At 71.8% G+C, this 56,519-nt stretch carries 53 protein-coding genes, 1 tRNA gene and 1 pseudogene (1 of these 55 only partly in view); 13 read left to right on the forward strand and 42 right to left on the reverse strand.

Annotated features, from left to right (window positions below):
* Positions 1–53: 53 nt before the first annotated feature.
* Complete coding sequence (locus tag ACZ5D2_RS05460) at positions 54–446, reverse strand: SCO5389 family protein (RefSeq protein WP_267012175.1); 393 nt, start codon at positions 444–446, stop codon at positions 54–56.
* A 220-nt stretch (positions 447–666) separates the two neighbouring features.
* Between ACZ5D2_RS05460 and nucS the strand changes: the two genes are divergently transcribed.
* Positions 667–1,338 (forward strand): endonuclease NucS, encoded by a 672-nt coding sequence (gene nucS, locus ACZ5D2_RS05465; protein ID WP_266842342.1) that lies wholly within the window; start codon positions 667–669, stop codon positions 1,336–1,338.
* Between the two features lie 108 nt (positions 1,339–1,446).
* Here the strand turns inward: nucS and ACZ5D2_RS05470 are convergent, their stop codons facing one another.
* From ACZ5D2_RS05470 to ACZ5D2_RS05480, 3 genes are all read right to left on the reverse strand, one after another.
* Complete coding sequence (locus tag ACZ5D2_RS05470; RefSeq protein ID WP_468927374.1) at positions 1,447–4,062, reverse strand: ATP-binding protein; 2,616 nt, start codon at positions 4,060–4,062, stop codon at positions 1,447–1,449.
* Between the two features lie 222 nt (positions 4,063–4,284).
* The gene (locus ACZ5D2_RS05475; protein ID WP_030235822.1) at positions 4,285–4,608 is read right to left on the reverse strand and encodes an STAS domain-containing protein; all 324 of its coding nucleotides are present in this window, start codon (positions 4,606–4,608) and stop codon (positions 4,285–4,287) included.
* A 157-nt stretch (positions 4,609–4,765) separates the two neighbouring features.
* Positions 4,766–5,614, reverse strand: a complete 849-nt coding sequence (locus ACZ5D2_RS05480) for a 3-hydroxyacyl-CoA dehydrogenase family protein (protein WP_371676636.1) — start codon at positions 5,612–5,614, stop codon at positions 4,766–4,768.
* A 224-nt stretch (positions 5,615–5,838) separates the two neighbouring features.
* Here ACZ5D2_RS05480 and ACZ5D2_RS05485 point away from each other — a divergent pair, with 224 nt between their 5' ends.
* On the forward strand, positions 5,839–6,411 hold the full coding sequence (locus ACZ5D2_RS05485) for a cob(I)yrinic acid a,c-diamide adenosyltransferase (protein WP_371676637.1): 573 nt from the start codon (positions 5,839–5,841) through the stop codon (positions 6,409–6,411).
* A gap of 10 nt (positions 6,412–6,421) precedes the next feature.
* Here the strand turns inward: ACZ5D2_RS05485 and ACZ5D2_RS05490 are convergent, their stop codons facing one another.
* On the reverse strand, positions 6,422–7,006 hold the full coding sequence (locus ACZ5D2_RS05490) for a hypothetical protein (RefSeq protein ID WP_371681158.1): 585 nt from the start codon (positions 7,004–7,006) through the stop codon (positions 6,422–6,424).
* 170 nt (positions 7,007–7,176) lie between these two features.
* On the opposite strand from ACZ5D2_RS05490, the gene ACZ5D2_RS05495 reads away from it, so the two are divergent.
* Positions 7,177–8,367, forward strand: coding sequence for a sensor histidine kinase (locus ACZ5D2_RS05495; RefSeq protein WP_371676638.1), 1,191 nt, complete (start codon positions 7,177–7,179; stop codon positions 8,365–8,367).
* Between the two features lie 44 nt (positions 8,368–8,411).
* Here the strand turns inward: ACZ5D2_RS05495 and ACZ5D2_RS05500 are convergent.
* Positions 8,412–9,620 (reverse strand): annotated as a pseudogene (locus tag ACZ5D2_RS05500) (RNA-guided endonuclease InsQ/TnpB family protein); the annotation flags it as partial.
* Positions 9,621–9,763: 143 nt separating this feature from the next.
* Here ACZ5D2_RS05500 and ACZ5D2_RS05505 point away from each other — a divergent pair.
* Both ACZ5D2_RS05505 and ACZ5D2_RS05510 read left to right on the forward strand, forming a co-directional pair.
* The gene (locus ACZ5D2_RS05505; protein WP_371676639.1) at positions 9,764–10,435 is read left to right on the forward strand and encodes a response regulator; all 672 of its coding nucleotides are present in this window, start codon (positions 9,764–9,766) and stop codon (positions 10,433–10,435) included.
* A gap of 126 nt (positions 10,436–10,561) precedes the next feature.
* Positions 10,562–12,469 carry a glycoside hydrolase family 18 chitinase gene (locus ACZ5D2_RS05510; RefSeq protein WP_371676640.1) on the forward strand — a complete coding sequence of 636 codons (1,908 nt, stop codon included), beginning with the start codon at positions 10,562–10,564 and terminating at the stop codon, positions 12,467–12,469.
* A gap of 72 nt (positions 12,470–12,541) precedes the next feature.
* Here the strand turns inward: ACZ5D2_RS05510 and ACZ5D2_RS05515 are convergent, their stop codons facing one another.
* The 25 genes from ACZ5D2_RS05515 to ACZ5D2_RS05635 form a co-directional block, all read right to left on the reverse strand.
* Positions 12,542–12,988: a DUF2550 domain-containing protein gene (locus ACZ5D2_RS05515; protein WP_266842335.1), complete on the reverse strand. Its 447-nt coding sequence runs from the start codon at positions 12,986–12,988 to the stop codon at positions 12,542–12,544.
* 130 nt (positions 12,989–13,118) lie between these two features.
* Positions 13,119–13,493 carry a F0F1 ATP synthase subunit epsilon gene (locus ACZ5D2_RS05520; RefSeq protein ID WP_008738187.1) on the reverse strand — a complete coding sequence of 125 codons (375 nt, stop codon included), beginning with the start codon at positions 13,491–13,493 and terminating at the stop codon, positions 13,119–13,121.
* Between the two features lie 138 nt (positions 13,494–13,631).
* Positions 13,632–15,074, reverse strand: a complete 1,443-nt coding sequence (gene atpD / locus ACZ5D2_RS05525; protein WP_371676641.1) for a F0F1 ATP synthase subunit beta — start codon at positions 15,072–15,074, stop codon at positions 13,632–13,634.
* Positions 15,074–15,991: a F0F1 ATP synthase subunit gamma gene (locus ACZ5D2_RS05530; RefSeq protein WP_371676642.1), complete on the reverse strand. Its 918-nt coding sequence runs from the start codon at positions 15,989–15,991 to the stop codon at positions 15,074–15,076. The genes atpD and ACZ5D2_RS05530 overlap by 1 nt, the downstream gene beginning before the upstream one ends.
* A 20-nt stretch (positions 15,992–16,011) precedes the next feature.
* A complete protein-coding gene (gene atpA / locus ACZ5D2_RS05535) occupies positions 16,012–17,607 on the reverse strand; it encodes a F0F1 ATP synthase subunit alpha (protein WP_030857153.1) in 1,596 nt (531 codons plus the stop codon).
* 129 nt (positions 17,608–17,736) lie between these two features.
* Positions 17,737–18,552 carry a F0F1 ATP synthase subunit delta gene (locus ACZ5D2_RS05540; RefSeq protein WP_371676643.1) on the reverse strand — a complete coding sequence of 272 codons (816 nt, stop codon included), beginning with the start codon at positions 18,550–18,552 and terminating at the stop codon, positions 17,737–17,739.
* The gene (locus tag ACZ5D2_RS05545; RefSeq protein ID WP_371676644.1) at positions 18,549–19,088 is read right to left on the reverse strand and encodes a F0F1 ATP synthase subunit B; all 540 of its coding nucleotides are present in this window, start codon (positions 19,086–19,088) and stop codon (positions 18,549–18,551) included. Before ACZ5D2_RS05545 ends, ACZ5D2_RS05540 begins: the two co-directional genes overlap by 4 nt.
* A gap of 43 nt (positions 19,089–19,131) precedes the next feature.
* Positions 19,132–19,365, reverse strand: coding sequence for an ATP synthase F0 subunit C (gene atpE, locus ACZ5D2_RS05550; RefSeq protein ID WP_079429787.1), 234 nt, complete (start codon positions 19,363–19,365; stop codon positions 19,132–19,134).
* 79 nt (positions 19,366–19,444) lie between these two features.
* On the reverse strand, positions 19,445–20,284 hold the full coding sequence (atpB, locus tag ACZ5D2_RS05555) for a F0F1 ATP synthase subunit A (RefSeq protein WP_371681159.1): 840 nt from the start codon (positions 20,282–20,284) through the stop codon (positions 19,445–19,447).
* Positions 20,285–20,494: 210 nt separating this feature from the next.
* On the reverse strand, positions 20,495–20,932 hold the full coding sequence (locus ACZ5D2_RS05560; protein ID WP_371676645.1) for a hypothetical protein: 438 nt from the start codon (positions 20,930–20,932) through the stop codon (positions 20,495–20,497).
* 274 nt (positions 20,933–21,206) lie between these two features.
* Positions 21,207–22,541 carry an MraY family glycosyltransferase gene (locus ACZ5D2_RS05565; RefSeq protein ID WP_199922206.1) on the reverse strand — a complete coding sequence of 445 codons (1,335 nt, stop codon included), beginning with the start codon at positions 22,539–22,541 and terminating at the stop codon, positions 21,207–21,209.
* Positions 22,542–22,644: 103 nt separating this feature from the next.
* The gene (locus ACZ5D2_RS05570) at positions 22,645–23,877 is read right to left on the reverse strand and encodes a serine hydroxymethyltransferase (RefSeq protein WP_371676646.1); all 1,233 of its coding nucleotides are present in this window, start codon (positions 23,875–23,877) and stop codon (positions 22,645–22,647) included.
* 182 nt (positions 23,878–24,059) lie between these two features.
* On the reverse strand, positions 24,060–24,722 hold the full coding sequence (locus ACZ5D2_RS05575) for an arsenate reductase/protein-tyrosine-phosphatase family protein (RefSeq protein WP_371676647.1): 663 nt from the start codon (positions 24,720–24,722) through the stop codon (positions 24,060–24,062).
* Positions 24,719–25,366 carry an L-threonylcarbamoyladenylate synthase gene (locus tag ACZ5D2_RS05580; protein WP_371676648.1) on the reverse strand — a complete coding sequence of 216 codons (648 nt, stop codon included), beginning with the start codon at positions 25,364–25,366 and terminating at the stop codon, positions 24,719–24,721. The genes ACZ5D2_RS05575 and ACZ5D2_RS05580 overlap by 4 nt, the downstream gene beginning before the upstream one ends.
* 52 nt (positions 25,367–25,418) lie before the next feature.
* Complete coding sequence (prmC, locus tag ACZ5D2_RS05585) at positions 25,419–26,264, reverse strand: peptide chain release factor N(5)-glutamine methyltransferase (RefSeq protein WP_030235773.1); 846 nt, start codon at positions 26,262–26,264, stop codon at positions 25,419–25,421.
* A gap of 63 nt (positions 26,265–26,327) precedes the next feature.
* Positions 26,328–27,407 (reverse strand): peptide chain release factor 1, encoded by a 1,080-nt coding sequence (gene prfA, locus ACZ5D2_RS05590; RefSeq protein WP_371676649.1) that lies wholly within the window; start codon positions 27,405–27,407, stop codon positions 26,328–26,330.
* A gap of 118 nt (positions 27,408–27,525) precedes the next feature.
* A complete protein-coding gene (rpmE, locus tag ACZ5D2_RS05595) occupies positions 27,526–27,744 on the reverse strand; it encodes a 50S ribosomal protein L31 (protein ID WP_267032631.1) in 219 nt (72 codons plus the stop codon).
* A 172-nt stretch (positions 27,745–27,916) separates the two neighbouring features.
* A complete protein-coding gene (locus ACZ5D2_RS05600; protein WP_371676650.1) occupies positions 27,917–29,017 on the reverse strand; it encodes an LCP family protein in 1,101 nt (366 codons plus the stop codon).
* 312 nt (positions 29,018–29,329) lie between these two features.
* On the reverse strand, positions 29,330–31,483 hold the full coding sequence (gene rho, locus ACZ5D2_RS05605; protein ID WP_468927390.1) for a transcription termination factor Rho: 2,154 nt from the start codon (positions 31,481–31,483) through the stop codon (positions 29,330–29,332).
* Between the two features lie 427 nt (positions 31,484–31,910).
* Entirely contained in the window at positions 31,911–32,849 is a 939-nt protein-coding gene (thrB, locus tag ACZ5D2_RS05610) for a homoserine kinase (RefSeq protein WP_371676652.1), read from the reverse strand.
* A gap of 329 nt (positions 32,850–33,178) precedes the next feature.
* A complete protein-coding gene (gene thrC / locus ACZ5D2_RS05615; protein ID WP_371676653.1) occupies positions 33,179–34,249 on the reverse strand; it encodes a threonine synthase in 1,071 nt (356 codons plus the stop codon).
* A 6-nt stretch (positions 34,250–34,255) separates the two neighbouring features.
* Complete coding sequence (locus ACZ5D2_RS05620) at positions 34,256–35,548, reverse strand: homoserine dehydrogenase (protein ID WP_371676654.1); 1,293 nt, start codon at positions 35,546–35,548, stop codon at positions 34,256–34,258.
* 170 nt (positions 35,549–35,718) lie between these two features.
* Positions 35,719–37,110 carry a diaminopimelate decarboxylase gene (gene lysA, locus ACZ5D2_RS05625; RefSeq protein ID WP_371676655.1) on the reverse strand — a complete coding sequence of 464 codons (1,392 nt, stop codon included), beginning with the start codon at positions 37,108–37,110 and terminating at the stop codon, positions 35,719–35,721.
* A gap of 19 nt (positions 37,111–37,129) precedes the next feature.
* Positions 37,130–38,101 carry an ArgS-related anticodon-binding protein NrtL gene (gene nrtL, locus ACZ5D2_RS05630; protein ID WP_371676656.1) on the reverse strand — a complete coding sequence of 324 codons (972 nt, stop codon included), beginning with the start codon at positions 38,099–38,101 and terminating at the stop codon, positions 37,130–37,132.
* 147 nt (positions 38,102–38,248) lie between these two features.
* Entirely contained in the window at positions 38,249–38,716 is a 468-nt protein-coding gene (locus ACZ5D2_RS05635; protein WP_266842318.1) for a response regulator, read from the reverse strand.
* Positions 38,717–38,822: 106 nt separating this feature from the next.
* Between ACZ5D2_RS05635 and ACZ5D2_RS05640 the strand changes: the two genes are divergently transcribed.
* Positions 38,823–38,894 (forward strand) — tRNA-Arg (locus tag ACZ5D2_RS05640).
* A gap of 219 nt (positions 38,895–39,113) precedes the next feature.
* Here ACZ5D2_RS05640 and ACZ5D2_RS05645 read toward each other — a convergent pair.
* The 3 genes from ACZ5D2_RS05645 to ACZ5D2_RS05655 form a co-directional block, all read right to left on the reverse strand.
* Positions 39,114–39,272, reverse strand: coding sequence for a hypothetical protein (locus tag ACZ5D2_RS05645; protein ID WP_371676657.1), 159 nt, complete (start codon positions 39,270–39,272; stop codon positions 39,114–39,116).
* Entirely contained in the window at positions 39,269–41,749 is a 2,481-nt protein-coding gene (locus ACZ5D2_RS05650; protein ID WP_371676658.1) for a helicase-associated domain-containing protein, read from the reverse strand. Before ACZ5D2_RS05650 ends, ACZ5D2_RS05645 begins: the two co-directional genes overlap by 4 nt.
* A 184-nt stretch (positions 41,750–41,933) precedes the next feature.
* The gene (locus tag ACZ5D2_RS05655; protein WP_371676659.1) at positions 41,934–43,160 is read right to left on the reverse strand and encodes an MFS transporter; all 1,227 of its coding nucleotides are present in this window, start codon (positions 43,158–43,160) and stop codon (positions 41,934–41,936) included.
* Positions 43,161–43,421: 261 nt separating this feature from the next.
* Between ACZ5D2_RS05655 and ACZ5D2_RS05660 the strand changes: the two genes are divergently transcribed.
* Together ACZ5D2_RS05660 and ACZ5D2_RS05665 are read left to right on the forward strand one after the other, a co-directional pair.
* Complete coding sequence (locus ACZ5D2_RS05660; protein ID WP_371676660.1) at positions 43,422–44,411, forward strand: XdhC family protein; 990 nt, start codon at positions 43,422–43,424, stop codon at positions 44,409–44,411.
* A 143-nt stretch (positions 44,412–44,554) separates the two neighbouring features.
* The gene (locus ACZ5D2_RS05665) at positions 44,555–44,959 is read left to right on the forward strand and encodes a DUF6479 family protein (protein ID WP_371676661.1); all 405 of its coding nucleotides are present in this window, start codon (positions 44,555–44,557) and stop codon (positions 44,957–44,959) included.
* A gap of 100 nt (positions 44,960–45,059) precedes the next feature.
* On the opposite strand, the gene ACZ5D2_RS05670 is transcribed toward ACZ5D2_RS05665, so the two are convergent.
* Both ACZ5D2_RS05670 and ligD read right to left on the reverse strand, forming a co-directional pair.
* Positions 45,060–45,950, reverse strand: coding sequence for an ATP-dependent DNA ligase (locus ACZ5D2_RS05670; protein ID WP_371681160.1), 891 nt, complete (start codon positions 45,948–45,950; stop codon positions 45,060–45,062).
* Entirely contained in the window at positions 45,950–46,834 is an 885-nt protein-coding gene (ligD, locus tag ACZ5D2_RS05675) for a non-homologous end-joining DNA ligase (RefSeq protein ID WP_468927398.1), read from the reverse strand. The genes ACZ5D2_RS05670 and ligD overlap by 1 nt, the downstream gene beginning before the upstream one ends.
* 31 nt (positions 46,835–46,865) lie before the next feature.
* Between ligD and ku the strand changes: the two genes are divergently transcribed.
* Positions 46,866–48,080, forward strand: coding sequence for a non-homologous end joining protein Ku (gene ku / locus ACZ5D2_RS05680; protein ID WP_371676663.1), 1,215 nt, complete (start codon positions 46,866–46,868; stop codon positions 48,078–48,080).
* A gap of 138 nt (positions 48,081–48,218) precedes the next feature.
* On the opposite strand, the gene ACZ5D2_RS05685 is transcribed toward ku, so the two are convergent.
* On the reverse strand, positions 48,219–49,019 hold the full coding sequence (locus tag ACZ5D2_RS05685) for a nuclease-related domain-containing protein (RefSeq protein WP_371676664.1): 801 nt from the start codon (positions 49,017–49,019) through the stop codon (positions 48,219–48,221).
* A gap of 187 nt (positions 49,020–49,206) precedes the next feature.
* Here ACZ5D2_RS05685 and ACZ5D2_RS05690 point away from each other — a divergent pair, with 187 nt between their 5' ends.
* The 3 genes from ACZ5D2_RS05690 (at position 49,207) to ACZ5D2_RS05700 (ending at position 51,967) form a co-directional block, all read left to right on the forward strand.
* The gene (locus tag ACZ5D2_RS05690) at positions 49,207–49,842 is read left to right on the forward strand and encodes a hypothetical protein (RefSeq protein WP_371676665.1); all 636 of its coding nucleotides are present in this window, start codon (positions 49,207–49,209) and stop codon (positions 49,840–49,842) included.
* A gap of 152 nt (positions 49,843–49,994) precedes the next feature.
* A complete protein-coding gene (locus tag ACZ5D2_RS05695) occupies positions 49,995–50,744 on the forward strand; it encodes a hypothetical protein (RefSeq protein WP_371676666.1) in 750 nt (249 codons plus the stop codon).
* Entirely contained in the window at positions 50,741–51,967 is a 1,227-nt protein-coding gene (locus tag ACZ5D2_RS05700) for an ATP-binding protein (RefSeq protein WP_468927403.1), read from the forward strand. The genes ACZ5D2_RS05695 and ACZ5D2_RS05700 overlap by 4 nt, the downstream gene beginning before the upstream one ends.
* A 104-nt stretch (positions 51,968–52,071) precedes the next feature.
* Here ACZ5D2_RS05700 and ACZ5D2_RS05705 read toward each other — a convergent pair whose 3' ends face one another.
* Genes ACZ5D2_RS05705 through ACZ5D2_RS05715 form a run of 3 tightly spaced genes read right to left on the reverse strand, consistent with a single transcriptional unit; the run spans position 52,072 to position 54,018 of the window.
* The gene (locus ACZ5D2_RS05705; RefSeq protein WP_371676668.1) at positions 52,072–52,341 is read right to left on the reverse strand and encodes a hypothetical protein; all 270 of its coding nucleotides are present in this window, start codon (positions 52,339–52,341) and stop codon (positions 52,072–52,074) included.
* Positions 52,342–52,351: 10 nt separating this feature from the next.
* A complete protein-coding gene (locus ACZ5D2_RS05710; RefSeq protein ID WP_371676669.1) occupies positions 52,352–53,065 on the reverse strand; it encodes a TetR/AcrR family transcriptional regulator in 714 nt (237 codons plus the stop codon).
* A 23-nt stretch (positions 53,066–53,088) separates the two neighbouring features.
* Positions 53,089–54,018: an AurF N-oxygenase family protein gene (locus ACZ5D2_RS05715; RefSeq protein WP_371676670.1), complete on the reverse strand. Its 930-nt coding sequence runs from the start codon at positions 54,016–54,018 to the stop codon at positions 53,089–53,091.
* 160 nt (positions 54,019–54,178) lie between these two features.
* Between ACZ5D2_RS05715 and ACZ5D2_RS05720 the strand changes: the two genes are divergently transcribed.
* Complete coding sequence (locus ACZ5D2_RS05720) at positions 54,179–55,294, forward strand: ferritin-like domain-containing protein (RefSeq protein WP_371676671.1); 1,116 nt, start codon at positions 54,179–54,181, stop codon at positions 55,292–55,294.
* Here ACZ5D2_RS05720 and ACZ5D2_RS05725 read toward each other — a convergent pair.
* On the reverse strand, positions 55,291–55,767 hold the full coding sequence (locus tag ACZ5D2_RS05725; protein ID WP_371676672.1) for a DUF3291 domain-containing protein: 477 nt from the start codon (positions 55,765–55,767) through the stop codon (positions 55,291–55,293). The genes ACZ5D2_RS05720 and ACZ5D2_RS05725 overlap by 4 nt on opposite strands.
* A 43-nt stretch (positions 55,768–55,810) precedes the next feature.
* Positions 55,811–56,519 carry the end of a penicillin-binding transpeptidase domain-containing protein gene (locus ACZ5D2_RS05730; protein ID WP_468927409.1) on the reverse strand. 752 nt of this gene lie beyond the right edge of the window, so 709 of the gene's 1,461 nt are visible here — the last part of the coding sequence; the start codon falls outside the window, past its right edge — the gene reads right to left on this strand; it ends in the stop codon at positions 55,811–55,813.

Below are 56,519 nucleotides of genomic sequence, written 5' to 3' on the forward strand. Positions count from 1 at the left end.
CCGGTGTCAGTCGCACCTCCCGCGACACGGAGCGGCAGCGAAGTACGGTCCCGCTAGCAGTCGCGCAGTTCCGGCGACTGGTTGAGCAGCTGGCCGCGGATCGACGTGAACTTGGCCAGCCGGTCGTCCACCGAGGAATCGAGCGGGAACACCGCTACCCGGTGGCAGTTCTGGAATGCCAGGCGCACCCCGAAGTGCCGCTGCAGCGCGCCTCGTATCGCGTCACTCGCGAGGGCGCGCAGCAGCTGCCCACGGGCCTGCTCGTCCGGCGGCGGCGTCTGGTTGTCGGCGAACTCTCCGCCCTCAACCTCCAGCTGGGCCGTCAACGAGCTGATCATCTCCCATGCGTAGGGCAGGGAGGTCCGGACGCAGTCGACGAATGCGGCTTCGTCGACCTCGCCTCGCTCGGCCTGTTCGAGTAGGGCCGGTGAGACGTCGAGCGACATGGGTTCTCCTCTCGTGACCCCGGACGATTGGGTTGCCGGAGTCTTACGGGCAGGGAGGGAGGCCGCGACGCAGCGTGCACGCTCGGCAACCTCCCGCTCACCACGGTAGGCGCCCACCGGGTGCCGCACCAGGAGAATGCGCATACAACGCGCCATCGGCGAACGGGGCTTTCAGGGGCGAATCGCGTGGAGGCCCGTCGGTCGAGTAGCGTTGCCGACCATGCGTCTCGTCATTGCCCGCTGCTCCGTCGACTACGCGGGCCGGCTCACCGCCCATCTGCCCTCGGCACCCCGTCTGATCCTCGTGAAGGCCGACGGCAGTGTCTCGATCCACGCGGACGACCGAGCGTACAAACCGCTCAACTGGATGTCGCCTCCGTGCACCCTCAAGGAGGGGACGGGAGACGACACGGGCGTCTGGACCGTCGTCAACAAGGCGGGCGAGAAGCTCATCATCACCATGGAAGAGGTCCTCCACGACTCCTCCCACGAGCTGGGCACCGACCCCGGGCTCATCAAGGACGGCGTCGAGGCGCACCTCCAGGAACTGCTCGCCGACCGCATCGACACCCTGGGCGACGGCTACACCCTGATCCGGCGCGAGTACATGACGGCGATCGGCCCCGTGGACATCCTGTGCCGGGACGCGTCGGGTGCGACGGTGGCGGTGGAGATCAAGCGCCGCGGGGAGATCGACGGCGTCGAGCAGCTCACCCGGTACCTGGAACTCCTCAACCGCGACCCGCACCTGGCACCGGTCCGGGGGATCTTCGCGGCCCAGGAGATCAAGCCTCAGGCGCGCGTGCTCGCCAACGACCGCGGCATGGACTGCGTGGTCCTCGACTACAACGCCCTGCGCGGCATCGAGGACGACAAGCTCCGCCTCTTCTGAGCCGGTCTTCGGGCCGGTCCCGCCTCCCGGCCCTCCCGGCCCTTCCGGCCGGCCCTTCCGACGTGTGCGACGGCCCCCCGAGCGAGTGCTCGGGGGGCCGTCGTCGTGTCAGGCCGTCGCCGCCGCGGACGGGGACTGGGACTGGGGCGCGGTCGGGGACTGGGCCGCCGTCGAGGTGGCCGGGGGCGTCACGGGCGAGGTGGCCGTGGGGGGATCCGTCGGCGTCGTCGGGGAGTGCGTGACCGGCGGCTCCGAGGAGGCCGGGGGCGTCGTCGGCGGGGTCGGCTTCGTCGCGGGCGGGGTCACCGGGGGCCGCTGCGGACCGGTCGTACGGGCGGGCGGGGTCGGCTTCCCGGACTCCCCCGTGCCCGGCCCGGGCGCGGAAGGCGCCGACGGCGGCGACGGCGGGGGCGAGGAGGCACCCGGCTCGGGTGCCGGATCGTTCCCTCCGCCGCCCGGCACCTGCGGCTGGACCGCCGGCGGGCTGTCCGGGGTCGAGGACACGGCGGGGGCCTGAGGCTGCTCCGGGTCCCCGGAGGCCAGCGCCAGGCCGACGACGGTACCGAGCGCGACCACCGTGAGCGCACCGGCGGCGGCCAGCAGCACCGTCTTGCGCCGCCCCGCCGGTTCGGGCTGCGAACGGCCGGGGCCGGTCGGCGGCGCGGGCTGCGGGAGCTTCGGGAAGGCGTCCTCGAACACCTGCGACAGGGTCGTCGGCGTGGACGTCCGCGACGAGGGCCGCCCGATCACCGGGGTGATCCTGGTGATCGCCTCGGAGCCCACGGGGGCCACGGGGGCCACGGGCGCCACGGGCGCCACGGCGTGCGGCTTCACCATCGAGACGGGCGACGTCGCAGCCGTCGGGGACGTCGCGGCCGTCGGCGCTGTCGTGGCCATCGGCGACGTCGCAGCCGTAGGAGCCGGGCCCAGGGCCGGAGCCGGCGTCCGGGCCGGTATCGCGGCCCCGGGGAAGGCCGCCGGAGCGGCCCCGGGGAGGTTCGCCGGGGGCTCCAGCCGCAGCGGCGGCGATACCTCCACCCCCAGCGCCTCCCGGTCGGTGACCAGCGCCAGGGCCCGCCGGCCCGCGACCGTCCCCCGCTTGTCCGCGAGCGCGCCGCGCAGCCCGATGGAGGCCTCCAGCTCCGCACGGGCCCGGTCCAGTCGTCCCTCGCACAGCGCGAGCACGCCGAGTTCGTGGTGGAAGTAGGCCTGCTCGGCGACCTCTCCCGCCTTCCGCGCGGCCTCCGCACCCGCCCGCAGCACCCGCTCCCACGCCTCCCAGTGCAGGGAGGCGGCGAAGGCCGGCGCCGCCGTGCGGGCCAGGAGTACGGCGGCCACCACATCGGCCCCGGCCAGCGCGGCCAGCACCGCGTCGGCCTCGGCCGCGACCCGCTCCGGGGTCACCGAGGCGTGCCCGGTCCACCAGGCGTAGTGCCGGGCGGCGGTGCGGGCCTCCTCGGCGGCGGTGTCCCCGTACCCGGCCTCCTCCAGCTGCCGGGCGACCCCTTCCGCGAGGCGGTGGCGCGGCCCGACGGGGGTGATCAGCCCGCAGGCCAGCAGTTCCGCGACGGCGGAGTCGGCATGCGTGTCACCGACCAGCGCGGGCAGGTGCGCGTGGTGCGGGAGTTCGCCGCCCAGCGCGCAGGCGATCCGCAGGGCGGCCCGTGCCGACTCGCTGACCCGGGAGGCCAGCAGTTCGGCGGGGGCCGCGCCCTCCGCGAGGGTGGGCAGCGGCACGTGGGCGCAGTCGCGGGGGCGTTCCTCGAAGACGCCCGGTTCCTCGTCCTCGTCCTGGGCGGACATCCGGTTGATCTCGTCGCGCTGCCGCAGCAGGGCGGCGGCCTGGACGAAGCGCAGCGGAAGCCCTTCGGAGGCGAAGCGCAGGTCGCCCGCCCAGGCGGTCTCCTCGTCGGTCAGCGGCCGGCCGGCGCCGGCCTCCAGCAGGGTCACGCAGTCGGCCCGGCCGAGGCCGCCGAGGAAGACCTCCTCCAGGTGCACGTCGTCGGAGGGGGACTTGGCGTCGGGGGCGGCGGCGAGCAGGTAGGCGCATTCGGGGGTGGCGCGCAGCAGTTCGTCGAGGGCGGCGCCGCCCAGCTCCAGGTCGTCGAGGAGGACGACGGCACCGATCTCACCGGCCCGCGCGAGGAGTTCCGTACGGTCGGGGCGCCGGTCGGGGGCCTCGTACACGGCGGCGTAGAGGGCGTACAGCAGCTCGGCCGGCTGCTGGAGGCCGTACCCGCTCAGCCGGACGACGCCGTCGGGGGCGAGGCCGGCGCAGTCCCGGGCGACCACGTCGAGGAGGGCGGAGCGGCCGGATCCCGCGGGCCCGGTCAGCCGGACGGAGCGTCCGCGCCCCAGCATCCGGGCGATCCGCTCCCGTTCCTCGGCGCGGCCCAGGAGGGGGGCGGCGGGGGCGGGCGGCCCCGGGAGCGCGGGGGGCCGCGCGGCGGTGTCCCGGGCGGCGCGGGAGGCCGCGTCGCGCTTGGCGGGGCCGCGGCCGGCGGCGGGGGCCGCGGTGGGGCGCAGGGGCTCGATCTCGCTGCCGTCGACGGGGTTGACGGTGAGGGTGAAGTCCCCCGCGGTCAGGGTCACGATCCGGGCGGGTGCCAGGGGGGCCGGGGGTGTCAGGGGGGCCGGGGGCGACCCGGCCGACCCGCCGGCGGGCTGGTGCGCGGCCGGTCCGCCCGGCTCGGGCTGCCCCTGTGTACGGTCCGTACGGTCCATGACCAAGTCCCCCGATCGCGTCGCGCGCGCCGCCGTCGCCGCCGCCGTCATTACGCCCGGCCTTCGCTCGCGCCGCTGTCGCTACTCGTCCGGTTTCCGCCCGAACCCTAGACCGTGGCCGGGCGCGCGGGAACCGCAGGGGTGTCTTCACCACCGGACCGTTACGTTTCCTCCGGATACGTCCGGGGCGCAGCGGAGGGGGGCGGAAGGGCGGACGCCCGCTCAGACCCGGGGCAGGGATTCCGCTTCCAGGCCGCCCTCGATCGCCAGGATCCGGTGCAGCCGGGTCGCCACCAGGAGGCGCTGCATCCGGTCCGGCACCCCGCGCAGGACGAGGCGCCGGCCGCTGCGCCCGGCCCTCCGGTGGGCTCCCATGATCACGCCGAGTCCGGTCGCGTCCCAGGAGTCCAGTCCGGTCAGGTCGAGCACGAGGTCGCCGTGGCCGTCGTCGAGGGCGGTGTGCAGGACCGTACGGGCGTCCGCCGCGCTGCGCACGTCGAGGCGACCCCCGACAGCGAGTTCGGCGTGGTCGCCCCTGATGTGCATGTGTACTCCCCGGCTGTACTGCGTGCGTCTGGTCCGACTGATCCGTGGTCGGCAACTCTCACTGCAACTGACTGCCCCGCGGGCGGGGAAGTTGCCGACTGTGAGCGAACCGATACCTAATTCACCCCGTAGGGTGCGGAGATTCGAACGGTCGTTCTCAGTGCTTGTAGAAGCCCTGCCCGCTCTTGCGGCCGATGTCGCCCGCGTCGACCATGCGGCGCATCAGCTCCGGCGGCGCGAACTTCTCGTCCTGCGACTCGGTGTAGATGTTGCTGGTGGCGTGCAGCAGGATGTCGACGCCGGTGAGGTCGGCGGTGGCCAGCGGCCCCATGGCGTGGCCGAAGCCCAGCTTGCAGGCGATGTCGATGTCCTCGGCGGAGGCGACGCCCGATTCGTAGAGCTTCGCGGCCTCGACGACGAGCGCGGAGATCAGACGGGTCGTCACGAATCCGGCGACGTCGCGGTTGACGACGATGCAGGTCTTGCCGACGGACTCGGCGAAGGCGCGGGTGGTGGCGAGCGTTTCGTCGCTCGTCTTGTAGCCGCGCACCAGCTCACAGAGCTGCATCATCGGCACGGGCGAGAAGAAGTGCGCGCCGACGACCCGCTCCGGACGCTTCGTCACGGCCGCGATCTTGGTGATCGGGATGGCGGAGGTGTTGGAGGCCAGGACCGCGTCCTCGCGCACCAGGTCGTCCAGGGTGCGGAAGATCTCGTGCTTGACCTCCAGCTTCTCGAAGACCGCCTCGACGACGATGTCCACGTCCGCGACCGCGTCGAGGTCGGTGGTCGTCGTGATCCTGGCGAGCGCCGCCCCGGCGTCCTCGGCCGTCATCTTGCCCTTGGCGACGAACCGGTCGTACGAGGCCTTGATCCCGTCGGTACCACGGGTCAGCGCGGCGTCGGTGACGTCCCGCAGGACGACGTCCCAACCCGCCTGAGCGGAGACCTGAGCGATCCCGGAACCCATCAGTCCGGCACCGATGACGGCGAGCTTCCCAGCCACTGCACACCCCTCGTTTCCCATGCGGGCCAGTCTCATGGCCTCTCCGGCGGAGACTAGCGCCCGTGAGGGACGGTGTGACCGTGAAGTAACACGCGTCACGTCTCAGATGACGGACATCACACTGGTACGACCCAGCACCCGTGCGCCGCCCCCCAGTTCACCCGCCGCCGCCGGCGGGGCGGCGGCCGTTCGGGTCCCCGGCGGCCCCGCACTACCCTGGCCGCATGGTGAACCTGACGCGTATCTACACCCGTACCGGCGACAAGGGCACGACCGCCCTCGGCGACATGAGCCGTACGCGCAAGACCGACCTGCGCATCTCCGCGTACGCCGACACCAACGAGGCCAACGCCGCGATCGGCACCGCCATCGCGCTGGGTTCCCTGCCGGACCCGGTCGTGAAGGTGCTCGTCCGGATCCAGAACGACCTGTTCGACGTCGGCGCCGACCTGTGCACGCCGGTGGTCGAGGACCCCCAGTACCCGCCGCTGCGCGTGGAGCAGTTCTACGTCGACAAGCTGGAGGCCGACTGCGACGCCTTCAACGAGGAACTGGAGAAGCTGCGCAGCTTCATCCTGCCCGGCGGCACCCCCGGCGCGGCCCTGCTGCACCAGGCCTGCACGGTGGTCCGGCGCGCCGAGCGCTCGACGTGGGCGGCGCTGGAGGAGCACGGCGAGGTGATGAACCCGCTGACGGCCACCTACCTCAACCGCCTCTCCGACCTCCTGTTCATCCTGGCCCGTACGGCCAACAAGGAGATCGGGGACGTGCTGTGGGTGCCCGGCGGCGAGCGCTAGGCCGCGCCGCCTAGCGGTCTTTTCCGGCCAGGGCCCCCGCCCCACCGGCGGCCGGGTCCGCGCCCGCCGGGGCCTTGCGCGGCCAGATCGAGTAGGTCGCGGCGATCAGGGCCTGGATGCCCAGGACCCGCAGGGCCGCGAACTGCCAGGCCCGCAGGGCACCGGTGTCGGCGGCGTCGCCGACGTACCAGACGCCGGCCTGGAGCAGGGCGAGCGCGACGGCGGCGCCCGCCAGGGTCCGCGTCCACAGCTTCCACTCGTGGACCGCGCGCTCCCGGCCGTACTTCGCGCCCGGCGGTTTCGGGCCACCGCCGAGGCGGTGGGCGGCGTGCCGGTCGAGCCACTTCAGGGTGTAGTGCCCGTAGCCGACGGTGTAACCGAGGTAGAGGGCGGCCAGGCCGTGCCTCCAGCCCGGCTCGCCGCCGTTCCTGAGGTCGACGACGGAGGCGACCAGCAGGGCCAGCTCCAGCAGCGGCTCGCACAGCAGGACGGCGGCCCCGAGCCGCGGCATCCCGGCGAGGTAGCGCAGCGCCAGTCCGCCGGCCAGCAGCACCCAGAAGCCGACCTCACAGGCGATGATCAGGGCGACGAGCACGGCGCACGCTCCGTTCCGGTGGGGTGGGGTCACGGTTCTCCTCCAGCGTCCCGGCCGCCGGGCGCCGCCACCTCGTCCCCCGTGACGAAAGCCGACTGCATCCTTCGATGTAGCGGCCCCTCCGCCCCCGCGGCGAGGCGGCGGCGCCGCCCGCCCTGTTGGATGGGACCGTGCTCCCCAAGATCCCTCCCCCGCACCGCGACGACGTCCTGCTCGCGGTCGCCAGCGTCCTGACCGGCCTGCTGCTCTGGTCGCTCGGGGTCCACAGCACGGGCCACCACGACTTCCTGCCCGCCTGGGCGGCGCTGGTCCCGCTGCTGGTGCTCGGCTCCCTGGAACTGGTGCGCCGCACCCTGCCGAACCTCACCCTCTGCGTCGGCACGATCGGCGTGATCGCGGACCGGTTCACCGTGGGCAGCCTGGCCACCGTCGTGATCTTCACCGACCTGATGTACGCGGCCGTGGTCTACGGCAAGCCCGCCATGGCCCGCCGGCTGCCGGTCAGCACCGGCCTGATCACCGTCGTCGTCACCGTCGCCGCCGTCGCCTGGCTGCGCACCCCGCAGGCCCTGCTGATCGGCGTCATGACCGGCATCGTCAGCTTCGCCCCCGCGCTGACGGGCGCCACCCTGCGCAACCACCGGGAGGCCGCCGAGGCCGCCCGGCTGCGCGCCGAGCAGACGGCACTGCTGGCCGAGGCGGACCGTGCGCAGGCGGTGGCGGGCGAGCGGGCCCGGATGGCCCGGGAGCTGCACGACATGGTGGCCAACCACCTCTCGGCGATCGCCATCCACTCGACGGCCGCGCTGTCCATCGACTCCCCCGCCACGAGCCGGGAGGCCCTCGGAGTGATCCGCGAGAACAGCGTCCAGGGACTGGCCGAAATGCGCCGCCTGATCGGTCTGCTGCGCGATGCGGGCGCCGGGCAGGAGGCGGTGGCCGTGCCCTCGCTGGACGGACTGGACGCACTGGTCGGGCAGGCCCGCACCAACGGGGCGGCGAGCGGGCTGGACTTCGTGCTCGACGACGCCCGGAGGGACGGGCCCGCGCCGCCGGTCCCGGTGGAGCTGGCGGCGTACCGGATCGTGCAGGAGTCGCTGACCAACGCCCTCAAGCACGCGGCCCCCGGCACGGTTGCGGTCCGGGTGGCCCACGAGGACGGCGGGATGCTGCTGACGGTGGGCGTGGACTCCCCCTACGGAGACCGGTCCGGCCCCCGCGCCCCCGGCTCCGGGGCGGGGCTGATCGGCATGCGCGAGCGGACGGAACTGCTCGGCGGCACGTTCACGGCGGGCCCGGCCGGGTCCGTCTGGCGGGTGCGGGCGGAACTGCCCGCCGAGGAGAAGGCGGTACGGGATTGACTCCTCCCCCTCGTGAACGACGGGGATTCCTGGCTCACTTCGCCTGGCCCCTGGCAGGGGGCAGGTCTTACAAGATCAGCACCAGCCGGGTTGAGACCGGCCCGGACGAGCATCACGCGGGCGGAGTCCTTGTCCCTGGAGGACACCGCTCCACACGCGGTGCACGTATACGTTCTCTCGGAGAGGGGGAGTGCGTGCTTGGCTCTCGCTCCGCACTGTGCGCAGTCCATGGTGGTGTGCGCGGGGTGGACAAGGTGCACGGTCCGGCCGTGCTCGCGGGCCATCTCGACCAGCGCCGCCTTGACGGCGCCGATCGCGGCGGCGGCCGCCTTGCGGGCCATGGTCGTCTTCGCGAGGAACCGCGGCCGGAAGTCCTCCACGGCGAGGTGGTCGAAGTCCCTGACGACGGCTTTGGCCCACTTGCGGCCGGTGTCCTGCCGCTGCCGGGCGAACTTCTTCGACACCTTCGCCGCAGCCTTGCGGGCCTTCCTGTATCCGTTGGTGTCGGGCCGGTGCTTCGGCGTCTTCCGGCGGGCCATCATCCGCGGGTAGCGGGCCAGCTTCACGGCGGATGCCTTGCCGTGCCCGGCGGGCGGCAGGTCGTGATCGTCGGAGGTCGTGGTGGCGGTCTCCTTCACACCCCAGTCAATACCGATCACGGCCCCGGTCGGGGGAAGCGGCCGGGGTTCGGTGGCGACGACGAACGAGGCGTACCAGTGGCCGAGGCCGTCCCGGTAGACGCGCACGCTCGACGGGGCTGCGGGGAGGTCCCTGGACCACACCACACGCAGCACGATCCCGCCGGCCAGGTGCAGGCGGCCGTCCCGCAGGCGGAAACCGCGCCGGGTGTAGTTCAGCGACGGCGCCGCCCCCCGCTTCCGTTTGACGCGGGGCATCCCGGCCCGCCGGCGCATCGGCAGCTTCGCCTTGATGTCCCCCAGCGCCTTCGCACGCGACTTCGCGAAGTCCCGGATGACCTGCTGCTGCGGCACCGAGCTGCCCTCGCGCAGCCATGCCATGCCCTGCCGGGCCCCGGTCAGCATCCTGTCCAACTGGGCCGGACCACACGTGATCTTCTCGCCGGCGGTTCTGTTCAGGCCATGGACCTTGCGGGACACCGCCACACACTCGTTCCACACCCACCGGCACCGCGCCCACTCGCCTTACAGGCGAGCCAGGGCCGTCGACGACACGCGCAGACGGTACGTGTACCGGGCATGCCCGGCCCCGTCGGCTGCCGCTGCGATCGTCACGATCCGAACCTAACAGCCCCCACTGACAACGTAAGAGAGCACAGGTCAGAACAGATGCGCAGAGAACTCTGCCGCTACGCGGCTCCGAGCCAAGGACTCATTCCTCCCCGCCCAAAAGGGCGGAGCCTCCCGGGAGAAATCAGGTGAGCATCAGGGTCGTGGTGGCCGAGGACCAGAGCGCGGTACGGGCCGGCCTCGTGCTGATCCTGCGCAGCGCCGGGGACGTCGAGGTGGTGGGCGAGGCGGCCGACGGCGAGGAGGCGGTGCGCCTGGCCCGCGAGCTGCGGCCGGACCTCGTCCTCATGGACGTGCAGATGCCGCGTCTGGACGGAGTTTCGGCCACCCGTCAGGTGGTCGCGGAGGGGCTGGCCGACGTCCTCGTCCTGACCACCTTCGACCTGGACGAGTACGTCTTCGGGGCGCTGCGCGCCGGGGCCTGCGGCTTCCTGCTGAAGGACGCGGACGCGGCGGAGCTGATCACGGCGGTGCGGACGGTGGCGCGCGGCGAGGGGCTGATCGCCCCGGCGGTGACCCGCCGCCTGATCGCCGAGTTCGCGACGCCGCAGCCGGTACGGAGCTCCGTGGGCCCGGAGACGGCGGCGGCGGTGGAGTCGTTGACGCGGCGCGAGCGGGAGGTGCTCGGCACACTGGGCGCGGGGCTGTCGAACGCGGAGATCGCCGTCCGGCTGGACATGGCGGAGGCGACTGCGAAGACGCACGTCAGCCGCCTCCTGAGCAAACTGGGCCTGCGCAGCCGGGCCCAAGCAGCCGTAATCGCACGGGAGTTGGGGATCCACCCCGACGCCGGGGGGTGAGGTCTGGACCTCTTGACGCTTGGTCCAGACCTTTCTACGCTCACCGCAACACTGTGGTGAGCGTGCCATGTCAAAGGCCCCGGCCCACGACACCGCGTGCTCACGGGCGGCGCAGGTCCCACCCCCATGCAGCAGTCGGCCCCGCGACTGCTACGGACCTACGGAGGAGCACCCTTGAGCACAGCACCCCCACGACGCATCCGCCTGTTCCGGAGGCTGGCCGCCACGGCGGCCGCCCTCGCCCTGCCCGTCGCCGGCCTCGTCGGCCTGGCCGGCCCCGCGCAGGCCGCCGCCTCCGCGACCGCCACCTTCACCAAGGTCTCCGACTGGGGCTCCGGCTTCGAGGGCAAGTGGACGGTGAAGAACACCGGCACCACCACGCTCAGCAGCTGGACCGTGGAGTGGGACTACCCCGCCGGCACCTCGGTCACCTCCGCCTGGGACGCCACCGTCACCGGCTCCGGCACCCACTGGACGGCCAGGAACGTCGGCTGGAACGGCACCCTCGCCCCCGGCGCCACCGCCAGCTTCGGCTTCAACGGGGCGGGCCCCGGAGCCCCCTCCGGCTGCAAGGTCAACGGCGGCTCCTGCGAGGGCGGCACCACCCCCACCGACACCCCGCCCTCGGCCCCCGGCACCCCCGTCGCCACGGGAGTCACCGAGACCGCGCTGACCCTGTCCTGGCCGGCCGCCACCGACGACAAGGGCGTCAAGAACTACGACGTCTACCGGGGCGGCACCAAGCTCACCACCGTCACCGGAACCACCTTCGCCGACAGCGGCCTGACCAAGGGCACCACGTACAGCTACACGGTCACCGCCCGTGACACCGCCGACCAGACCGGCCCCTCCTCCGGCGCCCTCTCCGTCACCACCCCGGGCGGCGGCGGCACGGACCCGGGCCCCGACCCCGACCCGGGCGCCAGGGTGAAGCTCGGCTACTTCACCGACTGGGGCGTCTACCAGCGCAACTACCACGTGAAGAACCTGGTCACCTCCGGCACGGCGGCCAAGATCACCCACATCAACTACGCCTTCGGCAACGTCCAGAACGGCAAGTGCACCATCGGTGACTCCTACGCCGACTACGACAAGGCCTACACCGCCGACCAGAGCGTCGACGGCGTCGCCGACACCTGGGACCAGCCCCTGCGCGGCAACTTCAACCAGCTGCGCAAGCTGAAGGCCAAGTACCCGAACATCAAGGTCATCTACTCCTTCGGCGGCTGGACCTGGTCCGGCGGCTTCGGCCAGGCCGCCCAGAACCCGGCCGCCTTCGCCCAGTCCTGCCACGACCTGGTCGAGGACCCCCGCTGGGCGGACGTCTTCGACGGGATCGACATCGACTGGGAGTACCCGAACGCCTGCGGGCTGTCCTGCGACACCAGCGGCGCCGCCTCCTTCAAGAACCTGATGTCGGCCCTGCGCGCCAGGTTCGGCGGGTCCGGCCTGGTCACCGCCGCGATCTCCGCCGACGGCTCCAACGGCGGCAAGCTCGACCTCGCCGACTACGGCGGCGCCGCCCCGTACGTCGACTTCTACAACGTCATGACGTACGACTTCTTCGGGGCCTGGGACGCCAAGGGCCCGACCGCCCCGCACTCCCCGCTGACCTCCTACGCCGGCATCCCGATCGCCGGCTTCAACTCCGAGGCCGCCATCACCAAGCTCAAGGGCAAGGGCGTCCCCGGCACCAAGCTCAACCTGGGCATCGGCTTCTACGGCCGCGGCTGGACCGGCGTCACCCAGGACGCCCCCGGCGGCACCGCCACCGGACCCGCGCCCGGCACCTACGAGCAGGGCATCGAGGACTACAAGGTCCTCAAGAGCAGCTGCCCCGCCACCGGCGCCGTCGCCGGCACCGCCTACGCCAAGTGCGGAAGCAACTGGTGGAGCTACGACACCCCCGCCACCATCGCCGGGAAGATGTCCTGGGCCAAGCAGCAGGGCCTCAAGGGCGCCTTCTTCTGGGAGTTCAGCGGCGACACCGCGAACGGCGAGCTCGCCAGCGCCGTCCACACCGGCCTGAAGTAGCCGCGGCCCCCGGGACACGACGAAGCCGGGGGGACGGGTCCGCCCCCGTCCCCCCGGCTTCTTCCGCGTGTCCTACGCGACGTTCACCCTCTGGCCGGGAGGCGCCGCCTCCAGCCAGGCCAGGAACCCGGTCAGCGCGTCCTCGCTCATCGCCAGCTCCAGGCGCGTCCCCCGGTGGGAACAGCCGAGCACGATCGCGTCGGACAGCAGCGCCAGCTCCTCCTCGCCCTCGGGCGCCCGGCGGGCGAGCACCTCGATCGAGGAACGCTCCAGCAGCCGGCGCGGACGCGGGGAGTACGAGAACACCCGGAACCACTCGATCCGGTCACCGCTGTAGCGGGCGACACCGTAGACCCAGCCCTTGCCGGAGACGTCGGGCTCCTCGGCCATGCCCCAGCGCAGGCTGCAGTCGAAGGTGCCGCCGGAACGCTGGATGAGTCTGCGGCGCAGGCCGAAGACAAACAGCCCGATCACCACCAGGGCTACGACCAGGCCGCTCACAAGCAGAGCGAGGAGCATCTTCACCGACCTCCTCGCTCATCGAAATCCCGCAAAACACAAAACGGATCCGCATCGCCTCAGCCGCGACCCGGTCTGGAAAATTCCAGCACGGACCGCGGCTGAGGTCACAAACTCTTCGGTACGGAGCTCAGTGCCCCGTCACCGCGCGCAGCCGGACATCGGCGCGACGTTCGGCGGCCGCGTCGGCCTCCGACTTCGCGCGCTCCAGTGCCCGCTCCGCCCGCTGGACGTCGATCTCGTCCGCGAGCTCGGCGATCTCGGCCAGCAGGGACAGCTTGTTGTCCGCGAACGAGATGAATCCGCCGTGCACCGCGGCGACAACGGTGTTGCCCTCGCTGGTACGGATGGTCACCGGGCCCGATTCCAGCACACCGAGAAGCGGCTGGTGACCGGGCATGACGCCGATGTCGCCGGACGTGGTGCGGGCGACAACAAGGGTGGCCTCGCCGGACCAGACATTGCGGTCCGCCGCGACCAGCTCGACGTGCAGCTCAGCAGCCAAGGTGGCTCCTCGGGTCACCACCCGGCGGGTCAGCCGGGTGTTGGGTCAAATTCTAATGGGCGTGGGGAGAGGGACGGGACGTACCCCGCCCCTCTCCTTTTCGTTCTTCGAAGACTGCGTTCCGAGGAACGCGGCCGACTAGGAGACGCCCAGCTCCTTGGCGTTGGCCTTCAGGTCCTCGATGCCACCGCACAGGAAGAACGCCTGCTCGGGGAAGTGGTCGTAGTCACCGTCGCAGATCGCGTTGAACGCGGTGATCGACTCGTCGAGCGGAACGTCCGAACCGTCCACGCCGGTGAACTGCTTGGCGACGTGGGTGTTCTGCGACAGGAAGCGCTCGACACGACGGGCACGGTGGACAACGAGCTTGTCCTCCTCGCCCAGCTCGTCGATACCGAGGATCGCGATGATGTCCTGGAGGTCCTTGTACTTCTGCAGGATCCCCTTGACGCGCATCGCCGTGGCGTAGTGGTCCGCCGCGATGTACCGCGGGTCGAGGATGCGGGACGTCGAGTCCAGCGGGTCCACGGCCGGGTAGATGCCCTTCTCGGAGATCGGACGGGAGAGAACCGTCGTCGCGTCGAGGTGGGCGAAGGTGGTGGCCGGCGCCGGGTCGGTCAGGTCGTCCGCGGGGACGTAGATCGCCTGCATCGAGGTGATCGAGTGACCGCGGGTCGAGGTGATGCGCTCCTGCAGCAGACCCATCTCGTCAGCCAGGTTCGGCTGGTAACCCACGGCGGACGGCATGCGGCCCAGAAGGGTCGACACCTCCGAACCGGCCTGGGTGTAACGGAAGATGTTGTCGATGAAGAAGAGCACGTCCTGCTTCTGCACATCGCGGAAGTACTCCGCCATGGTCAGACCGGCCAGGGCGACGCGCAGACGGGTGCCCGGGGGCTCGTCCATCTGGCCGAAGACGAGCGCCGTCTTGTCGATGACGCCGGAGTCGGCCATTTCCTCGATGAGGTCGTTGCCCTCACGGGTACGCTCACCGACGCCCGCGAAGACCGACACACCGTCGTGGTTGTTGGCGACGCGGTAGATCATTTCCTGGATCAGAACGGTCTTGCCGACACCGGCACCACCGAACAGACCGATCTTTCCACCCTTGACGTACGGGGTGAGAAGGTCGATGACCTTGACGCCGGTCTCGAACATCTCGGTCTTCGACTCAAGCTCGTCGAAGCGGGGCGCCTTGCGGTGGATGGGCCAGCGCTCGGTGACCTCGGCGTTCGCCTCGGGGTAGTTCAGCACCTCGCCCAGGGTGTTGAAGACCTTGCCCTTGGTGAAGTCACCGACGGGGACGGTGATGCCCTCGCCCGTGTCGGTCACCGGGGCCTGGCGGACCAGACCGTCGGTCGGCTGCATCGAGATGGTGCGGACGAGGCCGTCACCCAGGTGCTGCGCGACCTCAAGGGTCAGGGTCTTCAGCGCGCCGTCCTCGGCCGGGTCGCTGACCTGGACCTTGAGGGCGTTGTAGATGTCGGGCATGGCGTCGACGGGGAACTCCACGTCGACGACCGGGCCGATGACCCGGGCGACGCGGCCCGTGGCGGCGGCCGTCTCAACAGTGGTCGTCATTACTTGTCACTCCCCGCGGTCGCGTCAGCCATGGCGCTCGCGCCACCGACGATCTCGCTGATTTCCTGGGTGATTTCGGCCTGGCGGGCCGCGTTGGCAAGCCGGGAGAGGCTCTTGATGAGGTCTCCGGCGTTATCGGTCGCCGCCTTCATCGCGCGGCGGCGGGCGGCGTGCTCGGAAGCGGCCGACTGCAGCAGTGCGTTGTAGATACGGCTTTCGACGTAGCGCGGCAGAAGGGCGTCGAGGACGTCCTCCGCCGACGGCTCGAACTCGAACAGCGGAAGGATCTCGCCCTTCGCGCCGTCCTCCTCCTGAGCCTCGTCGAGGCTGAGCGGCAGCATCCGGCCGTCGACCGGGTTCTGCGTCATCATCGACACGAATTCCGTGTAGACGATGTGCAGCTCGTCGACGCCACCCTCGGCCGTCTCCGTCTGGATGGCTTCGATCAGCGGCCCGGCGACGCGCTTGGCGTCGGCATAGGCCGGGCTGTCGGTGAAGCCGGTCCACGAGTCCGCGACCTTGCGCTCGCGGAAGCCGAAGTAGGCCAGACCCTTACGGCCGACGATGTAGGTGTCGACCTCCTTGCCCTCGCCGCGCAGCCGCTCGGTGAGCCGCTCCGCCTGCTTGATGGCGTTGGAGGAGTAGCCGCCGGCCAGACCGCGGTCGCTCGTGATGAGCACGATCGCGGCACGGGTCGGCTGCTCGACCTCGGTCGTCAGGGCGTGCTTGGTGTTCGAACCGGTCGCCACCGCGGTCACCGCACGGGTGAGCTCGGTCGCGTACGGCATCGACGCCGCCACCTTGCGCTGCGCCTTGACGATGCGCGAGGCGGCGATCATCTCCATCGCCTTGGTGATCTTCTTGGTCGCCGTGATGGCACGGATGCGACGCTTGTAGACCCGGAGCTGCGCTCCCATGAGTCAGGTCCCTTCCGTCGTCACTTGGAGACGTTGACGGCCGGTGCGTCCTCGCCCAGGAGCTTGCCGTCCGAGGTCTCGAACTGGCGCTTGAAGCCGGCGATGGCGTCCGCGATGGAGGACAGGGTGTCGTCCGACATCTTGCCGCCGTCCGCGATGGAGGTCAGGAGGTCCTTGCGCTCGCGGCGCAGGTGCTCCAGCAGCTCCGACTCGAAGCGACGGATGTCGTTGACCGGGACGTCGTCCATCTTGCCGGTGGTGCCGGCCCAGACGGAGACGACCTGCTCCTCGACGGGCATCGGCTGGTACTGGCCCTGCTTCAGCAGCTCGACCAGACGCTTGCCGCGCTCCAGCGAGGCCTTCGACGCGGCGTCCAGGTCGGAACCGAAGGCGGCGAACGCCTCCAGCTCGCGGTACTGGGCCAGGTCCAGGCGCAGACGGCCGGAAACCTGCTTCATCGCCTTGTGCTGGGCGGAGCCACCGACGCGGGAGACCGAGATACCGACGTTCAGCGCCGGGCGCTGGCCCGCGTTGAACAGGTCGGACTCCAGGAAGCACTGGCCGTCGGTGATGGAGATGACGTTGGTCGGGATGAACGCCGACACGTCGTTCGCCTTGGTCTCGACGATCGGCAGACCGGTCATCGAACCGGCACCCATGTCGTCGGACAGCTTCGCGCAGCGCTCCAGCAGACGGGAGTGCAGGTAGAAGACGTCACCCGGGTAGGCCTCGCGGCCCGGCGGGCGGCGCAGCAGCAGCGACACGGCGCGGTAGGCGTCGGCCTGCTTCGACAGGTCGTCGAAGATGATCAGGACGTGCTTGCCGGCGTACATCCAGTGCTGGCCGATGGCGGAGCCGGTGTACGGCGCCAGGTACTTGAAGCCGGCCGGGTCGGACGCCGGGGCGGCGACGATCGTCGTGTACTCCAGCGCGCCGGCGTCTTCCAGGGCGCCGCGAACGGACGCGATGGTCGAGCCCTTCTGGCCGATGGCGACGTAGATGCAGCGGACCTGCTTGTTCACGTCGCCCGAGCGCCAGTTGTCGCGCTGGTTGATGATCGTGTCGACGGCCAGAGCGGTCTTACCCGTCTGACGGTCACCAATGATCAGCTGACGCTGGCCGCGGCCGACGGGCACCATGGCGTCGATGGCCTTGTAGCCGGTCTGCATGGGCTCGTGGACCGACTTGCGGACCATGACGCCCGGAGCCTGCAGCTCCAGGGCGCGACGGCCTTCGGTCGCGATCTCGCCGAGGCCGTCGATCGGGTTGCCGAGCGGGTCGACGACGCGGCCGAGGTAGCCCTCGCCGACGCCGACGGAGAGCACCTCACCGGTGCGCTGCACCGGCTGGCCCTCCTCGATACCGCTGAACTCGCCGAGGACGACCGCACCGATCTCGCGCTCCTCGAGGTTGAGGGCGAGACCGAGGGTGCCGTCCTCGAACTTCAGCAGCTCGTTCGCCATGGCGGAGGGCAGGCCCTCCACCTTCGCGATGCCGTCGCCGGCAACGCTGACCGTTCCGACCTCCTCGCGCGAGGCCGCGTCCGGCTGGTACGACTGGACAAAGTTCTCCAGTGCGTCCCGGATCTCCTCCGGCCGGATCGTGAGCTCCGCCATCTGGGTTCCCTGCTCTCCTTGTTGGGCCTGAAGCTTCTTAGGGGTCTGGGGGTGACCCCCAGGAATCTTCTGCAAGTTCTGCACGGCCCAACCGGGCCGCTAGGAATGCGTTGTTCTATTGGTGGCTGGTCAGCCGGCCATGCGGCGGGTCGCCTCGGAGAGGCGGTCCGCGATGGTGCCGTCGATGACCTCGTCGCCGACTCGCACCGAGATCCCGCCGAGGACCTCGGGGTCCACGTCGAGGTTCAGGTGCATCTGGCGGCCGTACAGCTTGGCCAGCACCGCACCGAGACGCTGCTTCTGCACGTCGCTGAGCGGAACCGCGCTGGTCACGGTGGCGACCATGCGATCCCGGCGCTCGGCGGCGAGCTTGGAAAGGGACTCCAGTCCCGCTTCCAGGCTACGTCCACGCGGGTGCGTGACAAGACGGGTGACCAGGCGCTCGGTGACCGGGTTCGCCTTTCCGCCGAGCAGGCTGCGCAGCAGCTCGCTCTTGGCGGAGACGGTGGCCGCGCGGTCGGTCAGCGCGGAGCGCAGCTCGGTGTTCGAGACGACGATCCGGCCGAACCGGAAAACCTCGTCCTCGACGTTGTCGAGCGCGCCGCTCTGCTGGGCCGCGGTGAGGTCGGCGGTGGCCGCCAGCTCCTCCAGCGCGTCCACCAGGTCGCGGGACTGCGACCAGCGGGACCGTGCCATGCCGGACACCAGGTCGAGGGTCTCCCCGCCCACCTGGCCGGACAGCAGCCGGCCGACCAGCTCGGCCTTGGCTTCGCCGGACTGCGCCGGGTCCGTGATGACCCGACGCAGCGAGACCTCACGGTCGAGCAGCGCGGTGACGGCTGCCAGCTCACCGGCGAGCTTCGCCGCGTCGACGGACGTGTTGTCCGTCAGCGCGTCGAGACGCTCGCGCGCGGAGGCCAGCGCCTCGCGGCTCGCTCCGTTCATCGGGCCGCCTCGGCCTTCTCCTCAAGCTCGCTGAGGAAGCGGTCGATCGTGCGGCTCTGCCGGGCGTGGTCCTCAAGGGACTCGCCGACGAGCTTTCCGGCCAGGTCGGTGGCGAGCTTGCCCACGTCCTGACGCAGCGCCTGAGACGCGGCCTTGCGGTCCGCGGCGATCTGAGCGTGGCCGGCAGCGATGATCTCCTCACGCTGCCGCTGGCCCTCTGCGCGCAGTTCTTCCTTGAGCGCAGTGCCCTGCTCCAGCGCGTCCTGGCGCAGGCGCGCGGCCTCGTGCCGGGCTTCGGCGAGCTGGGCCTTGTACTGCTCCAGCACGCTCTGGGCCTCGGTCTGAGCGGCTTCCGCCTTCTCGATACCGCCCTCGATGGCCTCGCGGCGCTCGTCCAGAACCTTGTTGATGTTCGGGAGGAGCTTCTTCGCGAGGAAGCCGAAGACGATGACGAAGGCGATCAGACCGATGACGAGCTCGGGGATCGGCGGGTAGAGCGGATTTTCCGTCTCGGCCGCGAGAACCAGGAGGTTCACATCAGTGCCTTTCGTCTAATGGACTGTTCGTCGAGACCGAGGATCAGGAGGTCGGGTAGACGAACGGCATGACCAGACCGATCAGGGCGAGCGCCTCACAGAAGGCGAAGCCGAGGATCTGGTTGGCGCGGATCAGGCCGGCAGCCTCGGGCTGACGGGCGAGGGCCTGGGTGCCGTTACCGAAGATGATGCCGACGCCGACGCCGGGGCCGATGGCCGCGAGACCGTAACCAACGGAGCTGAGGGAGCCGGTGACGGCGGCAAGGGTCTGGGACATGCCAGTTCTTCCTTCTCTTTCACGGACCGGTGGGGGTTGGCCACCGGACGAATGGGGGCTGAGCGGGGGCGGGCCTGGCTCAGTGGTGCTCGGCGAGCGCGCCCTGGATGAAGCTGCAGGCCAGGAGGACGAAGACGTACGCCTGGACGGCCTGGATGAAGAGCTCGAAGGCGGTCATCACGATGACCATCACGAACGAGACACCCGCGTAGGCGATGCCGATGCCGTTCAGCAGGTACCAGCTGGCGATCGTGAAGAGCAGCAGCAGGGTGTGACCGGCGAACATGTTCGCGAACAGTCGGACCGCGTGGGTGAACGGGCGCACCAGGACGTTCGAGAAGAACTCGATGACCATGATGAGCGGCAGGACGCCGCCCAGGCTCTTGTCGTAGCCCGTCAGGTTCTTCAGGCCGCCGACGAAGCCGTGGCGCTTGAAGGTGACCGACATCCACACGCAGTAGACCAACAGGGCCAGGATCGCCGGGTACGCGATGATCGAGGTCACCGGGAACTGGGCCACGGGGACGATCGACCAGACGTTCAGGATCCAGACGAAGAAGAACAGCGAGACCATCAGGGGGACGTACTTCTCGCCCTCCTTCTTGCCCAGCGTCTCGTAGACGATGCCGCGGCGCACGAAGTCGTAGCCGGCCTCGGCGACCATCTGAAGCTTGCCGGGGACCATCTTCGGCTTGCCGAAGGCGGCCCAGAAGAAGCCCACGATGATGATCGAGCCCAGCAGGGCGAGCAGCATCGGCTTGTTGAAGTAAGCGCTGGTCAGGCCAGCTTCGCCCCACAGCGGCTCGAAGAGGAACGAGTGCAGGCCCGGGCCGGGGAAGCCACATCCGTCGAAGATGTGACAGTCGGTCTCGAAGGCGAGCACCTGAGTCGGGTCAGCACTCACCGCGGGCTCCTTCAGCGTGGCGCATAGGTACGGCAACCTCGTTGTGTCGGCGCGGCGCACAGCCGCGGTTCGGCACTGGACTGGTGTAACGGATGTGGGGGCGGCAGTCAGGCATCGAGCCTCGCGATGGAACAGGCGTCAGCTCAGATGCCCGCGCCCGCAGTGCCGCAGTTGGAACCGGACGATAGCAGGATCTCGAACGCGCCCTTATCCCGGCCCTACCCCTCACGACTTCGACCCCGGATTTTCGGGCTTTTCGGTCTTCGTCGAGTCGGGCTCGACGTAGAGGATCTTGGCTTTCATGTGAGCGCGCGTCTGTGCGCCGATCCACACGAGGGTGGTGGCCACAAGCGTGATCGCGAACGCCCGGGGGTTGAACAACGTCGTGTTCTTGAACACGGCGAGAAAGACGAAGAGCAACAGGATCTGGGTCGCGTAGAGCATGAGACCCATGGCCTGGAACAGGTGCGGAAGTGATTTCGCGGTGCGCTGCAGAACCACGAATCCGATGCCCATGAACAGAATCACGACCACGGTCGCCACGATGGCCCCGACGGCCCCCTTGCCGCCCACGACCAACGCGCTGATCACGGCGGCTACAGCACCGGCTACAGCTGTGGGTACGGCGGTTTGCAGGAGGGATCGGACGTCATCTGACCGCATGGCGGTTTGCTCCGCGTGGTGGTGGGGGCACGGGACTCGTACGGGACGAGCGTAAGCCCGGTCCGAGTGAGAGCCTCGGGCCAATGGACCGTCGCACTACGGTCCTTCGGCTCTGTCGCCGGGTTTAGTGAACGGTATCACAAACTATTTGATGAGAGCTTTACCTGTCCGGTGTGCTGACTGTCACACATGAGAGTGACCCTGCGCGTGTGTGCACGACACCTTAGCGGGTTGTCTGGTAAAGGGCGTTCATGTCGGACATGCACCCCGCCCGTCAGCGCGCGGAGCCGGCCTTCCGCCGGTCGGGGAAGCGCGAACGGGGGCCAATGGCGGTAGCGCCGTTGACGCCCGAGACTCCGGCCGCGATCGGCCGCGCCGGCTCCGGCTCCGTCCCCGCGTCCTCCCGTACGGCCGCCTCCGCCGCCCGCTCCGCGTGCCGGTAGCGCGGCGGCACCAGCGCCTCGGCCCAGCGCGGCGCCCGCGGGGTGAACCGCGGCAGCAGGAGCAGGACGAGACCCAGCCCGCTCAGCGCGGCGATGGCGAGCACGATCCACATCGAGGTGGAATGCACCGAATAGGCCACCGCACCGAATGCGATCAGGCCCGACCAGAAATACATGATGAGTACGGCACGGCTGTGGGAATGTCCGAGTTCCAGCAGCCGGTGGTGCAGGTGCCCGCGGTCCGCGGCGAAGGGCGACTGCCCCTTCCAGGTGCGCCGCACGATCGCCAGGACGAGGTCCGCGATGGGAATCGCGACGATGCTCAGCGGCAGCACCAGCGGAATGAAGGCGGGCAGCATCGCGTGCGTCGCGTTGCGCTCACCACCGGCGAAGAGCGCCATCGTGTCGGGGTCCACCTGACCGGTAATGGAAATGGTCGAGGCGGCCAGCACGAGGCCGATGAGCATCGAGCCGGAGTCGCCCATGAAGATGCGCGCGGGATGCATGTTGTGCGGCAGGAAGCCCAGGCACATGCCCATCAGGATCGCGGCGAAGAGCGTCGCCGGGGCGGCCGCCTCGATGCCGTAGCCGAACCAGATCCGGTAGCCGTAGAGGAAGAACGCCGCGGACGCGATGCAGACCATGCCGGCCGCGAGGCCGTCGAGGCCGTCCACGAAGTTCACGGCGTTGATCGTGATCACGACGAGCGCGACGGTCAGCAGGTTGCCCTGCCACTGGGTGAGGGCGACCGTCCCGATGCCCGGGACGGGAAGGAACAGGATGGTCAGGCCCTGCATCACCATCACGCCGGCCGCGATCATCTGCGCGCCCAGCTTGATCAGGGCGTCGAGCTCGAACTTGTCGTCCAGTACGCCGACGAGCCAGATCAGCGCCGCCCCGGAGAGCAGCGCGCGCGGCTCGTTCGACAGCTCGAAGACCCCGTTGAGGTTGCGCAGGTGGTCGGCGACCAGCAGGCCCGCGCACAGACCGCCGAACATCGCGATGCCGCCCAGCCGTGGCGTCGGCTCCCGGTGCACGTCGCGGGCGCGGATCTCCGGCATCGCCCCGACCGCGATCGCGAACTTCCGCACGGGCCCGGTCAGCAGGTAGGTCACCGCGACCGTGACGCAAAGCGTCAGCAGATATTCACGCACTGGCTGCCCCAGATGTATCGCCGGCCATCTCAGCCCCACACATTAGCCGCGATGTCTCCGGTCAAGAGGACGCGCGGGTACCCCTTCCTGGTTGCGGTACGCACCGCATGCCCCTTTAAACCCCGTACGGGGGAAATCCACCGGTCAGCTCGGCGACCTCCTTGCGGGTCTGCGCGGCCGCCCCACCGCGCAGCGCGGCCGTGAACAGCCCGGCGATCCGGACCATCTCCGGCTCCCCCATCCCCTGCGTGGTCACCGCGGCCGTGCCGAGACGGATCCCGCGCTGGTCCCCGTACGGCAGCGCACAGGTGTCCAGGACGATCCCGGCGGCCGCGAGCCGGCCGCGGGCCGTCGGCCCGTCGATCCCGAGCCGCGCCGGATCGGCGCTGATCAGGTGGGTGTCCGTGCCGCCGGTGGTGAGGGTGAAGCCACGGTCCTCCAGGGCCCGGGCCAGGGCGCGGGCATTGGCCACGACCCGGTGCGCGTACTGCGTGTAGGCCGGTCCGGCCGCCTCCCCGAAGGCCACCGCCTTCGCCGCGATGGTGTGCATCTGCGCGCCGCCCTGGGTGAAGGGGAACACCGCCCGGTCGACGCGCTCCGCGAACTCCGCTCCGCACAGGACCATCCCGCCCCGCGGGCCGCGCAGCACCTTGTGCGTGGTCGCGCACACCAGGTCCGCGTACGGGACGGGGCTCGGCGCGGCCCCGCCCGCGACCAGCCCGATCGGGTGCGCGGCGTCGGCGATGAGGTAGGCCCCCACCTCGTCGGCGATCTCCCGGAACGCCGAGTACTCGGGATGGCGGGGGTAGGAGATCGACCCGCACACGATGGCTTTCGGCCGGTGCGTACGGGCGAGCTCCTGCACCTGCGCGTAGTCGATGAGCCCGGTCGCGGCGTCGACCCCGTACCCGACGAAGTCGAACCAGCGGCCGGAGAAGTTCGCGGGCGAGCCGTGCGTGAGGTGCCCGCCGTACGCGAGCCCCATCGCCAGGACCGTGTCGCCCGGGCGCAGCAGGGCGGCGTACGCGGCGAGGACGGCCGAGGAGCCGGAATGCGGCTGTACGTTCGCGTGCTCGACCCCGAACAGCGCCTTGGCCCGTTCCACGGCCACCCGCTCGGCGAGGTCGGCGTACTCGCAGCCACCGTGGTGGCGGGCGCCCGGGTACCCCTCGGCGTACTTGTTGGCGAGGGCGGAGCCGAGGGCGGCGAGCACGGCGGGCGAGGTGAAGTTCTCGGCGGCGCTGAGCTGCAGGGTCTCGGCCTGGCGCTGCCGCTCCCCCGCGAGGACATCGGCCATCTGCGGATCCTGCTGCCGCAGCAGGTCCGTGGCCGGGGTGATGACGCTCATGGCGCGGCTCCAGGGGCGACCCGTCAGGTACCAGCCACGATAGCCCCGGCCCCCTCCGCGTGCCCGCCCGCGCCACGGCCGTCGGCGTGGCCCGTCGGCCGGGGGGCCGGTGTGGGGGCGGGGGCGGCCGTCAGGGCCGTGACCACGGGGTCCAGGGCCCGGTCGCGGCCCTCCTCGCCCGGTCAGCGCGGGGCGGTGACGCCCGTCAGCGCCGTGACCACGGGGTCCAGGGCCTGGTTGATCTCGTCGCCGATCGAGCGGAAGAAGGTGATCGGCGCCCCGTACGGGTCGTACACCTCGTCCGCGTCGGCGGAAGGCGCCAGCAGCCAGCCCCGCAGCGCGGCGGCGGCCCGCACCAGCGCACGGGCGCGCTCGGCCATGCCGTCGTCGAGCGGCGGCAGCGTCGCCGGGTCTATCGCCCGCACGAGCCGGGTGAACTCCTTCAGCGTGAAGGTCCGCAGCCCCGCCGAATGGCCCATCGAGATGACCTGCGCCCGGTGGTCCCGCGTGGCCGTCAGCACCAGGTCGGCGCGTATGACGTGCTCGTCCAGCAGCTCGCGCCCGGTGAAGCCGGAGGCGTCGGCGCCGAAGTCCGCGAGGACGGCGGCGGCGTTCGCCTCCATGGGAGCCCCTTCGTGGCCCCAGGTGCCCGCGCTCTCGACGATGAGGTCGCCGGCCACGAGACCGAGGGCGCTCAGCCGGTGCGTCAGGGCGTGCCGGGTCAGCCGCTCGGTGATGGGCGAGCGGCACACGTTGCCGGTGCTGACGTGGAGTATGCGGAAGGAGTCTCCCCCGGCCGCGGCCGGCAGGTGTCCCCTGGCTATGCCACGCCCCTCAGGGCTCACGGGGCCACCTCGAGGTCGGGTACGACCTCCCGCAGTTGTTCGGCGGTCAGCGCGCCGGCACGCAGCAGGACGGGAACCTTCCCGGTGACGTCGACGATCGACGACGGGAGGGTGTTGGGCGTCGGGCCGCCGTCCAGGTACACGGAGACGGAGTCGCCCAGCATGGCGCGGGCGGCGTCGCAGTCCTCGGGCGCCGGGTGCCCGGACAGGTTGGCGGACGAGACCGCCATCGGGCCGACCTCCGTCAGCAGCTCGATCGCGACGGGGTGCAGGGGCATGCGTACGGCGACGGTCCCGCGGGTCTCCCCCAGGTCCCAGGCCAGCGACGGCTGGTGCTTGGCGACGAGCGTCAGCCCGCCCGGCCAGAAGGCGTCGACGAGCTCCCAGGCCTGCTCGGAGAAGTCGGTGACGAGGCCGTGCAGGGTGTTCGGGGAGCCGATGAGCACGGGGGTGGGCATGTTGCGGCCCCGGCCCTTGGCGGCGAGCAGGTCGCCGACGGCCTCCTTGCTGAAGGCGTCCGCGCCGATCCCGTAGAGCGTGTCGGTCGGCAGCACGACGAGTTCGCCGCGGCGTACGGCGGATGCCGCTTCACGCAGACCGGTCTTGCGGTCCGTCGCGTCGTTGCAGTCGTATCGCCGGGCCATCAGCGGGCCTCCTCGTACAGCGGGGTGGTGGCGGGAAGGGGGATCGCGCCGGTCACGGCATCGCCTTGCGGGCGGTCGCGAAGCGCGGGCGGTTGTTCAGGTCGGGGTGGTCGGCGGAGTCCGCCCAGCCGCGCTCGTCGGCGAAGATCCACGGCACCTGCCCGCCCTGGGTGTCGGCGTGCTCGATGACGACGATGCCGCCGGGCCGCAGCAGCCGGTGCGCGGTGCGCTCGATCCCGCGGATGGTGTCGAGGCCGTCCTCACCGGAGAACAGCGCCATCTCGGGGTCGTGGTCGCGGGCCTCCGGAGCCACGTACTCCCACTCGGTGAGCGGGATGTACGGCGGGTTGGAGATCACCAGGTCGACCTGGCCGTCCAGCTCGGGCAGCGCGCTCAGCGCGTCGCCCTGGTGGACGGTGACCCGGGAGCCCTCGGCGTTCTTGCGGGTCCAGCGCAGGGCGTCCTCGGACAGCTCCACGGCGTGCACGCGCGAGCGCGGCACCTCCTGGGCCATGGCGAGGGCGATGGCGCCGGAGCCGGTGCACAGGTCCACGATCAGCGGCTCGACGACGTCCATCGCCCGGACGGCCTGTATGGCCCAGTCCACGACCGACTCGGTCTCGGGCCGGGGCACGAACACCCCGGGGCCGACCTGGAGCTCCAGGTAGCGGAAGAAGGCACGGCCGGTGATGTGCTGGAGCGGCTCGCGGGCCTCGCGGCGGGCGACGGCCTCCCAGTAGCGGGCGTCGAAGTCCGCGTCCTTGACGTGGTGCAGTTCCCCCCGCTTGACGCCGTGCACGAAGGCCGCGAGCTCCTCCGCGTCGAAACGCGGAGAGGGCACGCCGGCGGCGGCCAGCCGCTGGGTGGCCTGGGCCACCTCGGCAAGCAGCAAGTTCACGCTGGTCCTCCGGGCTGCTGTCGTACGGGGGGTGGTGCGGGGATCAGACGGGGTCGGGCCGGATCAGTGCGCGGCGGCGAGCTTGGCCGCGGAGTCCGTGTCGACGCAGGCCTGGATGACCGAGTCGAGGTCGCCGTCGAGCACCTGGTCCAAGTTGTACGCCTTGAAACCGGTCCGGTGGTCCGAGATCCGGTTTTCCGGGTAGTTGTACGTACGGATCTTCTCCGAGCGGTCCACGCTGCGCACCTGGCTGCGGCGCACGTCGGAGGCCTCCTGCTCGGCGGCCTCCTGGGCGGCGGCCAGCAGGCGCGAGCGCAGGATGCGCATGGCCTGCTCCTTGTTCTGGAGCTGGCTCTTCTCGTTCTGGCAGGAGGCGACCACACCGGTCGGGATGTGCGTGATGCGCACGGCCGAGTCGGTGGTGTTGACGGACTGGCCGCCGGGGCCGGAGGAGCGGTACACGTCGATGCGCAGGTCGTTCATGTTGATCTCGACCTCGACCTCCTCGGCCTCCGGGGTGACGAGCACGCCGGCGGCGGAGGTGTGGATGCGGCCCTGCGACTCGGTGGCCGGAACGCGCTGCACGCGGTGCACGCCGCCCTCGTACTTCAGACGGGCCCAGACGCCCTGGCCGGGCTCGGTCGCGCCGTTGCCGCCCTTGGTGCGGACGGAGACCTGGACGTCCTTGTAGCCGCCGAGCTCGGACTCGGTGGCGTCGATGATCTCGGTCTTCCAGCCCACGCGCTCGGCGTAGCGCAGGTACATGCGCAGCAGGTCGCCCGCGAACAGGGCGGACTCGTCGCCGCCGGCGCCGGCCTTGACCTCCAGGAGCACGTCCTTGTCGTCGCTGGGGTCGCGCGGGACGAGCAGCAGGCGGAGCTTCTCGGTGAGCTCTTCGCGCTGGGCGCTCAGTTCCTTGACCTCGGCGGCGAAGTCCGGATCGTCGGCCGCCAGCTCCTTGGCCGTCTCGATGTCCTCGGCCGACTGCTTCCACGCACGGAAGGTCGCGACGATCGGGGTCAGTTCCGCGTAGCGCTTGTTGAGCTTGCGCGCGTTGGCCTGATCCGAGTGGACCGAAGGGTCGGCGAGCTTCGTCTCCAGATCGGCGTGTTCGCCGACCAATTCCTCGACCGCTTCGAACATCGGGTGCTCCTGTGGTGAAAGTCAAAAATGGGCGGGTTCGGCTGAACGACGACAAAGGCGCCGGTCCGGCCGCCCCCGCGTAGTCAGGGGGCGGCCGGTGACCGGCGCCTGGGTCGCGCTACTTCTTGGCCGCACCCTTGCCGAAGCGGGCCTCGAAGCGGGCCACACGGCCACCGGTGTCGAGGATCTTCTGCTTGCCCGTGTAGAACGGGTGGCACTCGGAGCAGACCTCGGCACGGATGGTGCCCTCGGTCAGGGTGCTACGGGTGGTGAACGACGCGCCACAGGTGCAGCTGACCTGGGTCTCGACGTACTCGGGGTGAACTTCGCGCTTCAAGGTGTCTCCTAGATTCGGGAGGGCGCCGGGTCGCAGGAGCCGAATTGCGCACTGCGTGAACCGGGGCCGACAGACCAGTCTGCCAGGACCGGGCCGCCTGTCAAAATTCTGAGGACGCTCCCCTCAACGGGGAGGGCCGCGCTTCTATTCCGGCCGGGTCCGGCGGGATCCGTCAGCGGACGATGGAGCCGGCCGCGCTCTTGTCCCCGGTGGAGTTCTCGGTGGCGGCGGCGGGGATGGGCTGGTCGGCCAGCAGGGCGTCCCAGACCATCTTGGAGCCCTTGGGCAGGGCCACCACGCGGTCCTTGTCGAGCGGGTCCTGCCCGACCGGCAGGGTGATCATGTGCATGTTCTCGGCGCCGATGCCCTGGAGTCCCTGCGCGAAGCCCGCGAGGGACTTCACGTCGCCGAGTGCCTTGTCGGTGGTGATCGCCTTCGTCGCGGAGTCGGCGAGGCCGTAGAGCTTCTTCGGGCTGTCGAAGACGCCGACGCCCTTGACCTGCTTGATCAGCGCCTTGATGAAGGCCTGCTGAAGCTGTATTCGGCCCAGGTCACCGCCGTCGCCGACGCTCTTGCGCGTGCGGACGAGGCCGAGGGACTGCTCGCCGTTGAGCTTGTGGGAGCCGGCCGGCAGATCGAGGTGACTGCCGTGGTCCTTGATCGGCTTGGTGGTCGTGAGCTCGACCCCGCCGAGGTTGTCGATGATCTTCTTGAAGCCGGTGAAGTCGACCTCGATGTAGTGGTCCATGCGGATCCCCGACATCGTCTCGACCGTCTTGACCGCGCAGGCGGCCCCGCCGATGGTGAAGGCCTCGTTGAACTGCGCGCGCTTGCTGCCGGGGTCGGTCTTGCCCTTGCCGACGCCGCAAGCGGGTCTGGGGAGCATGGTGTCGCGCGGGATCGACACGACGCTGGCCTGCTTGTGGCCGTCGTAGAGGTGGACGATCATCGCGGTGTCCGAGCGGGCGGAGCCGCCGTCGTCAGCGCCGTATTCGCTGTTGGCCCCGTCACGGGAGTCGGAGCCGAGGACGAGGATGTCCATGGAGCCGTTGTCGACGTTGGGCGGGCGGTCCTTGCCGAGGGCCTGGTCGATGTCGACGGTCTTCAGGTTGCCGTTGAGCTTGAAGTAGAACCAGCCGAGGCCACCACCTCCGAGCAGGACGACACCCGCTGCGGTCCACGCGGCGATGGTGAGGGCGCGACGGCGCTGCGGGGGTTTCCGGCGGCGCCGGGTGACGGCGCGGCGGCCGCGGCCCTTGCTTTCCTCGCTCATGCTCTCCTCAGTCCTGCGTGCGTTGCCCGCTGTATCTCTCACTCAGACGGACGAGTGCGTTCCAGGGTTCCACGGCGCGCGGGGCGTACGGAACCCCGGGGGCGGCTCCCCCCGCCGGGGGTCGACGGTGCGTGACGCGGCGGACACCCGGGGTTCGGATCGAGAACGTACGAGCCCGCGGAGGGGTTCATTCCGGGGCACGAATGTGGCGAAGGTCGCACAGGCCCCGAAGGCGGAAACCGTGGGACGTGACGACACGAAGCCGCCCCCGCCGCGGGTGCGGCGGGGGCGGCTTCGGTGAGGCGGACCCGGTCAGTCGTCGTTCTTGCCGGCCGGGGTCGTCTTCGCGATCTGCATCAGGAACTCGGCGTTCGACTTCGTCTGCTTCATCTTGTCGAGAAGCAGCTCGATCGCCTGCTGCGAGTCGAGCGCGTGCAGCACCCGGCGCAGCTTCCAGACGATGGCGAGCTCCTCGCTGTTGAGGAGGATCTCCTCCTTGCGGGTGCCCGACGGGTCGACGTCGACGGCCGGGAAGATCCGCTTGTCGGCGAGCTTGCGGTCGAGCTTGAGCTCCATGTTGCCGGTGCCCTTGAACTCCTCGAAGATCACCTCGTCCATGCGCGAGCCGGTGTCGACGAGCGCGGTGGCCAGGATGGTCAGCGAACCGCCGTCCTCGATGTTGCGCGCCGCGCCGAAGAAGCGCTTCGGCGGGTACAGCGCGGTCGAGTCGACACCACCGGACAGGATGCGGCCGGAGGCGGGCGCCGCGAGGTTGTACGCGCGGCCCAGACGGGTGATGGAGTCCAGCAGGACGACCACGTCGTGACCCAGCTCGACGAGGCGCTTGGCGCGCTCGATGGCCAGCTCGGCGACGGTGGTGTGGTCCTCGGCCGGGCGGTCGAAGGTCGAGGAGATGACCTCGCCCTTGACCGACCGCTGCATGTCGGTGACCTCTTCCGGACGCTCGTCGACCAGGACGACCATCAGGTGGCACTCGGGGTTGTTGGTGGTGATCGCGTTGGCGATCGCCTGCATGATCATGGTCTTGCCGGTCTTCGGCGGGGCCACGATCAGGCCTCGCTGGCCCTTGCCGATCGGCGACACGAGGTCGATGATGCGGGTGGTCAGCACCCCCGGGTCGGTCTCCAGACGGAGCCGGTCCTGCGGGTAGAGCGGGGTCAGCTTCTGGAACTCCGGGCGGCCTCGGCCGGATTCGGGCGCCATGCCGTTGACGGAGTCCAGACGCACGAGCGCGTTGAACTTCTCGCGGCGCTCGCCGTCCTTGGGCTGACGGACCGCACCGGTGGTGTGGTCGCCCTTGCGCAGACCCGCCTTGCGGACCTGGGCGAGGGAGACGTACACGTCGTTCGGGCCGGGCAGGTAGCCCGAGGTCCGGATGAACGCGTAGTTGTCGAGGATGTCGAGGATGCCCGCGACGGGGATCAGCACGTCGTCGTCGGCGACCTGCGGCTCGTTCGGCGCGAACTCGTCGCGGCCGCGACGGCCACGGCGGTCGCGGTAGCGGCCGCGACGGCCACGGCGGCCGTCCTCACCGTCGAAGTCGTCCTGCGGGCCGTTGTCCTGACGGTCCTGACGACCCTGCTGGCCCTGGCCCCGGCCGCCCTGCTGCTGACGGTCGGCGCGGTCCTGCCGGCCGCCGCCCTGGCCCTGGCCCTGACCGCCCTGGCCCTGGCTCTGGCCGCCCTGGCCCTGACCGCCCTGGCCCTGGTCGTCGGCCTTGGCGCCGCGCTCGCGGCGGCTCTGCTGGCGCTCGCCCCGCTCGCCGCGCTCGGCACGGTCACCGCGCTCGGCACGGTCACCGCGCTCGCCGCGGTCACGGCGGTCACGGCGGGTACGGCCCTCGCCGGCCTCCTGCGCCTGGCCCTGGGCCGCGACGGTGGTCGCCGCCTCGGCCTGGGGCTCGGCCTGGACCGCCGGAGCGGCCTCGGTCTTCTGCTCGACCGCCACGACGGCGGGTGCCGAGGACTCCGGGCTGCCGGAGGGCGCGGTCGCCCGACGGCGGCGGCGCTCGCCGACCGGGGCTTCCTCTCCCCCGCGCTCGGCTTCGCTCGCGCGGGAGGGGCCCCCCGCGGGCTGACCCGGGATGTCGATCTGCGCCTGGACGGCGGGCTTCTCGGCGGCGGGCGCCGCGGCGGCGGCCTCGCCCGTACGGGCCTTGCTGGTGGCGCGGCGCTTCGGCTTGGCCTCGGCGGCGTCGGCGGCGGGAGCCGCGGCCTTGGGGGCGCTGCCGCCCTGCGCCTCCTTGATGACCTCGATCAGCTGGCTCTTGCGCATCCGCGCGGTGCCCCTGATCCCGAGGCCCGACGCGACCTGCTGCAGCTCGGCCAGGACCATGCCCTCAAGGCCGGTGCCGGAGCGGCGGCGCTTGGGTGCGGCGCCCGCGGCGGGGGCACTGGTGTCGACGTTGGTGTCGGCAGCGCCCATCAGATCGGTGGTGTCGCTCACGAAGGGTCCTTCCCTGGAGCGGACGTCGGCCTGTCTGGCTCGGCGACCGGTTGTGCTGTCCGACGACGGAGCATGACCTGATGGGTCATGGCCCGCAGCCGGGGCGGTGGTCCGCCGATCGATGTACGGCGGAGAGAAACGTGCGTGGATGGTTCCGGCGAGAAGCCCCGAGCTGGAAGCGTGGGAATGTCACGCCGATTCCGGAGCGTGCCCGAAACTGCTGGCAGCGATCAAAGCAGTCGGGGAGGCTCCCGGAAGAAAGGTGGTCCCGGATGGGGACACTGAGCACCGAGCCATGGCGGCTTCGGATGCGCACTTGAGACTAACACTACCGGATCCAACAGTTATTCCCCCTCTCAATCACCGGCAATAGCCCCTTCCGCAGGTGGGCGGCCTGCCCGGCCGCCCGCCCCGGCGGGCCGTGTCGTCACGACACGGACTGCCCGCCCTGGGCACCCAGCGGAAGGACGCTCGCACCCGCGGCGTCGAGTGCGAGCCGGTTGGCCGCCCACCCTTCGCCCGCGAGCTGCGCGACCTTGTCGGCCGCGTCGTTGTCGACCAGCGCGAGGACCGTGGGGCCCGCGCCGGAGATGACCGCGGGGATGCCGTCCGCCCGCAGTCGGCCCACGAGCGCCACGCTCTCGGGCATCGCGGGGGACCGGTAGTCCTGGTGCAGCCGGTCCTCGGTGGCGGGCAGCAGGAACTCGGGACGCCTGGTCATGGCCTCCACGAGCAGGCCCGCACGGCCCGCGTTCACGGCCGCGTCCACGTGCGGCACGGTGCGCGGCAGCAGTCCCCGCGCGGTCTCGGTCAGGACCGGCTTGGACGGCACGAAGACCACCGGAACGATGGAACCGGCGGGGTCCATCCGGATCGCCTTGGCACCGCCCCCGTCCATCCACGCCAGGGTGAAGCCGCCGAGCAGACAGGCGGCGACGTTGTCGGGGTGGCCCTCGATCTCGGTGGCGAGCTCCAGCAGCGCCGCGTCGTCGAGCCTGGCCTCGCCGCCTATGGTCACGGCGCGGGCGGCGACGATGCCGGCGCAGATCGCGGCGGACGAGGAGCCGAGCCCGCGGCCGTGCGGGATGCGGTTGGCGCAGACGACCTCCAGGCCGCGCGGCTGCCCGCCCAGCAGGTCGAAGGCCGTGCGCATGGAACGTACGAGGAGGTGGCTCTCGTCCCTCGGGAGGGTGTCGGCACCCTCGCCCGCGATGTCGATGTTCAGGCCGGAGTCGGCGACCCGGACGACCACGTCGTCGTAGAGCCCCAGGGCCAGGCCGAGGGCATCGAAGCCGGGGCCGAGGTTGGCACTGCTGGCGGGGACGCGCACCCGTACGGCGGCGGCGCGGAACGCTGGACCTGCCATCGGTCGATGACACTCCTTGTGACTGTGCGAGATCTGGTGTCGGTGCGGGATCTTCGCTGCGAATGTACTGGAGAACGTACGACACCCGAAGGCCCTTGGGGCAGCACCGCGTCATATGCGCGGTGGCGGATGTAAGTACAGCGTATCGAAGGAAGGTTCTCCCGCGACATAGGGCGCACAGGAGGCGCACGATGCGTGTCGCGGTCTTCCCCGGTTCCGCCTTGACCTTTGGTGTCGTACGGGCCGAGTTGCCGGATTCCGGAGACTTCCGGAATCCGGCAACGGGGCGGCGGGCCGGGACCGGGGGCCCCGGCCTCCCCGCGCCGGGGTCAGATCAGGCCGAGACGGGCGGCCGCGGCCTCGGCGTCCACCGGAACGGTGACCGGCTGCGGAGCGCCGGCGACCGCCCAGTCGGGGTCCTTCAGGCCGTTGCCGGTGACGGTGCACACGATCTTCTGGCCGGGGTCGACGAGACCGGCCTCGGCGGCCTTCAGCAGACCGGCCACGGACGCGGCCGAGGCGGGCTCGACGAAGACGCCCTCCTGCGCGGCCAACAGGCGGTAGGCGGCCAGGATCTGGCGGTCCGTCACCTCGTCGATGAAGCCGCCCGACTCGTCCCGGGCCTGCAGGGCGTAGTCCCAGGAGGCCGGGTTGCCGATGCGGATCGCGGTGGCGATGGTGTGCGGCTCCTTGACGACCTCGCCGCGCACGATCGGCGCGGAGCCCGAGGCCTGGAAACCCCACACGCGGGGCGTACGGGAGGCCAGGCCGTCGGCCTTGTACTCCTTGAAGCCCTTCCAGTACGCGGTGATGTTGCCCGCGTTGCCCACCGGCAGGACGTGGATGTCGGGGGCGTCGCCGAGCGCGTCCACGATCTCGAACGCGGCCGTCTTCTGACCCTCGATGCGGACCGGGTTGACGGAATTGACCAGCGCCACCGGGTAGTTGTCGGACAGCGCGCGGGCCAGGTCCAGGCAGTCGTCGAAGTTGCCGTCGACCTGCAGGATCTTCGCGCCGTGCACCAGCGCCTGGCCCATCTTGCCGAGCGCGATCTTGCCGCGGGGCACGAGCACCGCGCACACCATGCCGGCGCGCACCGCGTAGGCGGCGGCGGAGGCGGAGGTGTTGCCCGTGGAGGCGCAGATGACGGCCTTGGCGCCGTCCTCCTTGGCCTTGGTGATGGCCATCGTCATGCCGCGGTCCTTGAAGGACCCCGTGGGGTTGGCACCCTCCACCTTGAGGTGCACCTCACAGCCCGTGCGCTCGGAGAGCACCTGGGCGGGGACGAGGGGAGTACCGCCCTCGCGGAGCGTGACCACCGGGGTCGTGTCCGTCACCGGCAGGCGGTCCCGGTACTCCTCGATGATGCCGCGCCACTGGTGGGTGCGATTGCTGCTCATGGGTCCTTACTCCCCTTCAACACGCATGATGCTGGCGACACCGCGCACGGTGTCCAGCTTCCGCAGCGCCTCGACGGTCCCCGAAAGGGCGGCGTCGGGTGCGCGGTGAGTGACGACGACGAGGGAGGCCTCGCCGTCCTTGCCCTGCTGCCGCACCGTGTCGATGGAGACACCGTGCTCCGCGAAGGTGGTCGCCACCTGGGCGAGGACGCCCGGCTTGTCCGCCACATCGAGGCTGATGTGGTAGCGGGTGACGACATCCCCCATGGGGCTGACCGGCAGTTGGGTGTACGCCGACTCGCCGGGCCCCGTTGCCTGGGCGAGCTTGTTGCGGCAGACCGCGACGAGGTCGCCGAGGACCGCGGACGCGGTCGGAGCGCCACCCGCGCCGGGCCCGTAGAACATGAGGCGCCCGGCGGCCTCCGCCTCGACGAAGACCGCGTTGTACGCCTCGCGGACGGAGGCGAGCGGGTGGCTGAGCGGGATCATCGCCGGGTGCACGCGGGCGGTGACGGACTCGCCGTCCGCGGCGCGCTCCAGGATCGCGAGGAGCTTGATGGTGCAGCCCATGCGCTTGGCGGAGGCGAAGTCCGCGGCGCTGACCTCGGTCATGCCCTCGCGGTACACGTCGTCCAGGCGGACCCGGGTGTGGAAGGCGATGCCGGCCAGGATCGCGGCCTTGGCGGCCGCGTCGTAGCCCTCGACGTCGGCGGTCGGGTCGGCTTCGGCGTAGCCGAGGGCGGTGGCCTCGTCGAGGGCCTCCTGGTAGCCGGCGCCGGTCGAGTCCATCTTGTCGAGGATGAAGTTCGTCGTGCCGTTGACGATGCCCATCACGCGGTTGATCTTGTCGCCCGCGAGGGACTCGCGCATCGGGCGCACCAGCGGGATGGCGCCGGCGACGGCGGCCTCGTAGTAGAGGTCGAGCCCGTGCGTCTCGGCCGCGCCGTGCAGCGCAGCGCCGTCCTGGGCGAGCAGCGCCTTGTTCGCGGAGACGACGGAGATGCCGTTCTCGAAGGCGGTGGTGATCAGCGTGCGGGCGGGCTCGATGCCGCCGATGACCTCGATGGCCACGTCGATGTCACCGCGTTTGAGGAGGGCGGTGGCGTCGGTGGTGACGAGCGCCGGGTCGATGCCCTCGCGCACCTTGGAGGGACGGCGCACAGCCACGCCGGCGAGTTCGACGGGCGCGCCGATCCTGGCTGTCAGATCGTCGGCGTGCGTCGTCATGATGCGCGCCACCTCTGAGCCGACCACTCCACAGCCCAGCAGCGCCACCTTCAGCGGACGCGTACGCATCATTCGACCTACGCCTTTCGATCTTCCATCCGTAACCCGTGCGCGGATTGCGCGCGGGTCCTGAACCAGTCTCACTCAATGGACAGGACTTTCCATCCTCGGTCCATTGAGTGAGACACCGGTTTGGGATACCTATTTTGAGGGTCCGGGGGCTTTCCCCAGAAATATGGGAATCATCCGAGGTCGAGACGCAGGAGATCTTCCTCCGTCTCGCGCCGGACGATCACCCGCGCCCCGCCGTCGCGCACGGCGACGACGGGCGGGCGCAGGGCGTGGTTGTAGTTGCTGGCCATGGAGCGGCAGTACGCCCCGGTGGCGGGCACGGCGAGGAGGTCCCCGGGCGCGAGGTCGGCCGGCAGGAACGCGTCCTTCACCACGATGTCGCCGCTCTCGCAGTGCTTGCCGACGACGCGGACCAGCATGGGTTCGGCGTCCGATACGCGGGAGACGAGGGTGACCCCGTATTCGGCGTCGTAGAGGGCGGTGCGGATGTTGTCGGACATGCCGCCGTCGACGGAGACGTAGGTGCGCAGGCCTTCGAGGGGCTTGATCGTGCCCACCTCGTACAGGGTGAACGCCGTCGGGCCGACGATCGCGCGGCCGGGCTCGACGGAGATGCGGGGCGCCTTGAGCCCGGCGCTCTCGCACTCCCGCGCCACGATCTCGGTGAGGGCCTTGGCGATCTCGTGCGGCTCGCGCGGGTCGTCGGCGGAGGTGTAGGCGATGCCGAGGCCGCCGCCGAGGTCGATCTCGGGCAGCTCGACGCCGTGCTCGTCGCGTACGGCGGCCAGCAGCTGGATGACCCGCTTGGCGGACACCTCGAAACCGGCCATGTCGAAGATCTGGGAGCCGATGTGGGAGTGGACCCCGAGCAGGTCGAGGCTCTCGTGCCCGAGCGCCCGCCGCACGGCCTCGGCGGCGGAGCCGTCGGCGACGGCGATGCCGAACTTCTGGTCCTCGTGCGCGGTCGCGATGAACTCGTGCGTGTGCGCTTCCACGCCCACGGTCACGCGGATCTGCACGGGCTGGCGCACGCCGAGCTCACGGGCGATGTGCGCGACGCGGGCGATCTCCTGGAAGGAGTCGAGGACGATACGGCCGACGCCGGCGGTGACGGCCCGCCGGATCTCGCCCTCCGACTTGTTGTTGCCGTGGAAGGCGATCCGCTCGGCGGGCATCCCGGCGGCGAGGGCGGTCGCCAGTTCACCGCCGGAACACACGTCCAGGTTCAGCCCCTCTTCCTTCAGCCACTTCACGACGGCCTTGGAGAGGAACGCCTTGCCGGCGTAGAAGACGTCCGCGTCCTTGCCGAAGGCGTGCGCCCAGGCGCGACAGCGGGCGCGGAAGTCCTCTTCGTCGAGGAAGTAGGCGGGGGTCCCGAACTCCTCGGCGAGCCGGGTCACTTCGATCCCGCCGACGCGGACCACCCCGTCGTCGTCGCGGGTGACGGTGCGCGCCCAGACCTTCTCGTCCAGCACGTTCAGGTCGGCCGGCGGCGGGGCGTAGTGGCCTTCGGGCAGGACGTCGGCGTGGCGGGGCCCGGCGGGGTGCGCGGAACGGCTCATCGGAATCTCTCTTCGCGGGTCACAGGAAGTCGGGGGCGTCTACGCCGAGCAGGGCCAGGCCGCCGGCCAGCACCGTGCCGGCGGCTTCGGCGAGGGCCAGCCGGGCGCGGTGGGCGGCCGAGGGTTTCTCGTCCCCTCGGGGCAGGACGTGGTGCTGGTGGTCGAGGAGCACATCGGCGACGGTGACGAGGTGCCGGACGAGCCGCTCGGGGGCCCGGTGGTGCGCGGCGGCTTCGAGGACGAGCGGGTACTCGGCGATCACCCGCACCAGCTCACGGCCCTCCGCGTCCTCACCCGCCCCGGCGTGGAACCCGAGCAGGGCGGCGTTGCGGCTCAGGGCACGGGCGCGGGCGTGGGCGTACCGCACCCGGAAGAGCTCGTTGGACTCGTCCTGGACGAGGAGGCCGGGCGCGAAGGCGGGGGTCTCCCGGGCCGGGACGCGGAGCATGGCCCAGCGGGCGGCGTCCTGCCCGTAGGCGGCGATCACGTCGCCGTCACGCCTCGCGACGGGGGCCAGGGGGATGGTCCCGAAGTCCTGCTCCTGCCCCTGGGACCTCATGATCCGCCCGACGGCCTCGCGCACGGCCCGCTCGCGCGGCCCGACGTGGGGAGCCCAGCGGAAGGGGTCGGCCTCGCCGCCACCGTCCGCGTACCCGTACCGGATCCCGGCGCTCAGGACCTCCCGTACGAGGGCGGCCTCGGAGCGGGCGGCGAGGGTGAAGTTCAGGAACCCGGCTCCGGTGACGTCGACGCGCGCGATCCCGGGCTCCTCGGCGAGCAGCCGGGCCAGCACGTCCGCCACGTCGCGGGGGACGCGGGCGGCCCCCTTGGCCACGTGGAAGGCGACGGGTGTGGCGTACTCCCCCACCCCGCCGGGCCGCGTCCGCTCGACGACGACCCGCTCGGGCACGCACGCGGCGCCCAGCTCACCGCTCTCGACGGCACGGCGTACGGCGTGTACGACGGCACGAGAGAGGTCGGCGGGGATCACGTCACCCACCCTAGGGGAGAAGCCCCGTCGGCCCGCACCGGGTTTCGCCATGTGAACAGCCATGTGAACGACCCCGGGACCCGACCCCCGAACAGAACCCCGAACCACCCCTGAACCGCCCCCGGCCGGCCACGCGAAAAAGAACCCTCAGGCCCCTCTGCCGGCCGACGCGCCCTTCCGCTCGCGGCGGTCCTTGCGCTCGACGAGCCTGCGCACGATGCGCACCAGCTCGGCGGGCTCGAAGGGCTTCGCGAGGAACGCGTCGACCCCGGCGGCGATCCCGGCCTCGACCTCGTGCTGGGTGCAGGCACTCACGATGGCGACGGGCAGGTGCCGCGTCCGCGGATCGGCCCGCAACTGCGCGGCCGCCCCGAACCCGTCCAGCCGCGGCATGACCACATCAAGGGTGATCGCATCGGGCTGCACCCGGTGAACGATGTCCAGACACTCGGCACCATCGCTCGCGGTCACGACCTCGAAGCCCTCCAGCTCGAGATTGACCTTGATCAGCTGCCGGATGACCTTGTTGTCGTCGACAACAAGCACCCGGCCCGAGGCGCCTGGCACAACTTGAGGGTAGGTCGCCCTAAGCCCCCGCGTCCGGGTTTTCGCCACTTCCACCCCCTCCGGGCGACCGACCTCCTCCTCCCGCCCAAATCGGTTCCTGATCACCCCACGGAAGCTGGTAGTGTTCAACCCGTCGCCGCAACGCGAACGACACGCCCCCGTAGCTCAGGGGATAGAGCAACGGCCTCCGGAGCCGTGTGCGCAGGTTCGAATCCTGCCGGGGGCACCTTGTACGAGGTGCCCAAAGACCCCGCCATCAGCGCGAATGCTGAGGACGGGGTCTTCGCGTATGTGCAGCCAACTGCCGCCCTGTGCAGCCGTATGTCAGCCCCCGTGGACTATCCGTGGACAGGATCTTGGTCCATCCGCGCAGGTCAGCCCCGGGAACGGCGAAGGCCCCCGGACAGGTCCAGGGGCCTCGCAGCGTATCTCCACTCACTCGCGATCACTCGTACTCGCGCAGCAGGTCTTCGATCCTCCTATTGGCCACCTCCTGGCGGCCGTCGAGGCACTTCGCGTACCGACTGAGCAGCACCTCCACGCTGTTGCCCGCACGCTCGGCGACCTCGGGGTTCGGGGTCGGCGCTGGGCAGGCGTTCGTCACCCAGGTGTGCTGAGGAGCCGGGCCGCCAGGGTGCGGGCGCTCGCCGGGACGCCGCGGCGCGGTTCGTCGTACCGGGGGTGGGCCTGTTCCAGGGTCGGCAGGAGGTTCGGGGCGCGGTCGGTGGGGGCGCGGTCCAGGACGGTCGTGCCCGTTTCGGCTTCCTGGGTGGGGGCGTAGCCGGCCGTGCGGAGGGCTGACAGCGTCTCCTCTGGCGGGGCGGTGGAGATCAGGACCGTGGGGGCGATCCGGCGGAGGCGGAGTTTGGTCAGGCCTCGGGCCTGGGCCACCTCGGCGATCAGTGCGGGGTCGTCCGAGCGGATGCAGCAGGCGGAGCGGACGACCTTGAGTTGTCCGTGGGTGCGGGCGGTGTCCTTGATCGTGTAGGCGAGCGGCTGTGGCAGTGGGGTGCCGCGCTCGCTCGCGGTGGTGAGGCGGTCGAGTAGTTCGTCTGCGCTCCAGCCGGCGTCCAGGGCCCGGCGTACGGAGGTCGCAGTGATCCGCCAGACCACGGCGTGCCCTTCGGACTCGATGTCGCCGACAGCGGAGAGCAGCTCTGCGAGGGCGGGCGCGGGCGCACCGGTGACGGTGGCCGTCAGGTCGCTCTGGAACCGGGCCGTCTCGCTGGGCTCGGGGAGCGCCGCGTACAGGGCCTCGCGCAGTGCGGTCACCGCCTGTGCCAGGGCAGGGCGCAGGGAGAGGTCCTCGCCCAGGCCCGCGGAGCCGCGGGCGGACGGGTCCGTGCCCGCGCCGGGCACGGCCGGGTAGTGATGGGCGGCTCCCACCTCCAGCAGTCGACACAGGGCCCGCCCGGCGGGGGTGAGCGCGCCGTGAGCGACCACGCCGAGATGGGCCGCCTCTGTCAGGGTGGCTGCCAGGCGGTCGAGCACTGCGTCCAGTCCGGTCAGCTCCCCGGTGCCGTCTGCGGCCAGGTGGCCGCGCAGGGCGGGCTGGAACCACGCGGCCAGGGAGAGGAGTTCGGTGAATCCGAGCGCGTCGCCGGTCAACCCCTGTCCGTCGGGGAGGACCGCGAGCGCTCGGAGGACCCCGGTGCGCAGGGCCACGGCGTCCTCGTCCTGCGGGCTGACGAGCGCGACCGGGGTCTCGTCGGGGTCCGGCCAGTGGCTGAGCACTGCGGGGACCACAGCCCAGGCGGCCAGCAGCGGCAGCAGCTTGCCCGCTGCGGGGGCGGCTACCCAAGCGTCGTAGCGGTCGCTCGGCAGCAGCCGGGCGGAGGGCTTGGGCCCGTTGGAGTTCCGGCGGCCGCGGGGAGCGGGGGCGGGTTCGTCGTCCTGAGGCGCGGCCAGGCCGGCGTTGACCGCGAGGTCCAGCCACAGCCGGGTGTCGGCCTCATCGGCCCCGGCGGCCTTCGCCAACCGCCGGGTGTCCCGTACGGCGATCCCGCCCGCCTTGCGGACCGCGACCGGCTGGGCGGCCAGCGCCCGCAGTACCAGTTCGGCCCTCCAGGCGGCCGCCGCGGCGGCCGTGCCACCCTCGCCATCCCAGCCGGACGGCAGCGGCGCGGTGGCGGTGAACGGCCTTGGTTCCAGCTCGGGGCTGGGTGCCGCGCCCCCGTCACGGAGCGCACGGGCGACCTCGTACGGAAGCTCCACCAGGTCGAGACCGACGGGGACCAGTAGTCCGCGCACGGCCAGCCAGTCGGTGCCCACGTCGCCGCTGCCGCCCTCCCGGAAGACGTACTTGGCGTCCGGGCCCGCGTACTGCGCCCCGTACCGGCCGACGAAGCAGTGAGTGCGCAGCAGCGGCGGGCCGGGTACCAAATGGTCCAGCAGCTCCAGCGCCCGGACCGGGGCGTCCGCCACCAGTGCCCGCACCCGGGCGGGATCGGCGAGCAGAGCGACGATCAGCTCCTGGGCCTGGTCGCGGGTACGGGCCGCGCCCTCGCCGAAGAGGGTTGCGGCGATTCGCTTGACCTCGGGGGCGTTGTAGGCGTAGGTCAGCAGCCGGTTGGCGGTGCGCCCGTAACCGTCGAACCCAGTGGCCCGGACATGCAACAGCGGCGGCAGCGCCAGTTTCCCCTTGGGCGCGGGGAGCAACAGCGCGCGCTCCCGCAGTCGGGCGAGCGTGTGCTCCGCCCGCCGCAGCTTCTCCCCCGGCTCGAACCAGGCCAGTACGTCCCGCTCGGACACCATGCGGTCCGCGGGCTCCACCGCGGCAACGGGCTTCCGCTGTTGCCAGGGATACCGGGGCCCGTCCTCGGCCTCGCCACCGACCACCGGGCCGTGGCGCTCCAGGGCGAGGGCGGCGATGGAGGCGAGCAACTCCAGTTCTCCGGCAGTGCCCGCCATCAGGCCCTGGCCCACCGACTCGTCGGTGAGCAGGTGTTCGGCGAGCTCAAGCAGGGTGGTGATCCGTCGGTACTCGGCGGCGAGCGGCAGATCCCGCTCCTCCAGCAAGGCTGTCAGCCGCTCGGGATCCAGGGTGCCCAGCCATTTCGCGAGGGTGCTACGCGCATTCACCCGGCCAGGCTAGCGCCGTCCGGTCACCCCGCGGAGGTGAACCGGACGCGTCCCCTCAGACCGCCGTGCTCGGCGGAGAGCGTGGTGAGGTCGGTGGGACCGTCGCGGCGGCACAGGGCGGCGGCGATGGCGTCGGCGTCGCTCGCGGTTTCCGGCCCACGCCGGCGTCAGGTACCCCACAGGGTCAGGGGGACTCCGTGGTGGGGGATGTCGGGTGGGGGAAGGCCGTCAGGGCGATGGTCGCTGCGGTGAGGGTGATGAGGCCGCCCGTGGTGAGGGCCCAGCGGGGGCCTCGGTGTTCCGCGAGCAGGCCCGTGAGGAGGGCGCCCAGGGGGGTGCCCCCTTGGAAGATCACCGTGTAGAGGGCCATCACCCGGCCCCGGTAGGCCGGGTCCGTGCCCAGTTGGACGCGGTGGTTCGACGCCTGGGCGAAGTACATCATCGTGAAGCCGGTCAGGGTCAGGAGCAGGCAGGCCGTGGTCAGGGTCGGGGCCAGGCCCACGAGGGCCTCCGTGATGCCGAAGGCCAGTGCCGAGCCGGTCACCACGAGGGCCGACGGGCGGCCGCGGCGGGCGGTGGTGGCGAAGGCGGCCAGCAGGGAGCCCGCCGCCAGGGAGCTGCTGAGCAGGCCGAAGGCGGTGGAGTCGGTGTGGAACTCCGTCTTGGCCAGCAGGGGCAGGGTCAGCTGGAAGTTGAACCCGGCCAGGCCCACCACGCCGAGCAGCGCCAGCGGCAGTACGAGGTCGGGGCGCCGGCCGACGTAGCGCAGTCCGTCCGCGATCCCGGGCGCGGCCGGCCGCGACGCCGGGACGTGCAGTTCCGCCGGGCGCATCAGGGCGACGCTGGCGACCGTACCGAGGTAGCTGACGGCGTTGATCAGGACGACGGCCGCGACGTCGAGGCGGGCTATGAGGAAGCCCGCGATCGCCGGGCCCACCACGCGGGCGACGTTGAAGTAGGCCGCGCTCATCGCCGAGGCGTTCGGCAGGAGTTCGCCGCCGACCATCTCGCCGACGAACGAGATCCGGGTGGGCGCCTCCACCGCGTTGACGGTGCCCAGGGCCAGGGCGAAGAGCCAGATGTGCCAGAGCCGCACCTCGCCGAGGAGGATCCACAGGCCCAGTGCCAGCGCGAGCACCCCGGACGCGCCGTTGGCGAGCATCAGGAGGCTGCGTTTGCTGTGGCGGTCGGCGAGCCCGCCCCCGTACAGGGTCAGCAGGAGGACGGGGGTGAACTGCATGGCCGTCACCACCCCGAGGGCGGCGCCCGAGTCGCCGGCCAGTTCCAGGACCAGCCAGTCCTGGGCGATGACCATCATCCAGGTGCACGTGACGGAGAGGAGCTGTCCGAGGACGAACAGCCGGAAGTTGCGCACCGAGAGGGACTGGAAGGTGCGTCTCAAGGTCTCCACGGTTCGGCCGTTCCCCTTCCACGGCGCCGCACGGGCTCGGCGGCACACCTGGGAACACGGTGGTCCCGCCCACTCCGATTCTTTCTCGTGACGGTGTTCCGGCCACTTCCGGTGGTCCGTACGAGGGGGGTGGGGCGGGGTTGGTGGGTTTGGGGGGTGGGTGCGGGGCGGGGGCGTGCGTAGGGTGGTCGGACAGGCCGCATTGTGCCGCTGACCAGGGCATTTGCGGGAAAGCAGCGCGTGGAGGATGGGGCGACGAGGATGCGTGAGCTGGCGGAGACCGCACGGCGGTGGGTGGCCGAGGGGCGGGTCGCGTTCCTGGCGCGGCCGGTGACCGAGCAGGGGTTCGGGCCGCGTGATCCGGCCGGGGCCGTGCTCGTGGACGCGCGGGGCGAGTGCGTGGGGGCCCTGTACCACGGGGTGTTCGACGCCGAGCTCGTCGCCGAGGCGGCGGCGCTGGGCGCGGCCGTGGGCGCGGAGGGGGCCCGGGTGTGCGAGCTGTCCGTCGGGGCGGGCGAGGCCGTGGAGGCCCGGCTGACCTGCGGCGGGCAGGCCGAGGTGCTGCTGCAGCCGCTCGCGGCGATCCCGGCCGAGTGGTGGGAGCTGCTCGGGACGGGGGCCGGGGTGGCGCTGGTGACCCGGCTGAACGCGGACGCCGACCGGGCGGAGAGCCGGGTCGTACGGGCCGGCGGGACGCCCGGCGACGACGCGGAGCGCCGGGCCGGGGAGCTGCTCGGTACGCGGCGGCCCGGCCGGGACGCGCTGTACGGGGGATCCGGGCTGGTGCTCGTGGAGGCGTACCCGTCGGCGCCGCACGTGGTGATCGGCGGGGCCGGCGAGCTGGCCGACGTCATCGGGGCCCAGGCGGCGCTGCTGGGCTGGGAGGCGGTGTGCGTGGAGGACGCGGCCGAGGCGGAAAAGGTGCTGACCGCCCACCGGGATGCCGCCTGCCTGGTGCTGCTCAGCCACGAGCCCGACTTCGACGTGCCGGCCCTGCGGACGGCGCTCGCGCTCGGGATCCCGTACGTCGGCGCGCTCGGGTCGCGGCGGACCACCGCGCGGCGCCGGGAGGGGCTGGTCGCGGCCGGGGTCCGGGAGGCGGAACTGGCCCGGGTGCACGGGCCGATCGGGCTCGACCTGGGCGCCAAGACCCCGGCGGAGACCGCCCTGGCGATCTGCGCCGAGATCCTCGGGGTGCTCGGCGGGCGGGAGGCGCAGGGGCTGCGGGATTCCGACGGACCGTTGAGGTGACGGGTCCGGTGAGGCGACGGGTCCGGTGAGGCGGTAGGGGCGGGCGGACCGGACGGGGCGGCCCGGCGGCCCGCTCCCCCGCGGTTCGAAGTTTCTTTGGGCTGATTGCATGAAATCCGACCAAACGCGGGAAAATAGGACGTATGAATACGACCCTGATCCCCCTCGCGGCGGACGCGACACTGGGCCAGATCGCGTGGTTCCTGGTCGTCGGGCTCGGCGTCGTCGGTGTCCTGCTCGGCGGCTTCGCACTGGGCCGGAGGGTGCGCGACCACGAGCCACCGCCCCCCACCCCCGAGAGCCAGCCCCACCTGCCCGACGGCGGTGCGGTGTACGAGGTGCGCGAGGAGCGGGACTACGTCGAGATCCCCGAAGGCGGCCTGCGCCCCCACGAAATGCAGGGGTACGGCAACTTCGGCTCCCGCACCCACAGCCACCCGGACGACGCCCGCGCCGAGCGGGAAGCCGGCTACGAGCTCCCCAAGGGGCCCGGACCGCACGCGCAGCCCGGAGCTCCCCCGAACGCGGGGCGCGGCGCCCACGCCTGAGCCGGCCCGCGCCCGAGCCGGCCCGCGCCCGAGCGACCCGCGCCCGGCCCGCGCCCGACGACCCCTTCGAACTCCGGCCTCTGACCCGCGGCCCCGCGGGTCAGAGGTCCGTCCGGAGCCGGAGCACCTCCGGCGGCGGATGCCGGGCCGAACTGCGCCGGACCTCCGCGGCCAGCGGCGGGTCCAGCGGGCGGAACGGTACTTCGCCGAGCCCGATCGCGGTGACCGTGGCCGCGGCCGGGGCCACCTCCCCGAGGGCCGCGACGGCCGCCGCCATCTCCGTACGCAGCCCCGCGGAGAGCGGGCTCGACACCAGCGGAGCCTCGTCGTCCTCCCCCGGCAGCACCAGGACGAGGGCCAGCGGGCGGCGCGGGGTGCCGGTGAAGCCGATCACCGCCGCGTCCGCGACGTCGGTGTGGCGCAGCTTGCGCCAGGAGCGACGGCCGGCGGGGTAGGACTCGTCGAGCCGCTTCACGACCAGGCCCTCGATGCCGCTGGCGGGCAGGGTCGCGTACCAGGTCTCGGCGAGCTCGGGGTCGGTGGTCATCGGCACCGGCTGGAGGGGCGGGCCCAGGGGCAGGAGCAGATCGACCAGGAGCGCCCGGCGGCGTTCGTAGGGCCGGGCGCGGACGTCGAGCCCGGCCAGTTCCAGCACGTCGAAGGCCGCGTACGAGGCCGGCAGGCGTTGCGCGAGCACCGCCGCGCGAGCCGCGCTCGCGGCCGCGGCGCGCCGCTGGACCAGCGCGAAGTCCGTACGGCCCGCGTGCCACACCACCACCTCCCCGTCCAGTACGGTCCCGGCGGGCAGTTGCCGGGCCGCGGCGGCCAGGTCGGGGAAGGCGGCGGTCACGATCCGGCCGGAGCGGGCCTGGAGGACCACGTCCTGCGCCGTGCGCACGACGACGAGGCGGTGACCGTCGAACTTGGGCTCGTACGCCAGTCCGGCCCCGCGCGGCAGGGTCCGTACGGCCGTGGCCAGCGCCACCCGGATCACGGCAGCCTCCCGGCACGGGCGGGGTCGGTCAGGGGAGCCAGCAGGTCGCCGTCGCGGGCCAGTCGGGGCGCCATGTCGTCGGCGAGGAACACCAGGTCGGAGGCGGTCCGACAGCCCTCCACCTCCTCCCAGGAGACGGGCGCCGAGACGGTGGGCAGCTCCCGCGCGCGCAGGGTGTAGGGGGCGGCGGTGGTCTTGGCGGCGGCGTTCTGGCTGTGGTCGACGAACACCTTCCCGGGGCGCAGGGCCTTGGCCATCCGGTGCACGACCAGGCCGGGGAGGGCCGCCTCGGCCTCCTGGGCGAGGGTCTTGGCGTACGCGGACACGCGCGCGGACGGGGTCGGCTCGATCGCGACGGCCAGGTGCAGGCCCTTGGAGCCGGAGGTCTTGGCGTAGGCGTCGAGGCCGTCGGCGGCCAGGCGGCCGCGCAGCCAGCGGGCGGCGGCGCAGCACTCGACGACGGTGGCGGGCGGGCCGGGGTCGAGGTCGAAGACGATCCGGTCGGCGACGGCGGGCCGGCCGGCCGTCCACTGGGGGGTGTGGAACTCCACGACGAGGTTGGCGGCCCACATGAGGGTGGGCAGGTCGCGGACGACCACCTGCTCGGCCCGTTCGTCCTCGGAGCGGGGCACGGGGGTGGTCCTCACCCAGGCGGGCGTACCGGTTGGCGGGTTCTTGGTGAAGAAGAGCTGTCCGTCCGGACCGTCGGGATAGCGCAGGAAGGAGACCGGGCGGTCGCGGATGTGCGCGAGGAGGGAGTCCGCGACCGTGGCGTAGTAGTGCAGCACCTCGCCCTTGGTGAAGCCGGTCCGCGGGTACAGGACCTTGTCCAGGTTGCTGAGCGCGATGCGACGCCCCTCCACCATGGTGATCGGCGTCATACGATGAGATTGCCACGAATCAGGAGGAACCGTGCGATCCATTTGGAACGGGGCGATCTCCTTCGGCTTGGTCAGCATTCCGATCAAGCTCGTCAACGCCACCGAGAGCCACTCGATCTCCTTCCGTCAGATCCATGTGAGCGACGGCGGCCGCGTCCGCTACCGCAAGGTGTGCGAACTCGACGGCGAGGAGGTGCCGGCCGCCGAGATCGGCAAGGGGTACGAGGAGGCCGACGGGTCGATCGTCCCGATCACGGACGAGGACCTGGCACAGCTGCCGATCCCGACCGCGAAGACGATCGAGATCGTGTCGTTCGTACCGGCCGAGGAGATCGATCCGTTGCAGATGGACGCCGCCTACTACCTCGCGGCGAACGGCGCCACGGCGGCGAAGCCGTACACGCTGTTGCGGGAGGCGCTGAAGCGGAGCCGGAAGGTGGCGATCGCCAAGTACGCGCTGCGGGGGCGGGAGCGGCTCGGCATGCTGCGGGTCGTCGACGACGTGATCGCCATGCACGGGCTGCTGTGGCCGGACGAGATCCGGCAGCCGGAGGGCGTGGCCCCCGAGGCGTCGGTGACCGTACGGGACGCCGAACTCGACCTGGCCGACGCCCTGATGGCCACCCTGGGCGAGGTGGAGATCGCCTCGCTGCACGACGACTACCGCGAGGCCGTGGAGGCCATGCTCGCGGCGAAGACGGGCGAGGGGTACGAGCCGGCGGAGGCGGTGGTGGAGCCGGCGGGCGGCCAGGTGATCGACCTGATGGCGGCGCTGGAGAGCAGCGTACGGGCGGCCAGGGAGTCCCGGGCCGGGGGCTCCGGGGACTCCGCGGAGTCCGGGACTCCGGCGGAGGTGACGCCGATCCGCGGCCGCAGGACGCCGGCGTCGAGCGCTCCCGCGCCCAAGGCGGTGGGCGGGAAGAAGTCGACGGCGTCGACGGGCGCCGCGAAGAAGACGGCGGCCGGGGCGAAGGCGGCCGCCGGGGGGAAGAAGAGCACCTCCACCGCCAAGAGCACCTCCACCGCCAAGGGTGCCGCCGCGGCCAAGGGCGCCGGCACGGCCCGGTCGGGGGCCAAGTCCGCGGGCGGTGCGGGGGCGGGATCGCGGACCCGGGCCGCCAAGTCCACCTCCACCGCGAAATCGGCTTCGGCCGCCAAGTCGGCCGGGACCGGCAGGGCTTCGGCCTCCGGCGCGGGCGCGGGCGCCGCGAAGAAGGCGGCGCCCCGCAAGCGGAGTTCGGCCTGAGGGTCCGGACCTCGGGCCCCAGGCCGGAGGGGTATCCCGACGCGAGCCCCGGACCCGAGAGGTCCGGACACGGAACCCGGGCCCGATAGGTCCGGACACGGGCCCCGGGCCCGCGAGGTCCGGACTCGGCAGTCCGGTCTAGGGGGCGGACCAGGTGGGTTGGGTGCGCGCCAGGGTGAAGAGGGCCTCCACGTCCGGGAGTTTGAGGGTGGCGGGGGCGGCCGTCAGGACGGCGGACAAAGTGGCGGGCTGGAGGACGAGGACGTCCCGGACCGTCGGGGCCACGTCGACCCGGGAGGCGTCCGCGAGCGCCAGGACGGGAGTGACCTGGGCGGTCAGCGCCCGGGCCGCGCGGGCCGCGGCCCTGCGGATCCACCGGGGGTCCGGGCGGGGCTCGGCGCGGCCCACCGTCAGCAGCAGGTCGCCGACTTGGGCGCGCTGGCGCCGCCCCGGGACCGTGCGGACGGCGAACACGCCCGGGGGCCCGATGAGCAGGTGGTCCAGCATCCCCAGGCCCGGCAGCGGGATGTCGTGCAGGGCCCGCCAGTCCTCTTCCTCCAGGGCGTCGGATTCCGCCCCGATCCGCTGCCGCGCCTGGAGTTCCTGCCGCATCCGGTGCCGGGCCCGGCTGCCGGGCGATCCGTACGCGAGCTCGCCGAGCAGGGTCTCGCCGGGGCGGTTCGGGGCCAGGTCCCGGTCGGGCGGGAGGGTGAGCCGGAGCAGTTCGGCGGCGGTGGGGACCGGCGGCGGCCCGATGGTCCAGTCGCCGCTCAAGTGCGGGCGCAGGGCGGCCAGGACCGCCGCGCGCTGGTCGTCCGCGAGGACGCTGATCCGGTTGGTCCGCCGGTCGTACCAGGCCACCGCGTGGCCGTCGGAACCGTTGACGTAGAGCCGGCCACGGCCGGGCCGGCCGCTCGGAAGCACCTTGAGTCCGCTCATCGGCCTCACCCCCGTCGTCCATGGGAGCAGCCGGGGCGGCCCACGGCAATCCCTCCGTTGTGTAACAGCTCCGTCGGCTCCTTGCGGCCTGCCTGTTACAAGAACAACGCTCCCCCGCAACGGCCGGCGCCTATTTTTATGGCGCCCGGACCCTCCGGGCCTCCCTGACCCGTGCCGAAGGAATCCCGTGAGTACCGTCAGCCGCCGCTCGACCGTTCGCGCCGCCGCCGTGACCGCATGCGTCGCCGGTCTGCTGGCGCTGCCCGCGGCCACGGCGCTCGCCGACGGGAGGCCGGCGGCGTCCGGGGCCCAGCGGACGCTGGTCAAGAGCATCTCCCTGGCGGACGGCCGCTCGACCGCGAAGGTGTACCGCCTCGCCAAGGACGCGTACCAGGCCGACATCATGCGCTCGGGCTCCACGGTGGCCACGCTGACCAGCCGGGACGGAACCACCGGCTTCGGCGGGTCCGGCGAGCTGCACGCCGCGCTGCGGCCCGACGGGCGGCTGTCCTCCTGGGTCGGCGAGACCCGCCCGCAGGACGGCTCCCACGCGGTGGCCGGCGACGGGCACAAGACCGGGACCCGGCACGGGAGCGGTGGGGGTGACGGCCGGGTGCTGCCCGCCTCCGTCGAGGACGGCGGCGGGCGGGGCGGTACGGGGACCGGCGCGGGTACCGGGACCGTGCAGACCCTGCGGCTGAACACGCTGGCCGACGGGCCCGGCGACGGCGCGCTGCTGCTCGCCGCGGGCGGCGGGATCGCGGCCGTGGGCGCGGCCGGGCTGGGCTTCGCGATGCTGCGGCGGGGGCGGTCGGACGGCTGATCCGGGCCCCGGGCCGCCCCGGGCGGCCGGGTGCCGTCGGGTACGGCCGTCCTGGTCCATACCGCGGACAGGGCGGCAAAAGGGATGTACCTCCGCATAAAGTTGCTTCGACCGAAGTCGATCGTACGCAGCGCAGAGGAGGGCCCGTCACCGTGCGAATACCGCCGTCGCGTGCGGGTGCCGCCCTGTGCGGGCTCCTGCTGCCGTTGCCGCTGCTCGCGGGCTGCGGGAACACCGGCGGGCTCGCCGCCGCCGGGCCCACCCCGACGGCGAGCGGACCCGTACACCTGTGGCCGGAGCGGGCGGGCGCCGAGGTGCCGCCCGCCGATCCCGGTGGCGCGCCGCCGGAGTACGTACAGGGCCTGCCGCGGGTCGTCGACCAGGACGTGCGCGGCGTCGACCCGGTGGCCCTGGTCCAGGCGGAGCTGCGGGCACGGCCCGGGAAGGTGACCGGGGCCGACGGGATGCCGGCGGAGACCGCGGCGGCGATCAGGGCGTGCGGGACCGCGGGCCAGGAGCCCGGACAGTGCCCGGTGCGGCGGCCGTACTACCGGGACCTCACGGGGAACGGCAAGGACGAGGTCGTGGTGGGCATCGAGCTCCCGGACAAGATGATGTCCGTGCGGGTCTACACCGCCGACTCCGCCGGCCGGCTCAACCGCATCATGGCGACCACCCAGACCGTCATCGCCGTCGAGCTGGCCGGAAGGGACGTGATCCTGCGGGCGCCGAGCGGCAACCCGGGGTACGAACTGATCACCGCCTGGTCCTGGGACGAGCGGCAGAAGACGATGCTGCCGACGTGGGAGCAGATCGTACGGGTGCCTGCGGCGCCGGCGCCACGGGCGTCGGGGAGCGCCGGTACGGGGGCTGCCGGTACGGGCGCCGGGGGCGCGCCGTGAGGCGGGTGCTGCCCGCGTGGACGGCCACGCTGACCTGGAAGTCGGCGTGCTTCATCGTGGTGATGTGCTGCTCGCTGGCGGCCGTGCTGGGACTGCTCGTGCACGCCGAGGTGACCCGGCAGACCGTCGCGACCGCGCGCGACAAGGCGCTGGAAAGACTGCACGACGCCGCCCTCGCCTACGAGGCGGGCGAGGCCCTGCCACCCGGTTCGGGCATCGACCCGCAAGGGCTGCCGCCGGAACTGCGGGCCCTGGCGGTGAGCGGGCAGCGGGCCACCGTCGTCGCGGACCACCTGGGGCAGCCCGTGATGTGGGCCGCCGCCCCGGCGGACGGGCGGGCCCTGGCCACCGCGATCGACTACGGGCAGAGCGCACGGACGATCCGGGGGCTGGACAACGCCATCATCGGCTCCTCGCTCCTGGCCATCGGCGGGACGCTGCTGGTGGGGGCCTTCGCCGTGACCCGCGTGACGCGCAGGCTGCACCAGACGGCGGCGGTCGCCCGGCGGATCACCGGCGGCGACCTGGACGCGCGGGTCGGCGACCCGCGCACGACCGATCCCGCGCGGCACCAGGACGAGGTCTCCACGGTGGCCGGGGCCCTGGACACGATGGCGGGCACGCTCCAGGCGAAGCTGCTGAGCGAGCAGCGGTTCACGGCCGATGTCGCGCACGAGCTGCGTACGCCGCTGACCGGGCTGCAGGCGGCGTCGGAGCTGCTGCCGGAGGGGCGGCCGACGCAGCTGGTGCGGGAGCGGGTGCGGACGATGCGGCAGCTGACCGAGGACCTGCTGGAGATCTCCAGGCTGGATTCGGGGAGCGAGCGGGTGGACACGGATCTGCACCAGCTGGCGCGGCTGGCGCGGAGGGTGGTGCGGGCGTCGGGGACGGACACGGAGGTCGTCGTCGTCAGGGACGCGCACGTGGAGACGGACCGGCGGCGGCTGGAGCGGGTGCTGGGGAACCTGGTCGCGAACGCGCACAAGCACGGGCGGGGGCCGGTGGTGGTGACGGTGGACGGGCCGGTGGTGACCGTACGGGACCACGGGGGCGGGTATCCGGACTACCTGCTCGCGCACGGGCCGCAGCGGTTCCGGAGCGGGGGCAGGGGGCACGGGCTGGGGCTGACGATCGCGGTGGGGCAGGCGCAGGCGATCGGCGCGCGGCTGGAGTTCCGGGAGGCGGAGGGGGGCGGGGCGCTGGCGGTACTCACGCTGCCGTAGCCCTGGCCGGGCGGTTCTCGGGGGTGACCGCCCTGACCGGGCGGGGGCGGGGCTGCGGGGTGGCCGGGGTCGGTGCCGGGGCCCCGGGAGTGGGGCCGGCAGGGTTACGGCTTCTGGGGTTTGGTCCAGGGCCAGCGGAGCTTCGGTTTCCGGCCCGTCGGGGCGAAGGCGTACTTCCAGCCCTTCTGGAGGCCCAGCCGCTTCGTGTAGCCCGATGGGACCCGTTCGTACAGCAGGACCGTCGGGGGGCCGCCGTCCGGGGCCGGGACCGGGATCTCGTACCACTTCGGGGGGTGGCCGGTCGGGCCGAGGAGGATAGGGAGGACCCGGCCGTCCATCGGGCCGCCCTCGAAGGGGGTCGGTTCGCTTCTCACGCCACCAGTGTCACAGCAGGTGGGCCGCCTCGGACACCACCGGGATCACGCGGCGGGCGAGGACCCCGACGGGCCCGTCGGACGACTCCAGGGCCAGGGCGGCCCGCGCGGCCGCCGCGGTTTCGGGGTCGGTGGCGGCGGTGGCCGTCAGGAGGGCGATGAACTGGTCCAGGAGCCAGTCGCGCAGCTGGCCGGCCTCCGGCTGCCGGCCCTCGTCGATCCAGATCAGCGATGCCGCCTCGACGGCGGTGATCCACGTGCGGACCATCATCCGCAGCCGCGGCCCGGGGGTGGGGACGCCGAGGTGGACGAGGATCTGGTCGGCGGCCGCGCGGCGGATGCCGTCGACGGTGGCACTGGTGCGGGAGGTCTCGACGACGCTGCCGCCCTGGAGGAGGGCGGAGAAGCCGGTGTGGTGTTCGTCGACGAAGGCGAGGTAGCGGTCCAGGGCGCGGGAGAGCCGCTGGGTGAGGGGACCGTGCTGGGGTTCCGCGAAGCAGAGTTCGAGGACGTCGGCGGCGGAGCGCAGGGCGGCCTCGTAGAGCTGCTGCTTGCCGCCCGGGAAGTACCGGTAGACCAGCGGTCGGGAGACCCCGGCGGCTTCCGCGACGTCGTCGAGGGAGACCTCCTCCGGTGCCCGGTGCGCGAACAGCGACAGGGCCGCGTCGAGGAGTTGGGCCCGCCGCTCCTCGACGCTCAGCCTGCGGTACGCGCGTACGGTCATGCACGCAGGGTAGACGACGCCCCTCAGGCCAGGAGGCCGGAGCTCTTCCACAGCCGACGGCCGACGCCGCGCAGGACGCCGATGTCGTCGAGGAAGTCGGTGAGCCGCTTGGCGCCGGTCTGCATGACCTCCCGGCGGTGTCCGCTGGCCTTGACCTGGGCGACGGCTTCGCGCCGGTCCAGGCCGATGTTGTCGTAGACCTGGGGGTTGACGAAGGCCAGGGAGAAGACGCGGGCGGCCTCTCCGCAGCTGATCCGGGTGAGTTCCTGCTCCCAGCGCGGGGCGGTCAGCATCTGGCGGCGCAGTTCCTCGCGGGCGTAGCGGACGTGGCGGGCCTCCTCGATGACGTGGATCCGGGTGACTCCGCGCACCAGGGGCTGGATCCGCTCGTCGGGGAAGGTGAGGCGCTGCATCCAGTCGAGGATCTCCTCGCCGAGGAGGGTGCAGGCGAAGGAACCCGGGGTGGTGGACACCGTCTTGAGGATGCGGGCGAGGTTGTGGTTGACGCGGGAGACGGGGTAGGCCGGGGTGCCGCTCTCGCGGATCATGCGGGCGAACATCATGGAGTGGCGGCACTCGTCGGCGATCTCGGTGAGTGCGTAGCGGACGTGGTTGCTGGTCAGGGACTTGTCGTAGATGTGGCGGACCAGCAGCTGCATGAGGATGATCTCGAACCAGATGCCGAGGGAGCCGAGGGCGGCGGCCTCGTGGCGGGAGAGGTCGATGCGCTGCTCCTCGCCCATCTTCTTCCACAGCGGGGTGCCGTAGAGGGAGAGCAGCTCGGGGGGCCAGTAGTACTTGCCCTCGATCGGCGGGGCGCCCCAGTCGAGTTCGCGGTCCGGGTCGAAGGAGTGTTTCGCGGAGGATTCGAGCAGTCGTTCGGCGATCTGCTCGCGGTCCTTGAGCAGGCCGAGGGCGTCCCTCAGCGCGGCTCGTTCCGTCACTGTCGTCATGGCTTCGGGCACCTCGCGGTCGGGTTACCTGCGGTCACCTCTTATGAGACTGCCTGTCAGCAAGGGCGTCAATCCCCCGCGCACGACTTGTTGACCGCGCGTCTACCAACGTGTGACGCTGCCAACCACCGCATCCCGTACGGCAGTCGAGGAGGCGTCAGTGTCGACGCACGAGCTCTACACCAAAGCCCCGCACGAGGACGTCTGGCAGGTCCCCGCCACCGGTTCGGCCCGCTTCAGCTGGGAGTACGACGGGGGCCGCGAACGCCTCCTCGCCCTCTACCAGAAGGGCAAGGACAAGCAGTGGGACGGCGCCAAGCGCATCGACTGGGGCATCGAGGTGGACCCGTACGACCCGCTCGGCACCCCCGACGAGGTGCTGACCCTCTACGGCACCCGCCACTGGGCCAAGATGACCGACCGGGACAAGGGCGAACTGCGCCGGCACTACAGCGCGTGGAACTTCAGCCAGTTCCTGCACGGCGAGCAGGGCGCCATGGTGTGCGCGGCGCGCATCGTGGAATCGGTGCCGGACCTGGACGCGAAGTTCTACTCGGCCACCCAGACCATGGACGAGGCCCGGCACGCCGAGATCTTCGGGCGCTTCCTGCACGAGAAGGTCGGGATGCTCTACCCGGTCAACGACAGCCTCCAGGGGCTGCTCGGGGACACCCTGCGCGACTCCCGCTGGGACATGCCGTACCTGGGCATGCAGGTGCTGATCGAGGGCCTGGCGCTGGCCGCGTTCGGCATGATCCGCGACACCACCGACAAGCCGCTGCCCAAGCAGATCCTGGCCTACGTGATGCAGGACGAGGCCCGGCACGTGGCCTTCGGGCGGATGGCCCTGCGCGACTACTACCGTCAGCTGACCGACGCCGAGCTGCGCGAGCGCGAGGAGTTCGTGATCGAGGGCTGCTACCTCATGCGCGACCGGCTGCGCGGGGTGGAGGTCCTGGAGAACTTCGGCGTACCCAGGCGGGAGGCGGAGGAGTACAGCGAGCAGTCGGAGTTCCTGCACCTGTTCCGCAAGCTGCTGTTCAGCCGGATCGTGCCCTGCGTCAAGGACATCGGACTGTGGGGCGAGCGGCTCCAGAAGGCCTACCTGGAGATGGGGGTCTTCGACATGGGCGATTCCAATCTGGACCTGCTCATGAGCCAGGACGAGGAGCTGGCGGAGTCCCTCGACCGCGAACGCTTCGCGGCCGAGGAACAGGAGCGCGTGGCGGAGGTGACGGCCGCCATCCGGGAAGGCGGCGAGGGCGCCGTCGGCTAGACCGCGTCCGGGCGCGGGAAGGACGTGCGCAGGGTGAACGCGTACGGCGTCGGCCCGTGTTCGCGCAGGCTCAGCAGTCGCTCCTCGGCGTCCGCGACCGTGGGGCGCCGGCCCGCCGGGACCCACCACAGGGTCGCCATGGCCTCCGTGACGTGCTCGAACCACTCCCGCCTGCGGGACATCAGCTCCCGGTGCCGCCCCTGGTACATGAAGGCGGTGAGGGCGTCGGTGTTCCGCCACACGGACATGTTGACGATGATCCACTCGTCGCCGAAGATCCTCACCTCCGTCGCGTCGCCCTCCTCCCCCTGGAGCCGCCACACGAAGCCGTCGGCGGCCTCCGCCGCGGCGTTGACGGGTTCGAGCCCGTCGACGAAGTCCTTCAGTTCCGGTGAGTCCAAGGGGTACTTGAGACGGGATATGTTCACCTGGGCCAGCTCGTGGGCGGCGTCGGCGTCGCGGTCGTGGGTCATGCCCCAGGGCTAGCAGCCCGGCCCCGCGCGCCGCCACGGCGTTTCAGCGGGTGGACAGCGCGGCCTCCATCACCGCCCGCGCGATCGGCGCCGCGGCGCCGTTGCCGCTGATGTCCCCGCGGACCGCCGACGCGTCCTCGACCACCACGGCCACCGCCACCGCCGGCTGCGGAGCGCCCTGCGCCCGGGCCCAGGAGATGAACCAGGCGTACGGGGTACCGGCGTTGCCGACGCCGTGCTGCGCCGTGCCGGTCTTGCCCCCGACCTGCGCGCCCTTGATGGCCGCGTTGCGCCCGGTGCCGTTCTCGACGACCTTCACCATCAGTTCCTGCATCCGCAGCGCCGTGGCCGGGCTCATCGCCCGGCCCAGGGTGTGCTGGGCCGCGGACCGGACCTGCGAGCCGTCGTGCCGGGTGGTGCGCTCCACCAGGTAAGGGGTCTTGATCTCCCCGCCGTTGGCGACCGCCGCCGCGACCATCGCCATCTGGAGCGGGGTGGCCCTGGTGTTGAACTGCCCGATCGAGGAGAGCGCCAGCTGGTCGGGGCTCATGTCGGTGTCGAAGTTCGACCGCGAGACCCAGGAGGGGACCCGCAGCCCGTCGTCGTTGAACCCGAACCGGTCCGCCGCCTCCGCCATGCGGCGCAGGCCCACCCGCACCCCGATCTTGGCCATCACCGTGTTGCAGGAGAACTGCACCGCCTCCGCCATCGAGGCGTCCTGGCAGCCCGCGCCGGCGTTCGGGAGCAGGGTG

Source organism: Streptomyces sp. NPDC031479 (genome assembly GCF_055581065.1).

Excerpts from the sequence above, each read along its gene's own strand:
- atpA (WP_030857153.1), bottom strand. The coding sequence starts at position 17,607 with ATGGCGGAGCTCACGATCCGGCCGGAGGAGATCCGGGACGCACTGGAG.
- ACZ5D2_RS05660 (WP_371676660.1), top strand. The coding sequence starts at position 43,422 with ATGCGTGAGCTGGCGGAGACCGCACGGCGGTGGGTGGCCGAGGGGCGG.
- thrC (WP_371676653.1), bottom strand. The coding sequence starts at position 34,249 with ATGAGCAGCAATCGCACCCACCAGTGGCGCGGCATCATCGAGGAGTAC.
- ACZ5D2_RS05665 (WP_371676661.1), top strand. The coding sequence starts at position 44,555 with ATGAATACGACCCTGATCCCCCTCGCGGCGGACGCGACACTGGGCCAG.
- ACZ5D2_RS05580 (WP_371676648.1), bottom strand. The coding sequence starts at position 25,366 with ATGGCCCGGCGATACGACTGCAACGACGCGACGGACCGCAAGACCGGT.
- atpE (WP_079429787.1), bottom strand. The coding sequence starts at position 19,365 with ATGTCCCAGACCCTTGCCGCCGTCACCGGCTCCCTCAGCTCCGTTGGT.
- ACZ5D2_RS05530 (WP_371676642.1), bottom strand. The coding sequence starts at position 15,991 with ATGGGAGCGCAGCTCCGGGTCTACAAGCGTCGCATCCGTGCCATCACG.
- ACZ5D2_RS05460 (WP_267012175.1), bottom strand. The coding sequence starts at position 446 with ATGTCGCTCGACGTCTCACCGGCCCTACTCGAACAGGCCGAGCGAGGC.
- ACZ5D2_RS05685 (WP_371676664.1), bottom strand. The coding sequence starts at position 49,019 with ATGAGCGGACTCAAGGTGCTTCCGAGCGGCCGGCCCGGCCGTGGCCGG.
- ACZ5D2_RS05560 (WP_371676645.1), bottom strand. The coding sequence starts at position 20,932 with ATGCGGTCAGATGACGTCCGATCCCTCCTGCAAACCGCCGTACCCACA.
- ACZ5D2_RS05725 (WP_371676672.1), bottom strand. The coding sequence starts at position 55,767 with ATGACCCACGACCGCGACGCCGACGCCGCCCACGAGCTGGCCCAGGTG.
- nucS (WP_266842342.1), top strand. The coding sequence starts at position 667 with ATGCGTCTCGTCATTGCCCGCTGCTCCGTCGACTACGCGGGCCGGCTC.
- ACZ5D2_RS05470 (WP_468927374.1), bottom strand. The coding sequence starts at position 4,062 with ATGGACCGTACGGACCGTACACAGGGGCAGCCCGAGCCGGGCGGACCG.
- ACZ5D2_RS05570 (WP_371676646.1), bottom strand. The coding sequence starts at position 23,877 with ATGAGCGTCATCACCCCGGCCACGGACCTGCTGCGGCAGCAGGATCCG.
- ACZ5D2_RS05475 (WP_030235822.1), bottom strand. The coding sequence starts at position 4,608 with ATGCACATCAGGGGCGACCACGCCGAACTCGCTGTCGGGGGTCGCCTC.
- ACZ5D2_RS05515 (WP_266842335.1), bottom strand. The coding sequence starts at position 12,988 with ATGCTCCTCGCTCTGCTTGTGAGCGGCCTGGTCGTAGCCCTGGTGGTG.
- ACZ5D2_RS05600 (WP_371676650.1), bottom strand. The coding sequence starts at position 29,017 with ATGAGCGAGGAAAGCAAGGGCCGCGGCCGCCGCGCCGTCACCCGGCGC.
- thrB (WP_371676652.1), bottom strand. The coding sequence starts at position 32,849 with ATGGCAGGTCCAGCGTTCCGCGCCGCCGCCGTACGGGTGCGCGTCCCC.
- atpD (WP_371676641.1), bottom strand. The coding sequence starts at position 15,074 with ATGACGACCACTGTTGAGACGGCCGCCGCCACGGGCCGCGTCGCCCGG.
- ACZ5D2_RS05710 (WP_371676669.1), bottom strand. The coding sequence starts at position 53,065 with ATGACCGTACGCGCGTACCGCAGGCTGAGCGTCGAGGAGCGGCGGGCC.
- ACZ5D2_RS05485 (WP_371676637.1), top strand. The coding sequence starts at position 5,839 with ATGGTGAACCTGACGCGTATCTACACCCGTACCGGCGACAAGGGCACG.
- ACZ5D2_RS05510 (WP_371676640.1), top strand. The coding sequence starts at position 10,562 with ATGCAGCAGTCGGCCCCGCGACTGCTACGGACCTACGGAGGAGCACCC.
- lysA (WP_371676655.1), bottom strand. The coding sequence starts at position 37,110 with ATGAGCCGTTCCGCGCACCCCGCCGGGCCCCGCCACGCCGACGTCCTG.
- ACZ5D2_RS05540 (WP_371676643.1), bottom strand. The coding sequence starts at position 18,552 with ATGAACGGAGCGAGCCGCGAGGCGCTGGCCTCCGCGCGCGAGCGTCTC.
- ACZ5D2_RS05715 (WP_371676670.1), bottom strand. The coding sequence starts at position 54,018 with ATGACGACAGTGACGGAACGAGCCGCGCTGAGGGACGCCCTCGGCCTG.
- prfA (WP_371676649.1), bottom strand. The coding sequence starts at position 27,407 with ATGTTCGAAGCGGTCGAGGAATTGGTCGGCGAACACGCCGATCTGGAG.
- ACZ5D2_RS05620 (WP_371676654.1), bottom strand. The coding sequence starts at position 35,548 with ATGATGCGTACGCGTCCGCTGAAGGTGGCGCTGCTGGGCTGTGGAGTG.
- ligD (WP_468927398.1), bottom strand. The coding sequence starts at position 46,834 with ATGACGCCGATCACCATGGTGGAGGGGCGTCGCATCGCGCTCAGCAAC.